Annotated in this window: 45 protein-coding genes and 2 pseudogenes; 27 read left to right on the forward strand and 20 right to left on the reverse strand. The window is 71.8% G+C overall.

The features are described 5' to 3' along the window. From ABT137_RS41890 to ABT137_RS41910, 5 genes and pseudogenes are all read right to left on the reverse strand, one after another. Window positions 1-95: pseudogene (locus ABT137_RS41890) on the reverse strand (DUF5304 family protein); the annotation flags it as partial. 138 nt (window positions 96-233) lie between these two features. Then, entirely contained in the window at window positions 234-1034 is an 801-nt protein-coding gene (locus ABT137_RS41895) for a maleylpyruvate isomerase N-terminal domain-containing protein (protein WP_351717332.1), read from the reverse strand. Between the two features lie 402 nt (window positions 1035-1436). Beyond that, window positions 1437-3533 (reverse strand): NAD-dependent DNA ligase LigA, encoded by a 2097-nt coding sequence (gene ligA / locus ABT137_RS41900; protein WP_351717333.1) that lies wholly within the window; start codon window positions 3531-3533, stop codon window positions 1437-1439. Window positions 3534-3668: 135 nt separating this feature from the next. Further along, window positions 3669-5381, reverse strand: coding sequence for a carbohydrate binding domain-containing protein (locus ABT137_RS41905; protein ID WP_351717335.1), 1713 nt, complete (start codon window positions 5379-5381; stop codon window positions 3669-3671). 228 nt (window positions 5382-5609) lie between these two features. Next, window positions 5610-7565 carry a LamG-like jellyroll fold domain-containing protein gene (locus ABT137_RS41910; protein WP_351717337.1) on the reverse strand — a complete coding sequence of 652 codons (1956 nt, stop codon included), beginning with the start codon at window positions 7563-7565 and terminating at the stop codon, window positions 5610-5612. A 158-nt stretch (window positions 7566-7723) separates the two neighbouring features. On the opposite strand from ABT137_RS41910, the gene ABT137_RS41915 reads away from it, so the two are divergent. From ABT137_RS41915 to ABT137_RS41955, 9 genes are all read left to right on the forward strand, one after another. Next, the gene (locus tag ABT137_RS41915; RefSeq protein ID WP_351717339.1) at window positions 7724-7939 is read left to right on the forward strand and encodes a Rossmann-fold NAD(P)-binding domain-containing protein; all 216 of its coding nucleotides are present in this window, start codon (window positions 7724-7726) and stop codon (window positions 7937-7939) included. Between the two features lie 431 nt (window positions 7940-8370). After that, on the forward strand, window positions 8371-10485 hold the full coding sequence (fusA, locus tag ABT137_RS41920) for an elongation factor G (RefSeq protein ID WP_351717340.1): 2115 nt from the start codon (window positions 8371-8373) through the stop codon (window positions 10483-10485). Between the two features lie 415 nt (window positions 10486-10900). Continuing rightward, a complete protein-coding gene (locus tag ABT137_RS41925; protein ID WP_351717342.1) occupies window positions 10901-12217 on the forward strand; it encodes an ABC transporter substrate-binding protein in 1317 nt (438 codons plus the stop codon). A gap of 5 nt (window positions 12218-12222) precedes the next feature. Beyond that, a complete protein-coding gene (locus ABT137_RS41930; protein WP_351717344.1) occupies window positions 12223-13215 on the forward strand; it encodes a carbohydrate ABC transporter permease in 993 nt (330 codons plus the stop codon). A 7-nt stretch (window positions 13216-13222) separates the two neighbouring features. Next, window positions 13223-14062, forward strand: coding sequence for a carbohydrate ABC transporter permease (locus tag ABT137_RS41935; RefSeq protein WP_351717438.1), 840 nt, complete (start codon window positions 13223-13225; stop codon window positions 14060-14062). A gap of 26 nt (window positions 14063-14088) precedes the next feature. Continuing rightward, window positions 14089-15447 carry a GH1 family beta-glucosidase gene (locus ABT137_RS41940; RefSeq protein ID WP_351717345.1) on the forward strand — a complete coding sequence of 453 codons (1359 nt, stop codon included), beginning with the start codon at window positions 14089-14091 and terminating at the stop codon, window positions 15445-15447. 174 nt (window positions 15448-15621) lie between these two features. After that, the gene (locus ABT137_RS41945) at window positions 15622-17502 is read left to right on the forward strand and encodes a discoidin domain-containing protein (protein WP_351717347.1); all 1881 of its coding nucleotides are present in this window, start codon (window positions 15622-15624) and stop codon (window positions 17500-17502) included. Between the two features lie 137 nt (window positions 17503-17639). Then, window positions 17640-18302 carry a hypothetical protein gene (locus ABT137_RS41950; RefSeq protein ID WP_351717349.1) on the forward strand — a complete coding sequence of 221 codons (663 nt, stop codon included), beginning with the start codon at window positions 17640-17642 and terminating at the stop codon, window positions 18300-18302. A gap of 51 nt (window positions 18303-18353) precedes the next feature. Next, complete coding sequence (locus ABT137_RS41955) at window positions 18354-19079, forward strand: YcnI family protein (protein WP_351717351.1); 726 nt, start codon at window positions 18354-18356, stop codon at window positions 19077-19079. A 72-nt stretch (window positions 19080-19151) separates the two neighbouring features. Here ABT137_RS41955 and ABT137_RS41960 read toward each other — a convergent pair whose 3' ends face one another. Continuing rightward, the gene (locus tag ABT137_RS41960) at window positions 19152-19955 is read right to left on the reverse strand and encodes a CDP-alcohol phosphatidyltransferase family protein (RefSeq protein ID WP_351717353.1); all 804 of its coding nucleotides are present in this window, start codon (window positions 19953-19955) and stop codon (window positions 19152-19154) included. Window positions 19956-20076: 121 nt separating this feature from the next. On the opposite strand from ABT137_RS41960, the gene ABT137_RS41965 reads away from it, so the two are divergent. The 5 genes and pseudogenes from ABT137_RS41965 to ABT137_RS41985 all read left to right on the forward strand — a co-directional run. Beyond that, window positions 20077-21060, forward strand: a complete 984-nt coding sequence (locus ABT137_RS41965) for a zinc-dependent alcohol dehydrogenase (protein ID WP_351717354.1) — start codon at window positions 20077-20079, stop codon at window positions 21058-21060. A gap of 159 nt (window positions 21061-21219) precedes the next feature. Then, entirely contained in the window at window positions 21220-21618 is a 399-nt protein-coding gene (locus ABT137_RS41970; RefSeq protein ID WP_210575166.1) for a 6-pyruvoyl trahydropterin synthase family protein, read from the forward strand. Window positions 21619-21623: 5 nt separating this feature from the next. Next, window positions 21624-22817 (forward strand): glycosyltransferase family 4 protein, encoded by a 1194-nt coding sequence (locus ABT137_RS41975; RefSeq protein ID WP_502984661.1) that lies wholly within the window; start codon window positions 21624-21626, stop codon window positions 22815-22817. A 77-nt stretch (window positions 22818-22894) separates the two neighbouring features. Beyond that, entirely contained in the window at window positions 22895-23836 is a 942-nt protein-coding gene (locus tag ABT137_RS41980) for an SAM-dependent methyltransferase (RefSeq protein ID WP_351717359.1), read from the forward strand. Continuing rightward, window positions 23833-24711 (forward strand): annotated as a pseudogene (locus tag ABT137_RS41985) (lysylphosphatidylglycerol synthase transmembrane domain-containing protein); the annotation flags it as partial. The gene ABT137_RS41980 and the pseudogene ABT137_RS41985, both read left to right, overlap by 4 nt. A gap of 101 nt (window positions 24712-24812) precedes the next feature. Here ABT137_RS41985 and ABT137_RS41990 read toward each other — a convergent pair. Further along, window positions 24813-25571 (reverse strand): creatininase family protein, encoded by a 759-nt coding sequence (locus ABT137_RS41990; RefSeq protein ID WP_351717440.1) that lies wholly within the window; start codon window positions 25569-25571, stop codon window positions 24813-24815. A 38-nt stretch (window positions 25572-25609) separates the two neighbouring features. Between ABT137_RS41990 and ribA the strand changes: the two genes are divergently transcribed. Both ribA and ABT137_RS42000 read left to right on the forward strand, forming a co-directional pair. Further along, window positions 25610-26269 carry a GTP cyclohydrolase II gene (ribA, locus tag ABT137_RS41995; protein ID WP_351717361.1) on the forward strand — a complete coding sequence of 220 codons (660 nt, stop codon included), beginning with the start codon at window positions 25610-25612 and terminating at the stop codon, window positions 26267-26269. Window positions 26270-26324: 55 nt separating this feature from the next. Next, entirely contained in the window at window positions 26325-27470 is a 1146-nt protein-coding gene (locus ABT137_RS42000) for an NAD(P)/FAD-dependent oxidoreductase (RefSeq protein WP_351717362.1), read from the forward strand. 28 nt (window positions 27471-27498) lie between these two features. Here the strand turns inward: ABT137_RS42000 and ABT137_RS42005 are convergent, their stop codons facing one another. The 3 genes from ABT137_RS42005 to ABT137_RS42015 are packed head-to-tail and all read right to left on the reverse strand — an operon-like array spanning window position 27499 to window position 30694. Next, window positions 27499-28722, reverse strand: a complete 1224-nt coding sequence (locus tag ABT137_RS42005) for a serine hydrolase domain-containing protein (protein WP_351717364.1) — start codon at window positions 28720-28722, stop codon at window positions 27499-27501. A gap of 47 nt (window positions 28723-28769) precedes the next feature. Next, window positions 28770-30122 (reverse strand): MFS transporter, encoded by a 1353-nt coding sequence (locus tag ABT137_RS42010; protein ID WP_351717365.1) that lies wholly within the window; start codon window positions 30120-30122, stop codon window positions 28770-28772. Then, window positions 30119-30694 (reverse strand): TetR/AcrR family transcriptional regulator, encoded by a 576-nt coding sequence (locus ABT137_RS42015; RefSeq protein WP_351717367.1) that lies wholly within the window; start codon window positions 30692-30694, stop codon window positions 30119-30121. The genes ABT137_RS42010 and ABT137_RS42015 overlap by 4 nt, the downstream gene beginning before the upstream one ends. 87 nt (window positions 30695-30781) lie before the next feature. Here ABT137_RS42015 and ABT137_RS42020 point away from each other — a divergent pair, with 87 nt between their 5' ends. The 3 genes from ABT137_RS42020 (at window position 30782) to ABT137_RS42030 (ending at window position 32151) form a co-directional block, all read left to right on the forward strand. Then, window positions 30782-31207, forward strand: coding sequence for a PPOX class F420-dependent oxidoreductase (locus ABT137_RS42020; RefSeq protein WP_351717369.1), 426 nt, complete (start codon window positions 30782-30784; stop codon window positions 31205-31207). A gap of 114 nt (window positions 31208-31321) precedes the next feature. Then, entirely contained in the window at window positions 31322-31732 is a 411-nt protein-coding gene (locus ABT137_RS42025; protein ID WP_351717371.1) for a VOC family protein, read from the forward strand. Window positions 31733-31809: 77 nt separating this feature from the next. Then, the gene (locus ABT137_RS42030; RefSeq protein WP_351717372.1) at window positions 31810-32151 is read left to right on the forward strand and encodes a VOC family protein; all 342 of its coding nucleotides are present in this window, start codon (window positions 31810-31812) and stop codon (window positions 32149-32151) included. On the opposite strand, the gene ABT137_RS42035 is transcribed toward ABT137_RS42030, so the two are convergent. The 3 genes from ABT137_RS42035 to ABT137_RS42045 form a co-directional block, all read right to left on the reverse strand. Continuing rightward, on the reverse strand, window positions 32048-33262 hold the full coding sequence (locus ABT137_RS42035; RefSeq protein WP_351717374.1) for a glycosyltransferase: 1215 nt from the start codon (window positions 33260-33262) through the stop codon (window positions 32048-32050). The genes ABT137_RS42030 and ABT137_RS42035 overlap by 104 nt on opposite strands. Before the next feature lie 75 nt (window positions 33263-33337). Beyond that, on the reverse strand, window positions 33338-34660 hold the full coding sequence (locus ABT137_RS42040) for a nucleotide sugar dehydrogenase (protein WP_351717376.1): 1323 nt from the start codon (window positions 34658-34660) through the stop codon (window positions 33338-33340). Window positions 34661-34749: 89 nt separating this feature from the next. Beyond that, window positions 34750-36171, reverse strand: a complete 1422-nt coding sequence (locus tag ABT137_RS42045; protein WP_351717378.1) for a glycosyltransferase family 4 protein — start codon at window positions 36169-36171, stop codon at window positions 34750-34752. Between the two features lie 101 nt (window positions 36172-36272). Between ABT137_RS42045 and wecB the strand changes: the two genes are divergently transcribed. The 5 genes from wecB (at window position 36273) to ABT137_RS42070 (ending at window position 42959) form a co-directional block, all read left to right on the forward strand. Next, the gene (gene wecB, locus ABT137_RS42050; protein ID WP_351717379.1) at window positions 36273-37361 is read left to right on the forward strand and encodes a non-hydrolyzing UDP-N-acetylglucosamine 2-epimerase; all 1089 of its coding nucleotides are present in this window, start codon (window positions 36273-36275) and stop codon (window positions 37359-37361) included. Beyond that, window positions 37354-38004: a class I SAM-dependent methyltransferase gene (locus ABT137_RS42055; protein WP_351717381.1), complete on the forward strand. Its 651-nt coding sequence runs from the start codon at window positions 37354-37356 to the stop codon at window positions 38002-38004. The genes wecB and ABT137_RS42055 overlap by 8 nt, the downstream gene beginning before the upstream one ends. After that, complete coding sequence (locus ABT137_RS42060) at window positions 38004-39818, forward strand: amino acid adenylation domain-containing protein (RefSeq protein ID WP_351717383.1); 1815 nt, start codon at window positions 38004-38006, stop codon at window positions 39816-39818. Before ABT137_RS42055 ends, ABT137_RS42060 begins: the two co-directional genes overlap by 1 nt. Next, window positions 39815-42001, forward strand: a complete 2187-nt coding sequence (locus ABT137_RS42065; RefSeq protein ID WP_351717385.1) for a glycosyltransferase — start codon at window positions 39815-39817, stop codon at window positions 41999-42001. The genes ABT137_RS42060 and ABT137_RS42065 overlap by 4 nt, the downstream gene beginning before the upstream one ends. Before the next feature lie 232 nt (window positions 42002-42233). Then, window positions 42234-42959: a dienelactone hydrolase family protein gene (locus ABT137_RS42070; protein ID WP_351717387.1), complete on the forward strand. Its 726-nt coding sequence runs from the start codon at window positions 42234-42236 to the stop codon at window positions 42957-42959. A 138-nt stretch (window positions 42960-43097) separates the two neighbouring features. Here the strand turns inward: ABT137_RS42070 and ABT137_RS42075 are convergent, their stop codons facing one another. The 3 genes from ABT137_RS42075 to ABT137_RS42085 form a co-directional block, all read right to left on the reverse strand. Further along, entirely contained in the window at window positions 43098-44099 is a 1002-nt protein-coding gene (locus ABT137_RS42075; protein WP_502984660.1) for an acyl-CoA desaturase, read from the reverse strand. 199 nt (window positions 44100-44298) lie between these two features. Continuing rightward, the gene (locus tag ABT137_RS42080; RefSeq protein WP_351717389.1) at window positions 44299-45660 is read right to left on the reverse strand and encodes an MFS transporter; all 1362 of its coding nucleotides are present in this window, start codon (window positions 45658-45660) and stop codon (window positions 44299-44301) included. Between the two features lie 220 nt (window positions 45661-45880). After that, window positions 45881-46546, reverse strand: coding sequence for a TetR/AcrR family transcriptional regulator (locus tag ABT137_RS42085; RefSeq protein WP_351717391.1), 666 nt, complete (start codon window positions 46544-46546; stop codon window positions 45881-45883). A gap of 163 nt (window positions 46547-46709) precedes the next feature. Here ABT137_RS42085 and ABT137_RS42090 point away from each other — a divergent pair, with 163 nt between their 5' ends. The 3 genes from ABT137_RS42090 (at window position 46710) to ABT137_RS42100 (ending at window position 51581) form a co-directional block, all read left to right on the forward strand. After that, a complete protein-coding gene (locus ABT137_RS42090) occupies window positions 46710-47591 on the forward strand; it encodes a shikimate dehydrogenase (RefSeq protein ID WP_351717392.1) in 882 nt (293 codons plus the stop codon). Between the two features lie 112 nt (window positions 47592-47703). Beyond that, a complete protein-coding gene (locus tag ABT137_RS42095; RefSeq protein WP_351717394.1) occupies window positions 47704-49494 on the forward strand; it encodes a sugar phosphate isomerase/epimerase and 4-hydroxyphenylpyruvate domain-containing protein in 1791 nt (596 codons plus the stop codon). A 212-nt stretch (window positions 49495-49706) separates the two neighbouring features. Beyond that, window positions 49707-51581: an ArnT family glycosyltransferase gene (locus ABT137_RS42100; protein ID WP_351717396.1), complete on the forward strand. Its 1875-nt coding sequence runs from the start codon at window positions 49707-49709 to the stop codon at window positions 51579-51581. 55 nt (window positions 51582-51636) lie between these two features. Here the strand turns inward: ABT137_RS42100 and ABT137_RS42105 are convergent, their stop codons facing one another. From ABT137_RS42105 to ABT137_RS42120, 4 genes are read right to left on the reverse strand one after another with little or no spacing between them, the layout of a single operon-like run. Beyond that, complete coding sequence (locus ABT137_RS42105; RefSeq protein WP_351717398.1) at window positions 51637-54504, reverse strand: glycoside hydrolase family 2 TIM barrel-domain containing protein; 2868 nt, start codon at window positions 54502-54504, stop codon at window positions 51637-51639. A 36-nt stretch (window positions 54505-54540) separates the two neighbouring features. Continuing rightward, the gene (locus ABT137_RS42110) at window positions 54541-55407 is read right to left on the reverse strand and encodes a carbohydrate ABC transporter permease (RefSeq protein ID WP_351717400.1); all 867 of its coding nucleotides are present in this window, start codon (window positions 55405-55407) and stop codon (window positions 54541-54543) included. Continuing rightward, window positions 55404-56372, reverse strand: a complete 969-nt coding sequence (locus ABT137_RS42115) for a carbohydrate ABC transporter permease (RefSeq protein ID WP_351717402.1) — start codon at window positions 56370-56372, stop codon at window positions 55404-55406. Before ABT137_RS42115 ends, ABT137_RS42110 begins: the two co-directional genes overlap by 4 nt. A gap of 19 nt (window positions 56373-56391) precedes the next feature. Next, window positions 56392-57657 carry an ABC transporter substrate-binding protein gene (locus ABT137_RS42120; protein WP_351717404.1) on the reverse strand — a complete coding sequence of 422 codons (1266 nt, stop codon included), beginning with the start codon at window positions 57655-57657 and terminating at the stop codon, window positions 56392-56394. Window positions 57658-57671 lie beyond the last annotated feature (14 nt).

Raw genomic sequence — 57671 nt, forward strand, 5'->3', positions numbered from 1 at the left:
CCCTTGTCGTGGCTGCCGGAGGTCCAGCGGGTCTCCTGGGCCTGGACCGCGGAGCGGTAGGCGGCGAGGAGTTCGCTGCCGGCCGCGGCCAGGTGCCCCGGGCACGCGCCCGGGGAACCGGCCCCCTCGTCGATGTGCCGGCGCCGACCTCCCTCAGGGCCTGCTCGAACTCGCCCGCAGCCGTTGGCCAGAGGCATGTCCCCGGGGCGGAGGAGGTGGCGCGGCGTCAGGTCCTACTCCTCCGGCTCCCACGCGCGAAGCAGATCGAACAGACCTGCGTCTCCGTCGATCTGCAGGGAGTCCGCCGGGATACGGTCGTACACGAAGAGGACCAGCTCACTGGCCGTGCCGCGGACGGAGACGCCGGCCGCGTCCGGGCCCTCGTCGGCAGCGGTGCCGGGCGTCGTGCGGGGCGCGGGGACACGGGTGGCGCGTGCGCCGTCGCCGTCGACCGTGAGGCGCCAGGAGCGGCCCTCGGTGGAGTGGAAGTCGAAGGCAGTGGGCTTGTGCGGCCAGGCACTCGTCGTTGCGACGCAGGTGGACAGGAAGTCCTCCACACCGTCGAGTGCCACATCATCCGGGAGCGGCTGCGGGGCACCCGCAGTGAGCTGGGCGTCGTAGGTGTGCACCGCGATCTCCTGGAGCTGGTGCCGGGCGACGGCACCACAGGTCTGCGGCGATTGCGACGCACCCCACCACGTCCAGCACCCCCGATCCGGGCCGGCCTCCCGCAGTGCGTCCAGCAGCTCCTGCGCCGACGCGGCCAACCAGGCCGACACGGCCTCGCGCTCCCGGGGCGCGGCCGGGGCGCCCTCTGGTACGGACTTGGCCGGAGCGGCGGGCCCTGCGGCGATGGTGGCGGCCCAGGAGCGGCGTCCCTCGCCCAGGTGCCGCACCAGATCGAACAGCGTCCACTCGGGGCAGGTCGGCACCGGCACATCGAGGCTGGGCGCGGAGGCGACCGCGGCGCGGAAGGCGGTCGACCGTTCGTCGATCAGTCGCAGCAGAACGGGGAACTCAAGGGGCGTTGTCACACCGACTCTCTATCACCGCGTTCCGACCATCGGACACCGATTTTCACAGCCGTCGCGGCGAGCGCGAGGCGTGCGCCCAGGCGGAGCGCTCTGTGACCGTTCCGCACCACCACTCTCCGTGCAGAGAGGCCAGGGGCGACGATCGGGATGTGAGTGGGCCCCGGCTGGACGGGGGAGGCCAGCCGGGGCCGCGGGCGGTGACATGCGGAGGGCGGTCGCCTCTCGGCGGCAGGCTCCATGGGGCTTCAGCCGGACGATCGTCCCCATGGGCCATCGGTGAGGCCCGGGGACACTGTCCCCTCCGCGGTCACGTATGGATGAACGGTCAACCGCCGTGCCTTTGTTCCCGTTCACGTCGCGCGGAGCGCTGTGAGGTGCGGAACATGCCGTGCCCGAGACGCATCAGTTGAGGTAGTCGGCAACCAGGGCGGCGAACTCGTCAGGGGTGGCGAGCCTGACGCCGAGTTGTTCGGCCTTGGCGCGCTTGGAGCCCGCGTTCTCCCCGGCGACGACGAGGGTGGTCTTCTTGGAGACGCTGGAGGAGGAGCGGCCGCCGGCGCGTTCGACGAGTTCGTTCGTCTCGTTACGGGAGAGCTTTTCCAGAGCCCCGGTCATCGCGCCGGTGACGACCACGGTCATCCCGGCCAGCGGACCCGCCTCCGGCGCGGCGACGAGCGCCTCGCCGTCGCCGTCGGGGCTCGTCTCGTCGCCGGGGACAGGCGGAGTGGCGCCGGGCTCGGTCATGTTGACGCCCGCGGCGACGAGCTTTCCGATGAGTGGGGCGAGTTCGGCCAGTTCGGCGACGATCGAGGGGGCCTTCTCGGAACCGATGCCGTCGACCTGCTGCATCGTCTCGGCGTCGGCGGCACGGATGTTGTCCATGGTGGCGAAGTGGCGTGCGATACGGCGGGACATGGATCGGCCGGTGCCCCGCACCCCGAGTGCGCACAGCACCCGCGACAGCGGCTGCTGTCTGGCCGCCGCGATCGCCGCAAGGAGGTTGTCGGTGCTGGTGTCGCCCATCCGATCCAGGCCGAGGAGCTGCTCGCGGGTGAGGGTGAACAGGTCGGCGAGGTCGGTGACGAGGCCGGTTTCGACGAGTTGGACGACGCGGGTGGCGCCGAGGCCTTCGATGTCGAGCTGGTCGCGGCCGGCGGCGTAGGAGAGGGAGGCGACCAGGTGGCAGTTGCGGCCCTGCGTGCACCGCCAGCGTTCCTCGCTCTTGTCGATGTCCGATCCGCAGCGCGGGCAGGCCTCGGGGAAGGCGATGGGCTGTTCGTCGCCGGTGCGCAGGTGGGCGGCGGGGGCCTGGATGCGGGGGATGACGTCGCCGGCGCGGTAGACCATGACCTGGTCGCCCAGGCGCAGGTCGCGGCGGGTGATGTCGGCCGGGTTGTGCAGCGTGGCGTAGGTGATGGTGGAGCCGTCGATGACGACCGGTTCGAGGACGCCGCGTGGGGCGATGATCCCGGTGCGGCCGACGTTCCACTCCACCGCCAGCAGCCGGGTGATCTTCTCCACGGCCGGGAGCTTGTAGGCGATCGCCCACCTGGGCGCGCGGGAGCCGGATCCGGCGGCCTGCTGGTCGGCGGCGAGGTCGGCCTTGATGACGATGCCGTCGATCCCGAACGGCAGCCCGGCGCGGGCCGCGGCGATCTCCTGCACCCGGGCGAGGACCTGCTCCACGGATTCGGCGACGGTGTCCGGGACCGGGGTGGCGGTGCTGGTGTGCACGCCGAGCTCGGCGGCCAGGTGCATCAGGTCGCTGTGCGCGGACGCGGTCAGCCGTTCGGCCAGTACCGGGTCGGTGCCGGGCACGGGGAGGAGTCCGTAGCCGAAGAACGTCATCGGCACCGTGTAGAGGCGCTCCCGGGCCCGCAGCGTGCCTGCCGCGGCGTTGCGCGGGTTGGCGAACGGCAGCCCGCCGTGCTCGGTGCGCACGGTGTTGGCGTACTCGAACTGGGCGGTCGTCATGAGGACTTCGCCGCGCACTTCCGCGGTGACCGGCTCGGCCAGCTGCCCGGGCAGGCCTTCGATGGTGCCGATCGCGTGCGAAACGTCCTCCCCGGCCGTCCCGTCCCCGCGGGTGATCAGCCGGGTGAGCCGGCCCTCGGTGTAGCGGGCGGCGATGGCGAGCCCGTCCAGCTTCGGCCCCACGTGGAAGCGGGAGACCTCGTGCCCGACACGGCGGGCCAGGGACTCGGTCCAGGCGGTGAACTCCTCCGCGGAGAACACGTTGTCCAGGCTCAGCATCGCCACCGTGTGCGGGACATCGCCCTCCACCGCGCCGCCGGCCACCTTCCCGGTGGGGGAGTCGGGCAGCACCTGCTCGGGATGCTCCGTCTCGTACGCGGCGATCGAGCGAACCAGCCGGTCGTACGCGTCGTCGTCCAGCGGCGACGTGCCGCCCGCGTAGTACGCGGCCGCCGCCCCGACGGCCTCCTCGACCGCCTGCGCGTAGGCGACGGTATCCACGATCTCTGCTGCAGCTGTCGTCATGCCTCGTATCGTGCCTCCCGCCACTGACAACGCGACGCGCGTGGGGATGGTGGGCGCCGGCGGTGACCTTGTTGATCCGTCCAACTCCGGCCCGCCGGGCCCACTCAAGCCGTCCGTGGTACGGGAAACACCCCCTCAGCTCAGGGTGAAGTCGTCGGCGTCGACGTTGGACTGGCCGTACCAGCCGTGCACGTAGACGGTGACCGCCCCGCTGCTGCCGGTGGTGAAGCTGACCGTGAGCTGGTTCCAGCTGCTGCTGTTGGACCAGGTGCTCGCGGTGGCGCCGCCGCTGACCCCGATGTAGGCGTACGGGCCCTGCACCCAGGCGGTCAGGGTGTAGGTGTGGTTGGCGGACAGGGTCACGCTCTGGTCGCACTCGCCGGTGCTGCTGGAGCTCGGCGTGACCTGCAGGCTGTGGCTTCCGCTGTGGACCGGGCCGGCGACCACCGCGCTGCCGCCCGTGCAGGTCCAGGGGCTCAGACTGCCGGTCTCGAAGCCCGCGTTGGTCAGCGAGCCGCCACCGCCGCCCCCGCCGCTGCCGGAGGACGTGACCGTGAGCGAGTAGGTCGCGCTGTGGCTGCCGCTCGCGGCCGTGCCGGTGACGGTGATCGGGTAGGTGCCCGCGGCCACGGACGAGCCGACCGTCGCCGTCAGCGTCGAACTGCCGCCGGATGTCACGGATGTGGGGCTGAAGGAGACGCTGACGCCGGACGGCGCGCCGGAGGCGGAGAGGCTGACGGACTCGGCGCTGCCGGAGGTGACGGCCGTACCGACGGTCGCGGTCGCCGAACCGCCCTGGGCGACCGAGGCGGAACCCGGCGACAGGGACAGCGAGAAGTCGGTGGTGGTGCCTCCGCCGCCACCGCCCGTGCTGCCCTCGTAGGGCACGAACGCGTCGGTGAAGGCGAGCGTGTTCTGGCTGATCTCACTGCAGGTGGACAGCGAGTTGGCGCTGCCGCTGCACGGCTGGTCCCGGTTGGCCGACCAGAACGACAGCCGCCCGACGCCGTTCTGCGCGGCGAAGGACTCCACCGTCTGGGCGTCCGCGAGGGTGAAGGTGGACCCGTCGTCGTTCTTGCCGATCATCGGCGTGATGCCGAGGTTGGCATAGGTGTAACCGGAGTCGACGGACTGCATCTGCGCCAGCGTGGCCTTGGCCGCGGAGACCGCGCCCTGGCCCATCTCGGTGCCGGTGCCCGCGTAGTAGTCCATGGCCATGATGTTGACCACGTCGATCTTGATGCCCGCGGTCTTGGCGGCCTTGAGGATGTTGACGCCGTCGTTGGTCAGCCCGCTCGTCAGCACCGGCAGGGTCATGGAGAACTGCAGGTTCGGGTTGGACGCCTTGAGGTCCTTCATCGCCTGCATCTGACGGGCCGCGGCCGCGGTGTCCGCGATGGCGGCGCCCTCGACGTCGAAGTCGAGCTGCGTGACGCCGTAGTCGTTGATGATGGCCTGGTACCCGGCGTCGATGCTGCTCTGGGTCGAGCACGTCCAGGCGAGCGGCTCACCGCTGGCCCCGCCGGAGGAGATGATGACGGAGGCGCCCTCGGACTTCGCCCTGGCGATCTCGGGGTCGGTGTAGGAGTCGTTGCCTATGGGGAGCGTGTCGCCCCAGATCTGGGTGCAGCCCTCGCCGAGTACGAAGGCCGCCGTGTAGGCCTTGAGCCCGTGGCCCGTGATGGCGGTGTCGAGCAGTCCTTCCTGACCGTTCGACATGTCGACGTAGGGAGCCACGGAGTAGACGCTGCTCCCCGCGGCGCTGCCGGCCGGGGCCAGCGCGACGGTGACGCCGGTGGCCGCGAGTGCGAGCGCACACGCGGAGGCCGCAAATCTTGCCAGGTGCATGACAGTGGCCCTTTCGGGATGCCCATCGAGGGCGGGGTGGTGGGGGGTGGGCCGAGATTTGGTACATACCAAACCGCCGTCGAGGCCCGTCAGTCAAGAGGACTAGACCAACTCCATACCATTCGGGAGCGGTATCGCCGCCCACGCGCCTCCACGGGCCCCCGCGCCGGGCCCCGACGGGGGTGTCTCCCGTCTCCGGCGAACGGGCCGGAGACGGGAGACCCCGGCTCACCGCGCCGTCAGGAACTCGTCCGCGGCCAGCGGGCGGTTCACGATCCGGATGTCGCCGACGCTGCCGTGGAACACCATGTCCACGGCGCCCGCGTACTCGTGGCCGCCCACCAGCCACGGCAGCCCCAGCGAGGTGAGGCCGGCCGACAGGCGGTTCGGGTTGTCGACGACCGGGGCGCCCTCGACGTACAGCCGCGTGCGGCGGCCGTCGTTGACCACCGCGAGGTGCCACCACCTGAGCTCCACCAGGCCGTGCCCCCAGTTGGTGGTCGGGTAGGTGTCGTTCAGCGGGTAGTGGTTGAACTGCGGCTCGCGGCCGTTGTTCGAGATGGAGAGCTGGAGCACCGGCTCGCCCGGGTCGGTGTTCTTGCCGTGCTTGCCGGCGTCCCCGGCCGAGCCGCGGCGGCTGAGTATCGACGCCCAGCCGTTGTTCCCGGCGTCCCAGTCCAGCGGCAGCATCACGAACGTCTCGATGGTGTACCCGGACTCGAACGTCTCGCCGTTCAGCGGGGCCTGCGCCCCGGTGGTCAGGTACGAGCCGTGCAGCGGGTTCCGGCCGCCGCTGAACTTCAGGCCGGCATGCGCGGGCTGGTCGGGGTGGTGGTCGGCGGACCAGGTGAGCGCGTCGGCCGCGGTGCCCGGCAGGGTCACCACCGTCAGGTCGTTGCCCTTGCCGGACAGGTCGCGGACGGTGTCGCCCGCGGTGAGCGCGGTGCCGGGCGCGCCCTGCCCGTCGAAGCGCCAGTACGCCAGCGTGCCCTTCACCAGTTCCCGGGCGGCCGGCCGGGCGGGCCGGGCCGGGACCGGGGCGAAGCCGGAGAAGCGCCGCTCGAAGTCGATCGGCACCGAGAACGAGTCCACCGGACCGGTGATCCGGGCGTGCTCGGCCGCCAGTTCGGAACGGGACTCCGGCTTCTGGGCCAGGATCCAGGGGTTGATCGTCTCCACGTCGATCGTGTTGCGGGCCAGGTCGAAGTGGTACAGCCGGATCATGCCGCCACCGCCGAAGTAGCGGTTCTGGTAGTTGGTGATGTGCAGGTGCACATCGTTGCCGGCGGCGTTCTTCGCGGTCGTCCGCGCGGGCGGCCAGTAGTGGCCGTTGAGGGTGAGGAAGATCTGGTCGTTGCCGTCGATCAGCCGGTCCCAGACCGTCCGGCCGTGGTCGGAGAGCACGGCGTTGTCCTCGGGGTCGCCGGACTCGTACGGGAAAACGTTGTCATCGTAGTCGGAGTAGACGAGGTCGTGCGTCGTGAGGATCACCGGCAGCTTCGGGTGGGCCTTGATGACGCTCTCGGCCCACGCGAAACCCTGCTCGCTGGTCCGCCAGTCCAGGGCGAGCAGCAGCCAGGAGCGGCCGGCGGCCCGGAAGACGTGCGCCGTGTTGTAGCCGGTCGGGTCGGCCCCGGCGAAGGTCTTCGCGTGCGCGAACCGCTGCGGGCCCATGGTCCGCAGGTACGGCGTGTCGCCTCGGCTGTCGTCACCGCTCACGTCGTGGTTGCCGGCCAGCACGCTGTACGCGGCACCGTGCGCGTCCAGCAGGGCGAAGGCCTTGTCGACCTGCTGGAACGAGGACGGGTCCGCGTCCTGGGTCAGGTCGCCGAGGTGCGCCATGAACACGATGTTGTCGCCGTCCGCGTCCCCGCTGTGGTCGATCACGTAGCGGAACGACGCCTCCTGCGGGGTCCGGTTGACGCTGTCCTGGCTGCCCCAGTACAGGAACTGGGTGTCCGGCATGACCGCGAGGGTGAACCGGAGGGAGGCCGTATCCGGTCTCCAGGCGCCGGTCCGGGCGCTGCCGGTGGCCTCCGCGGCCGACGCGGGCGTCGCGCCGAGCACGGCCGCGCCGGTTCCTCCGGCTGCCGCGCCCGCACCGGCCAGCGCCGTGGTGCGGAGAAAACCACGCCGGCTCCGACCGGTGCTCTCCTGTGCCGGGGTGTCGTCTCGATGGGACATGGGGCCGCCTTTCCCGTGCCGATGGCTCAAACGCGACGACGCTACCCAGCGGCGCTCCCGGCGGGGCGGCCAAGAGGTGACAGGCGAAGAGCGGGCTTCTGTCCGGGACTTGAATCGCCGTCGGGGCGGGGCGGGCAACAGCGCGGGCGAGCCCGCCCGTGGTCGTCGGTGTCGTGCCCGGCGTCTTCGACATCCCGTTCATGGACGTCCTCAGCGACGACGCCAAGGCCGCCATCGGCGCCTCGATCCCGCATCCCGCGCGCCTCGGCAGGCCCGCCGAGTACGCCGCCCTGGTGCAGCACATCGCCGAGAACCCCATGATCAACGGCACCAACATCAGGCTGGACGGGGCGCTGCGCCTCGGTATGAAGTAGCCGGGTCGCGGGCCTGAGTTCTTCAGGAGGTGTGGCACTCGCGTCCGGCGGCTCACGGACGAAAACCGGGTGCCCCGCCCCGCACCCCCTGCCTACACTCATCCACTGTCACGCACCGTAGCCGCGTCCCGCGGTCGCGGTGCCGTGCCGTGACGAGTTCGGACGAGCGAGGGGAGAGGGCCATGCGGGATCGCACCGCTGTCGTCTCCTCCCTTTCCCGCTACGACGTGATCCTCGTGTCCCCGTCCCTCCGGTGCCCGCCGCGCGGCCGGCACCGGACTCCGTGACGCGCGACCGGATCAGTCAACCACCGTTACATGTACGCACTTTGACGTGCCCTCAGGCATGACCGGTGGACTTCGCCGCACGGGAAATCGCGCTGCCCCTTCCGGGAGCGATTCCGGGAACCGTCACTCGAAAGGCACCGGGCCATGCGCACCGGACTCCGCACGAACTCCGTCAACCCCCTTGCCGCCGTCCGCAACCTGGGCATCCTCGCCCACGTCGACGCCGGCAAGACCACCGTCACCGAACGCATCCTCTTCGCCACCGGCACCATCCACAGACGCGGCGAGGTCCACGACGGCACCACCGTCACCGATTTCGACCCCCAGGAACGCGACCGCGGCATCACCATCTTCGCCGCGGCCGTCAGCTGCGCCTGGGACGGCCACCGCGTCAACCTCATCGACACCCCCGGCCACGTCGACTTCGCCGACGAGGTCGAACGCTCCCTGCGCGTCCTCGACGGCGCGATCGCCGTGTTCGACGCGGTCGCCGGCGTCGAGCCGCAGAGCGAGTCGGTGTGGCGGCAGGCCGACCGGCACGGCGTCCCCAGGATCGCCTTCGTCAACAAGCTGGACCGCGCGGGCGCCGACCTCGACAGAGCCGTCGAGTCGATCCGCGCCCGGCTGCACCCGGCCCCGCTCGTCGTCCAGCTGCCCATCGGCACGGAGGACGGCTTCACCGGCGTCGTCGACCTCGTGCGCATGCGCGCGCTGGTCTGGGCGGACGACGGCGGTACGGCGACGGAGGGGCCCGTTCCCCAGGAGCTGAGGGAGACGGCGGACCGGCGCCGGCACGCGCTGGAGGAGACGGTGGCCGCGCTGCACCCGGGTGCGCTGGAGGAGTTCTGCGCGCCGCCCGGACGGCTGTCCACCGCCACCCTGGCCGGCGCCCTGCGCGACCTCACCCTGAGCGGCGAGGGCGTCGTCGTCCTGTGCGGCTCCGCCTACCGCAACCGGGGCATCGAACCGCTCCTCGACGCGGCCGTGGCCTACCTGCCCTCGCCGCTCGACGTCCCCGCCGTGCGCGGTACCCATCAGGGCGCCGAGCAGCGGCGGGCCGCCGACCCCGAGGGGCCGTTCGCGGCGCTCGCGTTCAAGGTGACCGCGACCGCCACCGGGCGCCTCACCCACGTCCGGGTCTACTCCGGCACGATCGAGAAGGGAGACACCGTGTGGGACCCGGCGACGCGCCGCACCGAACGCGTGGCGCGCATCCTCCGTGTCATGGCCGACCGGCACCAGCCCCTCGACCGGGCGGCGGCCGGTGACATCGTCGCCGTCGTCGGGCTGAAGTCGGCCCGCCCCGGCGCCACGCTGTGCGCTCCGGACGCCCCGCTGCTCCTGGAACCGCCGGCCGCCGCGGAACCGGTGGTCTCGGTCGCCGTCGAGGCGCGCCGCCGTACCGACACCGACCGGCTGGCGCAGGCGCTGGCCCGGCTGGCCGCGGAGGACCCCTCGCTGGTGGTGCGCACCGACGCCGAGACCGGGCAGACCGTGCTGTCCGGGATGGGCGAACTGCACCTGGAGGTCGCGGTGGAGAAGATCCGCCGGGACGGCGGCCCAGAGGTGACGGTGGGCCGGCCACGGGTCGCCCTCCGGGAGACCGTGACCCGCGGGGTGACCGGCTTCGTCTACCGGCACGTCCACCAGACCGGCGGCGCCGGGCAGTTCGCGCACGTCGTCCTGGACGTCGAACCCCTCGGGCACGAGGGCGGGCACGAGGACGGGCGCGAAGGCGGGCACGAGGGCGGCCACGAGGTCGGCTTCGCGTTCCGGTCGGCGGTCGTCGGCGGCCGGGTGCCGCAGGAGTACGTCCGCGCGGTCGAGGCCGGCTGCCGGGACGCCCTCGCCGAGGGGCCGCTCGGCGGGCATCCGGTCACCGGGCTGCGGGTCACCCTGACCGACGGCTCGACGCATGTGAAGGACTCCTCCGACACGGCGTTCCGTACGGCAGGGCGGCTCGGCCTCCGGGAGGCCCTGCGGGCCTGCGCGATGACGCTCCTGGAGCCGGTCGCCGAGGTCACGGTCACCGTGCCCGAGGACGCGGTGGGCGGCGTGCTCGGCGACCTGGCCGCCCGGCGCGGCCGGGTCACCGGTTCCGCGGCGCGGGGCGGCGCGGTGGTGCTCACCGCCACCGTGCCGCTGGCCGAGCTCTTCGGCTACGCGACGCGGCTGCGCGGCCGCACCCAGGGCCGCGGCACCTTCACCACCCGCCCGTCGGGCCACGCACCGGCGCCGGCCGTGGTCCCCGCCCGGTAACACCGGTGCGGGGGGCGGGGGGCGAGGGGCGAGAGGGCGGGGGACGAGGGGGCCGGGGACGACTTCCCCGGCCCCCGCACCACGCCCCCGCCACCGGCAACCGTCCGTCGAAACACAACCGTTGTGGAACGGCATCCGGCCCCTCGGCGCCCAGGCCACCCGGCTTCGGCCCAGGTCACGCCGCCGCGCGTGGGCGTAGCATCGCTCCGGAACCAGCTGTTCCCCGGCCCGCCTGCACGGATACCCGTGCCGGATCCCTTGACGAGCTCCTCTTCGGGGGATTAACTCACGTCCTAAATTAAGCCATGAGGGGCTTCGGAAGCCGAACGTCGGTCTCGGCGTCCGCACTCGCGGGCGCCGGCCCTCGCGAAGCCCTCTCGGGGTTCTCGACTCCCGGAAAGGCACAGCTGGAGCCATGCGCAGCATCCGAGCCGCGGCCGTAGGCGCCGTCACCATGTCTCTCGCCCTCGCGGCCACGGCCTGCGGTGGCGGTTCGTCCACCGGGGGCGGGTCCAACGACTCCCCGAAGACGCTCACCTACTGGGCCTCCAACCAGGGTGCCAGCATCGAGATCGACAAGAAGGTACTCCAGCCGGAACTCGACAAGTTCCAGAAGCAGACCGGCATCAAGGTCAAGCTGGAGGTCGTGCCCTGGTCGGACCTGCTCAACCGGATCCTGACCGCGACCACCTCCGGCCAGGGCCCCGACGTGCTGAACATCGGCAACACCTGGAGCGCCTCGCTCCAGGCGACCGGCGCGCTGCTGCCCTGGGACGCCAAGAACTTCGACAAGATCGGCGGCAAGGACCGCTTCGTCGACTCCGCGCTCGGCTCCACGGGTGCCGAGGGCAAGGACCCGGCGGCCGTCCCGCTGTACTCGATGGCGTACGCGCTCTACTACAACAAGAAGATCTTCGCCGACGCCGGTATCGCCAAGCCCCCGGTCACCTGGGACGAGCTGATCGCCGACGGCAAGAAGATATCGGCGAAGGGCAAGTCGGTGCTGGGCGCCGAGGGCGGCAACGTCTCGGAGAACATCCACCACACCTTCGTCTTCGCCAAGCAGCACGGCGCCGACTTCTTCACCTCCGACGGCAAGCCGGACTTCACCAACGACAACATCGTCGCCGCGGTCAAGCAGTACGTCGACCTGATGGCCAAGGACAAGGTCATCCCGACCGGTGACGCCGAGTACGCGCAGAACCAGTCGGTCAGCGACTTCGCCAAGGGCAAGCAGGCCATGCTGCTGTGGCAGTCGGCCTCCTCCAACCTCAAGTCGCAGGGCATGAGCGACAGCGACTACGGCATCGCCCCGGTGCCCGTGCAGTCCGGCACCCCCGGCACCGGTGCCCAGGTCAACTCGATGGTCGCCGGCATCAACCTGGCGGTCTTCAAGAACACCAAGAACCTCGACGGCGCCACCAAGTTCGTGAAGTTCATGACCAGCGACGACGAGCAGAAGATCCTCAACACCGCCTACAGCTCCATCCCGCCGGTCAAGACCGCCCAGGAGGACGCGGCCTTCAACACCCCGGCCAACTCCGTCCTGAAGAACACCCTCGCCACCAGTGCCGCGGCCCTGCCCCAGGTGGCCTCGGAGTCGCAGTTCGAGACCACGGTCGGTACGGCGGTGAAGAACCTGTTCGCCGACGCCGCCGCCGGCCGCGCCATCACCACCGACTCCGTCAAGGCCGAGCTGGAGAAGGCCCAGCAGCAGATGCCGGCGGCCTGAACGAGATGACGACCACCACCACCGCTGTGCAAGAACCGGCGCGGGTGAACTCCCCCGGGGCGGCGGGCGGCTCGGGCCGCCGCCCCGGGCGGATCCGCCGGATCGGACTGCCCTACCTGCTCCTCCTGCCCGCCCTGCTGCTCGAACTCCTCGTCCACCTCATCCCGATGGTCATCGGCGTCGTGATGAGCTTCAAGGAGCTCACCCAGTTCTACATCCGCGACTGGACCACCGCCCCCTGGGCCGGGTTCGACAACTACAAGCTGTCGGTCGAGTTCAACGCCCCGATCGGCAAAGCCCTGTTGCACTCGTTCTTCGTCACCGTCGGCTTCACCCTGCTCTCGGTCGGCCTGTGCTGGCTGATCGGCACCGCGGCCGCGGTGTTCATGCAGGACACCTTCCGCGGCCGGGGCCTGCTGCGCGCCCTGTTCCTGGTGCCGTACGCGCTGCCGGTCTACGCGGCCGTCATCACCTGGGTGTTCATGTTCCAGCACGACAACGGCCTGGTGAACCATGTCCTGCACGACCAGCTGCACCTCACCGACAAGCCGTCCTTCTGGCTGATCGGCGACAACAGCTTCTACGCGCTGCTCATCGTGTCGGTGTGGAAGGGCTGGCCGTTCGCCTTCCTGATCGTGATGGCCGGCCTCCAGAACATCCCGCGGGAGCTGTACGAGGCGGCCGCCCTGGACGGCGCCGGCATGTGGCAGCAGATCCGCCGGATCACCCTGCCGTCGCTGCGCCCGGTCAACCAGGTGCTGATCCTGGTCCTGTTCCTCTGGACGTTCAACGACTTCAACACGCCGTTCGTCCTGTTCGGCAGGTCCGCCCCGGAGGCCGCCGACCTCATCTCGGTCCACATCTACCAGGCCTCCTTCGTCACCTGGAACTTCGGCAGCGGCTCGGCCATGTCCGTGCTCCTGCTGCTCTTCCTGCTGGTGGTGACCGGCGTGTACCTGGTGTTCACCTCGCGCGGACGGAGGACCTCGGATGTCTAGCTCGCCCATGGCCCCGCCGCGTTCCTTCCTCTGGTCCCGGCGGATCTTCCTCACGCTGCTCACCGGGTTCGTGCTGATCCCCGTGTACGTGATGATCTCCAGCTCTCTCAAGCCCCTCGCGGACGTCACCGGCAAGTTCCGCTGGCTGCCGAGCGGGCTGACCGTCCGCCCGTACATCGACATCTGGTCGACGATCCCGCTCGCCCGGTACTTCGTGAACTCGCTGATCGTGTCGGTCGCCGCGACCGTCTGCTCGGTCGTCGTCGCGGTGTTCGCCGCCTACGCCGTCAGCCGCTACGAGTTCCGCGGCAAGCGCGTCTTCACGGTCACCGTGCTGTCCACGCAGATGTTCCCGGGCATCCTCTTCCTGCTCCCGCTGTTCCTGCTGTACGTCAACATCGGCAACGCCACCGGCATCGCCCTGTTCGGCTCCCGCGGCGGCCTGATCCTCACCTACCTGACGTTCTCGCTGCCGTTCTCGATCTGGATGCTGATCGGGTACTTCGACTCGGTGCCGCGGGACCTGGACGAGGCGGCGCTGGTGGACGGCTGCGGGCCGCTCGGCGCGCTGCTGCGGATCGTCGTACCCGCCGCGATCCCCGGCATCGTCGCGGTCGCCGTCTACGCGTTCATGACCGCCTGGGGCGAGGTGCTGTTCGCGTCGGTGATGACCAACGACACCACCCGCACCCTGGCCGTCGGCCTCCAGGGCTACTCCACGCTCAACAACGTGTACTGGAACCAGATCATGGCCGCCTCGCTCGTGGTCAGCGTTCCCGTCGTGGCCGGCTTCCTGCTCCTCCAGCGCTACCTCGTCGCCGGGCTGACCGCCGGCGCCGTCAAGTGAACTCACCCAGTTCCGAAGGGAATTTCGTGACCATCGACCTCGCCGCCCTCCCGCACGACTTCCTGTGGGGCACGGCAACAGCGGCGTACCAGATCGAGGGAGCCGTCGCCGAGGACGGCCGTGCACCCTCCATCTGGGACACCTTCTCGCACACCCCGGGGAAGATCGACAACGACGACAACGGCGACGTCGCGTGCGACCACTACCACCGCTGGCGCGAGGACATCGACCTGATGCGGCAACTGGGCGCGAACGCCTACCGGTTGTCGGTCGCCTGGCCGCGCGTGCGGCCCGGCGGGGACGGCCCGGTCAACGCCAAGGGCCTCGACTTCTACGACGAGTTGATCGACGCCCTGCTGGCGGCCGGCATCACCCCGTCGGTCACCCTGTACCACTGGGACCTGCCGCAGGCCCTCCAGGACCGGGGCGGCTGGCCCGAGCGGGCGACCGCCGAGCACTTCGCCGCGTACGCCTCCGTCGTGGCCGAACGGCTCGGCGACCGTGTCCAGCACTGGACCACCCTCAACGAGCCGTCCTGCTCCGCCTGGATCGGCCACCTGGAGGGCAAGATGGCCCCCGGCTGGACCGACCTCACGGCGGCCGTCCGCGCCTCGTACCACCTGCTCCTCGGCCACGGCCTGGCCGCCCAGGCGATCCGCGCGGCGGCGCCCGGCGCCCAGGTCGGCATCGTGAACAACCTGTCCACGGTGTTCGCCGCCTCGGACCGCCCCGAGGACGCGGCCGCCGTCCGCCGCCACGACGGGCACGTCAACCGCTGGTGGCTGGACCCGGTGCACGGCCGCGGCTTCCCGGCCGACATGGTCGAGACCTACGGCGTCGAACTCCCCGAGCGCCCCGGCGACCTGGAGACCATCGCCACGCCGCTCGACTGGCTGGGCCTGAACTACTACTTCCCGGCCTACATCGAGAACGACCCGAACGGCCCCGCCCCCTACGCCCGTTCCGTGCGCCGCCCCGACGTCCCGCGCACCGGCATGGACTGGGAGATCGACGCGAGCGGCATCGAGACGCTGCTGCTGCGCCTCACCGAGGAGTACGGCGCCCGCAAGCTCTACGTCACCGAGAACGGCTCCGCCTACCCGGACGTGGTCCGCCCCGACGGCACGGTCGACGACCCCGAGCGCCAGGAGTACCTGGCCGGTCACCTCGCGGCCTGCGCCTCGGCGGCCCGCAAGGGGGCGCCGCTGGCCGGTTACTTCGCCTGGTCGCTGCTGGACAACTTCGAGTGGGCGTACGGCTACGACAAGCGGTTCGGTCTGGTCCACGTCGACTACCGCACCCAGGTCCGCACGATCAAGGGCAGCGGCCGCCGGTACGCGGACATCATCCGCGACCACCGGGGACAGGCCCGCCGGGCGGCCTGACACACACCGCGGTGGGCGCGGACCAGGGGAGTACCGCGCCCACCGCACAGACGACCGTCACGCGTCATCGCCATACGCACGAGCACCAGGCACGGAGCTTGATCTGTCATGCCCACGACATCAACGAACGGAACGCCAACGCTCAAACGGACCGTCAATGCTCAGGAGACCCGCATGTCATCCCCGTTCCGCATCCCCCGTACCGCCCTGGCCGCCCTCGCGGCGGCCGCCCTGCTGACCTCCGGCACGATCCTGGCCGCCCCGGCATCCTCGGCCGCCACTGCCGTGACCTGGGACACCGACCGCGCCAACACCGCGTACGCGGCCAACCCGAACGCCGTCACCGCCTCCGGCTACGAGAACGGCGGCACCACGCCGGCCATGGCCTTCGACGGCAACGGCGCGACCCGCTGGTCCAGCAACTTCGCCGACAACGCCTGGATCCAGATCGACCTCGGCACCACGATCCGCATCGACAGCGTGGTCCTCGACTGGGAGGCCGCGTACGGCAGGAGATACGTCCTGGAGGCCTCGAAGAACGGCACCGACTGGACGCCCTTCTACACCGAGACCGCGGGCACCGGCGGCTCGGTCACCGCGCACACCTACCCGCAGGAGGTCACCGGCCGCTACGTCCGGATGCGCGGCATCGAACGCGCCACCCCCTACGGCTACTCGCTCTGGAACTTCAAGGTCTACGGCGGCGAACCGGCCCCCGCGTCCTCGACCGTCACCAACCTCGCCCTGAACCACCCGGCGTACTCCAACTACTACCAGCACGCGGGCAATTCACCGGCGTTCGCCACCGACGGCGGCTGGCCGGCGGACCTGAAGGGCGACTACACCCGCTGGTCCAGCGACTGGAACACCGACCGCTGGATCTCGGTCGACCTCGGCGCCACCTCCACGATCTCCTCCGTGGACCTCTACTGGGAGTCGGCGTACGCCGTCGACTACCTGCTCCAGGTCTCCGACGACAACGTCAACTGGCGCACGGTGTACGAGCCGTCGGCCGCCGACATAGCCGCCCGCCGCGCGAACGTCGTGTCCCCCTCCGACGCATCGGGCCTGCACGTCACCGTCACCCTCTCCTCCCCGACGACCGGCCGCTACGTCCGCATGCTCGGCAAGGAGCGCCGCAGTTTCTACAACCCGGCCCCCTACACCGCGCAGTTCGGCTACTCCCTCTACGAGTTCCAGGTCTGGGGCACCGGCGGCAGCGCCTCGGCCGCCTACCCCGCCCTCCCTGGCGACCAGTCGGGCACCTACCAGACCACGTTCTTCGACGACTTCACCGGCTCCTCGCTCGACCGCTCCAAGTGGCGGGTCGTCCGCACCGGCACCGAGATGGGCTCGGTCAACGGCGAGGCCCAGGCGTACGTCGACTCGTCGGACAACATCCAGACCCAGAACGGCGAGCTGCTCCTCAAGGCGAAGTACTGCAAGGGCTGCACCCAGGCGGGCGGCGGCACCTACGACTTCTCCTCGGGCCGCATCGACACCAACACCCACTTCGACTTCACCTACGGCCGCGTGAGCGCGCGCATGAAACTCCCGGTCGGCGACGGCTTCTGGCCCGCCTTCTGGCTGCTCGGCAGCAACGTCGACGACCCGTCCGTCTCCTGGCCCGCCTCCGGCGAGACCGACATCATGGAGAACATCGGCTACCCGACGTGGACCAGTACCTCCCTCCACGGCCCCGGCTACTCCGCCGACGGCAACATCGGCGCCCGCCAGACCTTCCCGAACGGCGGCACCATCGACCAGTGGCACACCTACGCGGTCGAGTGGACACCGACGGCGATGCGCTTCTACGTCGACGACACCCTGGTCCAGGAGACGACCCGCAACGTCCTGGAGTCGACCCGCGGCCAATGGGTCTACAACCACAACCAGTACGTCATCCTCAACCTCGCCCTCGGCGGCGCCTACCCCGCCGGCTGGAACCAGGTCACCACCCCCTACTGGGGCCTCCCGCAGTCCAGCGTGGACAAGATCGCGGCCGGGGGAGTGCAGGCCGAGGTGGACTGGGTGCGGGTGGAGCAGAAGAAGTAACGGTACGCAGGTCCCGGCACGCCCGCCCGCGCACGAACCTGTGAGGTCCGCACCGGACCTCACAGGAAAATCCAGGTCATGAGTGAACGGGGCGTCCCTGCCTCGCGTACCACCCCACCGTGGGAGGATCGCTCACCATGAGTGCGTCACCGGCGGTAAGGAGCCTGCGTGCCGCGGTGTTCGCCGCGGTGTGCGTGCTCCTGGCTGCCGCCGGGCACGGCCTCGCCATGGGCGACATGCCGCCGCTGTGGGCCGACGCGGCCGGGTTCGCGGCCGTGTTCGCCCTCGGGCGGGCCCTCGCGGGGCGTGAGCGTGGGCTGCCGGAGATCGGCGTCGGCATGCTGCTCACCCAGGCCGGTCTGCACTTCGGCTTCGACGCGGCCCGCGCGGTCACTCCGGCTGCTCCCGCGCCCACCATGACCATGGCCCGCATCAACCTGCACGGTCATGCCATGGCTGGAATGTCGAAGATGTCTGGTATGGGCGATGTGGTGCGGCAGCATCCGCACGTCCACGTCCTGACCGCGCACGCCACCCTCGCCCACGTCGTCGCCGCGCTCGTCGCCGCCTGGTGGCTGCGGCGCGGCGAGGCGGCGCTGTGGTCGCTGCTGCGGCGGACCGCCGCGCTCGTCCCCGGTCTGGCCGCCTGGTGGCGCGACGCCCCGCTGCCCGCCCCGGCCGGCGGCCCCCGCCTGGCCCCGGCCGGTCCGATACGGCCTCGCCCGCTGCTCGCGCTGCGGCACGCGGTGAGCCGGCGCGGCCCCCCGAACCCGATCCCGTACACGGTCCAACACTCGTAAGACTCTCTAACAGACTTCACTCGTACGGAGATCGACTCACTCATGCCCGCTATGTCCGCGACCCGACTCACCCTCCGTCGCGCCGCCACCGTCACCGCGCTGACCGCCGCGTCGGTCCTGGCCGCCGCCGGCATCGCCGCCGCGCATGTCACCGTCCACCCCGAGAGCTACGCCAAGGGCGCCACCGACGGCGTGCTGACCTTCCGCGTGCCCAACGAGGAGGACACCGCCACCACCACCAAGGTCCAGGTCTACCTGCCCACCGACCACCCGGTCCTGGGCGTCCTCGTCACCCCGCACGACGGCTGGACCGCCAAGGTGACCACCACCAAGCTCAAGACGCCCGTGAAGACCGACGACGGCACCATCACCGAGGCAGCCTCCGAGATCACCTGGACCGGCGGCAAGATCGGCGCCGGCCAGTTCGAGGACTTCGACGTCGCCTTCGGCCAACTGCCCGAGGACGCCGACCAGCTGGCCTTCAAGACCCTGCAGACCTACTCCGACGGCAAGGTCGTCCGCTGGATCGAGGAGGCGCAGAGCGGCGACGACGAGCCGGAGAACCCGGCGCCGACGCTCAAGCTGACGGCGGCGGGCGACGACTCCGCCGCGGCGGCCGCACCGGCCACGAAGACCAGCGGCAAGGCGACCACCACGGCCGCCGACTCCAGCGACTCCACCGCCCGCGGCCTCGGCATCGCGGGCCTGATCGTCGGCGCCCTGGGCCTGGCGGCGGCCGCGTTCGCCGTGGTGCGGACGCGCGGCGCGAAGTCGTAGGCCGGCACGCGTCGGCAAACGCAGAAGGGGCCCGGACCGGTGAACGGTCCGGGCCCCTTCTCCGCGCTCGGTTCACCGCACCGCCAGCTCCAGCATCTCCAGCTCCTCGGCGGAATCCGGCACCCGCTCCGCCGTAGCCGCGAGCGCCACCTCGCGGGAGGCCGGCCGGGCGTTGCGCCACAGCCACAGCACGTCCCGCCCGAAGGACCACACCAGGGAGCCGAGCGCCAGCAGCACCACGCCCAGGTTGGCCAGGTACGGCAGCAGGTCCGCGCCGGCCAGCAGCAGGCAGATGCCCTGCATCGCGGCGACCGTCTTGCGGGCCATGGAGTGCGGCAGCGGGGCGTTCAGCCAGGGCGCGACCTTCGCGGCCGCGACGAACGCGTAGCGCATTCCGCCGATCAGGAGGACCCAGGGGCCGAGCTGCGTGGAGACGTACACGCTCAGCACCAGGATCAGGAACGCGTCGACCTCCATGTCGAAGCGGGCGCCCAGCGCGGTCGACGTACCCGTCCTGCGGGCCACCTGGCCGTCCACGCCGTCGAGGATCAGGGCCACGGCCGTGAGGCCGACCAGGAGCGTGACCGGCGGGGAGCTCTCGAAGGAGTCGGCGACCAGGGCGGTCACGCCGCCGACCAGGATCGCGCGGCCGAGGGTCACCCGGTTGGCGGGGCCGAAAGAGCGCGGCCGGGTGCGGTGCAGGGCCCGGGAGAGCACCGCCCAGGTGGCTATCGCGAACGCGAGACCCGTCAGCCAGCCGGCCGGCCCCATGCCGATCGCCGTCCCGAGCAGGGCCAGCAACAGGATCTGCACGCCCGCTCCCACAGCGGTCTCCTGCTGGACCAGCCTGGCTTCGTAAGTGTTGTTCAGGGCCACCGCACGTCCTCCGGCCGAATGACAGAGTCGATCAACGCCGCGTACTGTGCGCGGCCTGTGCACTTCTCGCTGTGCACAACTCCGTACGTGAACCACTTCCCGATCGTTCAGGAGGATGCCGATGAACTCTTCGGCCCGCGCGTTCTGGCTCCGCTCCCCGGGCCACGGAGAGCTGCGTGACGTCACTCTCGCCGAGCCCGGCGAGGGCGAGGTGCTGGTGCGCGCGCTGTACTCGGGGGTCAGCCGGGGCACGGAGACACTGGTGTTCCGGGGCGGGGTGCCGGAGAGCCAACACGCCGTGATGCGGGCGCCGTTCCAGGAGGGCGACTTCCCCGGTCCGGTGAAGTACGGCTACCTCAGCGTCGGCGTGGTCGAGCAGGGTCCCGACGGGCTGATCGGCCGTACGGTCTTCTGTCTGTATCCGCATCAGACGCACTACGTCGTTCCGGTGAGCGCGGTGACGGTGGTACCGGAGCGGGTACCCCCGGCGCGTGCGGTACTCGCGGGCACGGTGGAGACCGCCCTGAACGCCCTCTGGGACGCGAGGCCGCTGGTCGGCGACCGGATCGCGGTCATCGGCGGCGGCATGGTCGGCTGCTCGGTCGCCGCCCTGCTCGCCCGCTTCCCCGGCGTACGGCTCCAGCTGGTCGACGCCGACCCGGCCCGGGCCAAGACCGCGGAGGCCCTCGGCGTGGACTTCGCGGCCCCCGAGGACGCCCGCGGCGAGTGCGACCTGGTCGTGCACGCCAGCGCCACCGAACAGGGCCTCGGCCGCGCACTGGAGCTCCTCGCGCCGGAGGGCACGGTCCTCGACCTGAGCTGGTACGGCGACCGGCGGATCGCCCTCCCGCTCGGCGAGGCCTTCCACTCCCGCCGGCTCACCGTGCGCAGCAGCCAGGTCGGCACCGTCTCCCCGGCCGCCCGCGCCGGCCGCACGTACGCCGACCGGCTCGCCCTGGCCCTGGACCTGCTGGCCGACCCGGCACTGGACGCCCTCATCACGGGGGAAAGCGCGTTCGAGGAGCTGCCGGAGGTGCTCCCGAGACTCGCCTCCGGGGAGCTTCCGGCCCTCTGTCACCGGGTCCGCTACGGCGACAACGGCTGACGGAACGTCCAATAACGTGCAGTGCGGGCCGCCAAGAGGTCCTGACCTGAGAAAAGAGTGAGAGTGGACTGAACGCGGGGAAGCCAAGAGCCGTATTAAGGGCATCCCCCGGCAGGGATCAGCCGGGGACCAGACGCGCCGCACCTGGAGGGTCGTCCGTTGTTCAGCATCACCGTCCGCGATCACATCATGATCGCCCACAGCTTCCGCGGCGAGGTGTTCGGGCCCGCGCAGCGACTGCACGGCGCCACGTTCCTCGTGGACGCCACCTTCCGCCGTGAACAGCTGGACGACGACAACATCGTCGTCGACATCGGTCTTGCCACCCAGGAGCTCGGTGCTGTGGTCAGCGAGCTGAACTACAGAAACCTCGACAACGAGCCCGACTTCGCCGGGGTCAACACCTCCACGGAGTTCCTCGCCAAGGTCATCGCCGACCGGCTCGCCGAGCGGATCGAGAAGGGCGCGCTCGGCGAGGGCGCCCGGGGCCTCGCCGGACTGACCGTCACCCTCCACGAGTCGCACGTCGCCTGGGCGAGTTACGAGCGTGCCCTGTGACCGACATGGCCATCGGCCGCCCCTCGGCCCTCACCTACGTGCCCGCGCAGCGCGCGGCCACCACCGACAGCAAGGCTCCGGCGAACATCGGGATCCTCCCCATGTCCCTGCGCACCGTGCACTTCGTCATGCCCGGCGGCGTCGACGACCCGGCCAACCCGAGCGGCGGCAACGCCTACGACCGGCGGGTCTGCCTGGACCTGCCCGGCTTCGGCTGGCAGGTCACCAAACACGCGGTCGACGGCTCCTGGCCGCGCCCCGACACCGCCGCCCGCGACGCCCTCGCCCGCACCCTGCGGGAACTGCCCGACGGCACCGTCGTCCTCCTGGACGGCCTGGTGGCCTGCGGGGTCCCGGAGATCGTCGTACCGGAGACGGAGCGGCTGCGGCTCGCCGTGCTCGTCCACCTCCCGCTCGGCGACGAGACCGGGCTCGACGCGGCCGTGGCCGCCGACCTCGACGCCCGCGAGCGCACGGTGCTGCGCGCCGTACCTGCCGTGATCGCGACCAGCGACTGGGCGGTACGGCGGCTGGTCTCGCACCACGGCCTGGCCCCCGAACGGGTGCATGTCGCCACTCCGGGTGCCGACATCGCCCCGCTGGCCGGCGGCACCGACGGCGTCTCGCACCTGCTGTGCGTCGCCGCCGTCACCCCGCGCAAGGGCCAGCACCGGCTGATCGAGGCGCTCGCCGCGGTCCGGGACCTGCCCTGGACCTGCACCTGCGTCGGCGGTCTCGACGCGGCTCCCGAGTACGTCGCCCATCTGCGGTCGCTGATCGCGGAGCACGGGCTGACGGACCGGCTGCACCTCGCGGGCGCGCGCGCCGGGGCGGACCTCGACGCCAGCTACGCGGCCGCCGACCTGATGGTCCTCACCTCGTACGCCGAGACGTACGGCATGGCGGTCACCGAGGCCCTCGCCCGCGGCATCCCGGTGCTCGCGACCGATGTCGGCGGTCTGCCGGAAGCGGTGGGCCGGGCCCCCGACGGCGGGGTACCCGGCATCCTCGTGCCGCCGGAGGACCCCGCCGCGCTCGCCGTCGAACTGCGCGGCTGGTTCGGCGAGGCGGACGTACGCCGCCGCCTCAAGGCCGCCGCGCGCGGCCGGCGGGCGGCGCTCGACGGCTGGGCGACCACCGCCCGCAGCCTGGCCGGAGTCCTGCTGCGGCTCCCTGACGAACCCCGGAGGGCGGCATGACCAGCGAGACCACGACCACTACTCCGGTCGGCGCGATACCCGCGCAGCCGGGGCCGATGGATGTTACGGATGCGGGAATGGGACGAGAACGCGAACAGGCGCCTTCCGAGGTGATAGCCGGGGCCGGTCCCGTCGTCCGTCCGGGCGAGCGGGCCACCGTGCGGCTGCGGGAGACCGGGCCCGAGGAGCCGCCGCGGTACGCCCCCGAGTGGCTGGAGCTGCGGGAGAGCGCGGACGCGGCCGCCCGGGCGCACGACCTGCTGGACCCGCTGCGGATCCGGCTGGCCAACCTGCCCGGCAAGGCGGGCGGGATCGTCGTGCACGACCTGGGCTGCGGCACCGGCTCGATGGGCCGCTGGCTCGCGCCCCGCCTCGACGGCTCCCAGCACTGGATCCTGCACGACCGCGACCCCTACCTGCTGCACTTCGCCGCCGTCGCCTCGCCCCGCGCGGCCGCCGACGGCAGCCGGGTCACGGTGGAGACCCGGCGCGGCGACGTCGCCCGGCTCACCCCGGACGCGCTGATCGGCGCCTCCCTGGTGACCGCGTCCGCGCTCCTGGACGTCCTCACCCGGGAGGAGGTCGACATACTCGCCGAGGCCTGCACCGGGGCCGGCTGCCCCGCACTGCTCACCCTGTCGGTCGCCGGGCGGGTCGAACTGACCCCCGCCCACCCGCTGGACGCCGAGCTCGCCGACGCCTTCAACGACCACCAGCGGCGCGGCGGCATGCTCGGCCCGGACGCCGTCACCGCCGCCTGTGAGGCGTTCTCCGACCGGGGCGCCACCGTGAAGCTGCACCCCAGCGCGTGGCGGCTCGGCCCCGACGAGAAGGCGCTCACCGAGCAGTGGCTGCGCGGCTGGGTCGGCGCCGCCGTCGAGGAACGCCCCGAACTGGCCGAGCGCGCCGACGCCTACCTGGCCGAGCGGCTCGCCGCCAACACGGACGGCGAACTGCGGGTCGTCGTGCACCACAGTGACCTGCTCGCGCTCGCCCGGCCGACCGGAGGCACCTCATGAGCACCCCCACCCTGGTCCGGCAGCCCGCGCCCGTCGCCCCGCCGGCCGTGCCCCGGCGCCTCAACCTCCGCGCCGTCCGCACCCACCTGGGCACCGTCGCCGGAGCCGCCATCATCGCCGTGCTGCTGTGGCGGCTCGGCACCGGCGTCTTCCTCGACGGACTGCGCCGGATCGACACCCCGACCCTGGTCGCCGGCCTGGTGATCGGCGCGGTCACGACCGTACTGAGCGCCTGGCGCTGGCAGTTGGTGGCCCGCAGCCTCGGCCTCCGGCTGCCGCTCGGGCCCGCCGTCGGCGACTACTACCGGGCGCTGTTCCTGAACGCGGCCCTGCCCGGCGGAGTCCTCGGCGACGTGCACCGGGCCGTCCGGCACGGGCAGAGCGAGGGCGACATCGGGCGCGGGGTCCGCGCCGTCGTCCTCGAACGCACCGCGGGACAGATCGCGTTGACGGTGTTCGGCGCCGGCGCGCTGCTGATCCTGCCCTCGCCGGTCCGCGACGAGGTGCGCAGCTTCGCCCCGCTGGCGGCGGCCGGGCTGGCCGGCGCGTGCGCGATCGTGGTCGCCCTCCGCATGAACAAGGCCCCGGGCAAGCGCGCCGGCGCCCTGCGCGCCACCCTCGGCGAGGCCCGCCGCGCGCTGCTGTCGCGGCGGAACGCGCCGGGCGTCGCCCTGTCCTCGGCGGTCATCCTCGCCGGGCACGTCGGGATGTTCGTGGTGGCCGCGCGGGTCGCCGGTTCGGCCGCGTCCGTGGCGGTCCTCGTCCCGATCGCGGTCCTCGCCCTGGTCGCCATGGGCCTGCCGCTGAACGTCGGCGGCTGGGGCCCCCGGGAGGGCGTCACCGCCTGGGCGTTCGCCGCGGCCGGCCTCGGCGCGGACAGCGGGCTCGCCACGGCCGTGGTCTACGGCGTCCTCAGCTTCGTGGCGGCCCTGCCGGGTCTGGTGGTCCTGGTCGTCCGCTGGTACGCCGGACTGCGCTACTCCCGCCCGGCGGTGAGCAGTTCGAAAATCGCGCCGAAGGAATCCGCGAGGCTCGACAGGAGTTCCTTCCCCTTTTCCGCCGACCCCAGGGAAGGACGGCCGATGACGCCCGACTCGGTATAGGCGGACATTCCCAGGGTGAGGAGATGACGACGGTCGTCAGCGGTGAAATCGGCAGACTCGTAACCAGGGCGGACCAATTCGGGATGAGCGTGCAGCAGAATGGAGGTCTCGATTTCTCCGGCGTGCATGTCGGTGAGCGCCGAGGTCTCCACCCCGGCCCGCGAAAGCGCTGTCTCCCAGTCCTCCGCGGCCGGGTACAGGGCCATCCGCTCGCCCCGCGCGGACGCCTCCTGGACGACGTTGCCCAGTACGTAGTTGCCGCCGTGGCCGTTGACCACGACCAGCGCCTCGACGCCCGAGCGGCGCAGCGAGCCGGCGATGTCGTTCACCACCGCGTGCAGTGTCACCGCGGAGATGCTGACGGTCCCCGGCCAGGCCGCGTGCTCGTGCGAGCAGGAGACCGTCACCGGAGGGAGGAGGTGCACCGGGTACGCGGCGGCGATCTCCCGGGCGACGGCACAGGCGACGTGGGTGTCCGTCGCGAGCGGAAGGTAGGGGCCGTGCTGTTCGAAGCTCCCCACGGGAAGGACGGCGACCTGTGTTGAAACGCCCGCCCCCCTGGTCCGTACCTCTTCCGTAGTGTCCGCCGGCAACAAGTCGTATGCCGCCGTACGCGCGCCCGAACCACTCATCATTTCACGGCCTTTCGTCTCCTCTTAGGAATCAGATCATGACAGAGAACATCGGCGTACTCGGCAAGAAGTCCCCACGGCGTTCGGGCGTGGAACGCGTCGTGAATGCACCGCTGCCCACCGTCTACGGGAAATTCCAGGCGATCGGCTACCTGGACCACGACCGCGGTGACGAGCAAGTCGCCCTGGTCTACGGGGACATCGACAGCGACCGGGTGCTGACCCGGCTGCACTCCGAGTGCCTGACCGGGGACGCGTTCGGCTCCCAGCACTGCGAGTGCGGCGACCAGCTGGCCGCCGCGCTGCGCGCGGTCGTCGCCGAGGGCAGCGGCATCGTCGTCTACCTGCGGGGGCACGAGGGCCGCGGCATCGGCCTGCTCGCCAAGCTGCGCGCGATGGCCCTGCAGGCGGAGGGCCTCGACACCGTCGAGGCGAACCTCGCGCTCGGCCTGCCCGTGGACGCCCGGGACTACGGGGTCGCCGCCGGCATCCTGAGCGACCTCGGGGTGCGTTCGGTACGCCTGATGTCCAACAACCCGCGCAAGCGCGAGTCGTTGGAACGGCACGGCATCGACGTTGCTGAAACGGTCCCGCTGCTGATCGAGCCGTGCGAGAACAACATCACCTACCTGCGGACGAAGCGCGAGCGTCTCGACCACGTGCTGCCCCACCTGGACGCGGTGGCGCACTGGTCCTGAGGTACCGGGCGGCCTCCCGGGGAAGGATCGGGGGAGACCGACAGGAGGTACACGCGTGAATCTTCGGGCCCAGGTCGTGATCATCGGCGGCGGGGTGATGGGTACCAGCATCGCCTGCCATCTCGCGAGGGCGGGCGTCCGCGACGTCGTCCTCGTCGAACGCGACGAACTCGCCGCCGGATCCACCTCGAGGGCCGCGGGCGGAGTGCGCGCCCAGTTCTCCGACGAGCTCAACATCCAGCTGGGCGCGCGCAGCCTGGAGGCCTTCGCCCGCTTCGGCGAGGAGACCGGGTACGACATCGGGCTGCACCGCGTCGGCTACCTCTTCCTCCTCTCCACCCCCGAGGAGGTCGCCTCCTTCGAGGCAGGGGTCCGGCTGCAGAACCACCTCGGCGTGCCCAGCCGGATGCTGACACCGAAGGAGGCGGCCCGGCTCTCCCCGCTGATCGCCACCGACGGACTGCTGGCCGCCGCGTACTCCCCGGACGACGGCCACTGCACGCCCGAGGCCGTCGTGCACGGCTACGCGGCCACCGCCCGCGCCCATGGCGCCCGCGTCCTGCGCCACACCGAGGTCACCGGCATCGAACGGGACGGCGCGTACGTCACCGCCGTGCACACCACCCTCGGCCGGATCGCCACCGAGACGGTGATCTGCGCGGCCGGCGCCTGGTCGCGGGCGGTCGGCGCGATGGCCGGCGTCGACTTACCGGTGCAGCCGCTGCGCCGCCAGATCGCGGTCACCGAGCCGGTCCCGGGGCTGCCGCCGACGCTCCCCATGACGATCGACTTCACCACCAGCCTGTACTTCCACGCCGAGGGCCCGGGCCTGCTGCTCGGCATGTCGGACCCCGACGAACGGCCGGGCTTCGCCACCGACACCCACGACCGCTGGATCCCGCGCCTGTACGCGGCGATGGAACGCCGCGCCCCGGCCCTGCTGGACCTGCGCCGTACCGGCGGCTGGGCGGGCCTGTACGAGAACACCCCGGACCACAACGCCCTGATCGGTGAGGCGGCCTCGGTCTCCCGGTTCCTGTACGCCACCGGGTTCTCCGGCCACGGCTTCCTTCAGGCACCGGCGGTTGGCGAGGTGGTCCGCGACCTGTATCTGGGCCGCGCGCCCTTCCTGGACGTCCGCCCGCTCGGCGCCGGCCGGTTCGCGGCCGACGCCCCACGCCCGGAGGCCAATCTGGTCTGACCCCTGGCCCCGCCCGGCGGGACGGCGCTCAGTCCTGGATCGCCTCGTGGACCAGCCGGCGCAGGTCCGGGAAGATCTTCAGGGTCTTCGGCCGGACCTGCGTGTGGAACTGCACGGTCAGGTCGTGGGTGGGGTCGACCCAGAACGCGGTGGTCGCCGCGCCGGTCCAGCCGTAGGCGCCGGGGCTGCTCGGGGAGAGGGTGCGGTCCGGGTCGATCACCACGGAGACGCCGAGGCCGAAGCCGAGCCCGTCGTTGCCGGGTTCCTGGTGGACGGGGGCGCCGTAGGTCCGCAGGTCGGCCCCGCCGGGCAGGTGGTTGCTGGAGAGCAGCCCGACCGAGGCGGGGGACAGCAGCCGGACGCCGTCCAGTTCGCCGCCCCGGCGCAGCATCTCCATGAAACGGTGGTAGTCGTACGCCGTCGCGGCGAGGCCGCCGCTGCCGGACAGGAAACGGGGACGGCCGCGCAACGGCAGCCCGGGGATCGCGTCGATGCCGCCGCCCTCCGACTCGCCGTACAACTCGGAGAGACGGTCCGCCTGTTCGGGCACGATGTGCAGGCCTGCGTCCGGCATGCCGAGCGGACGGAAGATCCGGTCGGCGAAGAACTCGTCGAGCCGCTGCCCGGAGACCACCTCGACGACCCGGCTGAGCACGTTGAAGCCGACGGAGTAGTTCCACTGGGTGCCCGGCTCGAACTGGAGCGGCATGCGGGCGTACACCGCCATCGCCTCGGCGAGGTCCGCGCCCGACGGCACCGAGAACTCAAGGCCCGCCTCGCGGTACCGGGCGTCCACGGGGTGCGTGTGGTAGAAGGCGAAGGTCAACCCGGCGGTGTGGGTGAGCAGATGGCGGATCCGGATCGGCCCGTCGGCCGGCCGGGTCACCATGTCGTCGCCCGAACCGGAGACGTGGACCCGCGGGGCGGCGAACTCGGGCAGGAAACGGTCCACCGGGTCGTCCAGCGACAGCAGTCCGTCCTCCACGAGCAGCAGCACGGCGACCGCGGTGACCGGCTTGGTCATGGAGTAGATCCGCCAGATGGTGTCCGCCTCGACCGGCAGCCCGGCCGCGCGGTCGCGGTGGCCCTGGGTGGTGAGGTGGGCGACCCGGCCGCCGCGTGCCACGGCCACCAGGTAACCGGGCAGGCGCCCTTCGTCGACGTAGTGGGCGAAGTGCTGGTCGAGGCGATCGAGCGCCTTCACGTCCAGCCCCACCTCACCGGGGTCGACTTCCTGTCGCAGCTGTGCCATCGCTCTCCTTGGGTCGTGTCGTCCGCGGTGCGGTCCGACCTCGGACCTCATCGTCGCGCAGGAAGAGGGGAACGGTCCCGCTCATCCACGTGTGGTGTGACGGACGCTATAGGAGCGGCACCGGGAAGCGGACGTGCCGCCGCCACGCCGAGCACCGCCACAAACGCCATCACGAGCAGCGGTTTCACGGTCCCGGAGCCCAGCAGCGCCCCTGCCACGGCCACCCCGAGCGCCGGGCCGACGTTGAGCGCGGTCTGCTGCAGTCCGCCCGCCACCCCGGCCGCCCCGACGTCCGACCGGTGTACGACGACGTGTGTCGCGGCCACCATCACCGTGCCGAACCCGGCGCCCAGCAGCCCGAACCCGCCGTAGAGCGCGGGCGCCGCCGAGGGCCGGGTCAGCAGCAGGACGCCGAGCGCGAGGAGCGCCGTCGCGGTAGCGGTGGTGCGGCGCGGGCCGAGACGGCGCAGGAGTGCGGGGCACCCGGCGGCGGACGCCACCATCAGCACCGCGAGCGGCAGGCTGCGCAGGGCGCTCGCGAACGGGTCGAGGCCCAGAGTGCGCTGGAGGACGTACACGGCGACGAACAGCGTCCCGAACAGGGCCGCCGACGCGGCGACCAGGACGCCGAGGGCCGCACCCACCGCAGGGGCGCCGATCACCCCGGGCGGCAACAGCGGACGCGCCGTGCGCCGCTCGTGCCGGACGAACACCGCCCCGGCGACCACGGCCGCCCCGAGGCTCACCGGCGTACCGGTGACCAGTCCGTGCACCAGACCGGCCAGCGCCACCGCGAGCAGCACCGCACCCGGCAGGTCGAGCGGGACCCGGACCGCCCGTTCCCGCCCACGCTCCCGCTCCCGCCCGGCCAGGGCGAACACCCCGAAGGCCGTGGTCGGCAGTACGTGCAGGAAGAACACCGCCCGCCAGCCGAGCCCGGTCACCAGCGCCCCGCCGAGCAACGGCCCCGCCGCGGCCGCCAGTCCGACGGCGGCGGTCCGTACCGCGAGGGGCCTCGCGAGCCGGTCCGCCGGGTACGCGGCCCGCAGCATGCCGAGGGTGGCCGGTTGCAGGAGCGCCCCGAACACCCCCTGTGCCACCCGCAGTCCGATCACCCAGCCGATCCCGGGCGCGAGCCCGATGCCGGCCGAGGCGGCGCCGAAGCCCAGCATGCCGAGCCCGAACACGCGCCGCTGCCCGTAGCGGTCACCGAGCCGTCCGGCGAACACCAGCAGGCTCGCCACCGCGATCAGGTAGGCGGTACTGGTCCACTGCACCTGCGCGAAGGAGGCGTGCAACTCCCGTTGCAGGGTGGGCTGCGCGACCGTGAGGACGGTGCCGTCCAGTGCGACGACCACGGCGCCCACGACACTGCTCGCCAGCGCCGGTCGCCGGTTCACTTCCCGGCTCCCAGATGGGCGTCCAGCGCCGCATCCAGCAGAGGCCCGAAGTCATCGACGCCGGTGGCGAGTCGAAGGCTGCCCCAGGCCCACAGCTGGGCGATGCCGTGCAGGTTCGCCCACAGGGCGCCCGCCACGAGCCGCGCGTCCGCACCGGGCCGAGCCCGGCCGACCAGGTCGGCGAGCAGCCCGAACAACGGAAGGCTGGTCTCCCGCAGCCGCAGATGGCCGCTCTCCAGCAGGTCATGACGGAACATCAGCTCGTACATGCCCGCGTTGTCCCGCGCGAACTCCAGGTACACCCGGGCCAGCGCGGCGACTTGCGCGCCCGGCGCGGCCGTACCGTCCCCCAGCGCCTCCTCTCCGCGCACGGCCAGCTCGGTGAAGCCCCGGCGTGCGATGGCCGAGAGCAGTTCGAGATGGGTGGGGAACCAGCGGCGCGGCGCCCCGTGCGAGACCCCCGCGCGACGGGCGATCTCCCGCAGCGTCAGCGCCTGGGCGCCCTCGGCGGCCACCAGCGCCACGCCGACGTCGACCAGCCGGTCCCGCAGATTCGTGTCGGACTCAGTCATGGACACTGTCTACCAGCGGCTTGTAGACAGTGTCTACGGAGCGGGGAGGCGGGAATGCCCGAGGGATGGGGCGGGGTTGCACGGGACATGACCCAGGACGCTCTTCTCAAGCTGCTCGCCGAAGGACACGACGGGGTGCTGGTCACCCTCAAGAGCGACGGCCGTCCCCAGCTGTCCAATGTCAACCACGCCTACTACCCCGACGAGCGGACCGTGCGCGTGTCGATCACCGACGGCCGCGCCAAGACCCGCAACCTGCGCCGCGACCCCCGCGCCTCGTACCACGTCACCAGCCCCGACCGCTGGGCCTACACGGTCGCCGAGGGCACCGCCGAGCTGTCGCCGGTCGCCGAGGACCCGTACGACGCGACCGTCGAGGAGCTCATCCGCCTCTACCGCGACGTCCGCGGCGAGCACCCCGACTGGGACGACTACCGCGCCGCGATGGTCCGCGACCGCCGGCTGGTGCTGCGGCTGCGGGTGGAGCGGGCGTACGGCATTCCGCGCCCCTGACAGCGCGGGCGGCGGGGCCTAGGGCCTGCGGTCCAGGGCGATCGGCCGATGGTCGCGCGAGCGGCGGACACCTAGGCTGCCGAGGAGGGAACGGCAGCTCAGGAAGAGGTCACGATGTCCGTCAACGGCCGTAGTCACATCCGGATCGCCCGGCCCTCCCGGGACCTGGCGGCGGCCGAGCGGTTCTGGGTGCGGGGGCTGGGGCTCGGTGTGGTGTGGCGGGCCGAGGGCGGTCCTGAACCCGGCGAGCACGACCTGCTGATGGTGGGCTGGCCGGACGCCGACTGGCATCTGGAGCTGGTGCACGAACCCGCCCGGCCCGTGGAGCCCCGGCCCACCGAGGAGGACCTGCTGGTCGTCTACGTCGACGGGCCGGTGCCGGAGGACCTGGTGGCCCGGCTGGAGGAGCACGGCGGCAAGCGGGTGCCCTCGCCGAACCCGTACTGGAACCAGTGGGGGATCACCGTCGAGGACCCGGACGGATACCGGCTGGTGCTCTGCGAGCGGGGCTGGTCCAACGCGTAGCGCGTGGCGGGGGCGGCTGGTCCGACGCGTGGCGGCGGGTGCTTGCCGCCCGGGCTTCCCGGGACTAGCCTCCGCGCGTGATCAATGGGGCACATGTGGTGATCTACACCAGCGACGCCGAGGCGGACCGGGCCTTCCTCCGGGACGTGCTGGGCTGGCCGCACGTCGACGTCGGACACGGCTGGCTGATCTTCCGGCTGCCGCCGGCCGAGGTGGCGTGCCATCCGGCCGACGGCGAGCCGTCGCACGAACTGATGCTGATGTGCGACGACCTGGATGAGACGGTCGCCGAACTCACCACCAAGGGCGTGGAGTTCAGCCGACCCGTCCAGGTCGCGGCCTGGGGCCGGGTGACGGGCTTCCGGTTGCCGGGCGGAGGCGAGGTCGCCTTGTACGAGCCGCGTCACCCGCGCGCCTAGTACCGGCCTCCTCCCGCACCCAGGTCTCCAGCCACTGTGCGAACTCGGCCGCCTTGTCGGGCCAGTTGAAGTGGGTGAGGGCCGCCTCGCGACCGCGCTGGGCCGCGGTGTGACGCAGGATCGCGTCGGTGCTCAGCCTGCGTATCGCCTCCGCCGCCGCGCGCGGATCCTCGTACGGGACGACGATTCCGCAGCCGTGCCGCTCCACCATGTCCGCGGCCAGCGGGGTGGGCGTGGTGATGACGGGTACGCCGTGGGCCATGTACTCGACGACCTTGGTGGGCCGGGAGTGGCGGTAGTTGGGCTGGTCGTGGAGGAGGGAGAGGCCGGCCAGGGCGCCCGGGAACAGGGCGAGGGCACGGTCGTTGGGCAGGAAGCCGTGCCAGCGCAGGACGCCGTCCCGGTCGGCGGCCGTGAGCGCGTCCCGGACGTCGGGGTCGGCCGCGCCGGCCACCTCGATGCGCGGGCCGGGGCCCAGGTGCCGGGCCGTCTCTATCAGGTCCAGCGCGCCACGCGCCCGTGACAGGTGGCCGACGTAGACGACCCGTTCGGTGCCCGGCGGTTCGGGTGCCTCGGTCGGGGCGGTGGTGAAGTTCGGCACCACGGGGTGGGTGTGGCGGAACCGCTCCTGGTAGGCGTCCTCGGCGAGCAGCAGCCGCAGATGGCGCTCCGCCAGCCGTTCGGCCGCGCGGACGCCGAGCCGCAGCGGTGGCCGCAGCGCTCGCGGCACCCAGCGTTTCATGGCGAGCGCGGCCGCGGTGTCCTCGTGGACGTCCCAGACGACCACCGGACCGGTTCCGGACCGCCGCCAGCGGCGCAGGGTGCCGGGCAGGGCCAGCAGCAGTTCCGGGTCGTGCAGCAGGATCACGTCCGCCTCCTGCCCGCGCCGGGCCAGCAGGGTCCGGGCCGCGCCCACGGCCGCGCGGCGGCTGCGGCCCGCGGCCCGCGGCAGGTCGATGCCTTCGAGGTCCGGGCGCGGCCGTACCTCGCGGGCCGAGAACGGCGCCGCGTAGACGACATGGTGACCGCGGTCCCGCAGCGCGGTGATCTGCCGGTGCAGGATGCGCGCGTCCTCGGGGTGGTGGACGACGGTGACGACGAGTATCCGCATCTGAGCGCCTTTCGACTCCGTGGCCCGGAGCCCTTCGACTCCGAGCCACGGAAGGGGAGTTGCTCCACAGGTCGGCTACAGCACCTCGACGCCGGGCCGGAAGATCCGCCCCCGGGTGTCGAAGAGCAGGCGGGCCTCGTCGCCGAGGGCCGGGAGGTCGTACGCGGAGTGGTCCTGGAGCAGGATCGTCAGGTCGTGCGAGCGCACGGCGGCCATGACGTCGGTGACCCGCGGCACGGCCTCCCCGTCCACGAACCAGGCCGGTACGAACGGGTCGTGGAAGGCGATCTGGGCCTCCCGCTCCCGCAGCAGTCGGGCCACCGGCACCGCCGGCGCCTCGCGCTGGTCGGCGACGTCCGGCTTGTAGGTGACGCCGAGGAGCAGCACCCGGGAGCCGTGCAGTGCCCGGCCCTCGTGGTTGAGCAGGTCCTGGGCGCGCCGGACGACGTACTCCGGCATGTGCGCGTTGATCTCCCGGGCGAGTTCCACGAACCGGAACTCGTAGCCGATCGAACGCACTTTGTAGGAGAGGTAGTTGGGGTCGATCGGGATGCAGTGGCCGCCCACCCCGGCGCTCGGCCGAAAGGGCTGGAAACCGAACGGCTTCGTGCCCGCGCAGCGGATCGCGTCCCACACGTCGACGTGCAACTCGCGGCAGAGAATGGCCAGTTCGTTGACCAGTGCGATGTTGACGTGCCGGTAGGTGTTCTCCAGGAGCTTGGCCATCTCGGCCTCGCGGGTGCCCTTCGCCTGCACCACCGTGTCGACGAGCTTGCCGTAGAAGGCGGCGGCCTTCGCCGCGCACGCCGGGGTGCAGCCGCCGACCACCTTGGGTGTCTGGCGCAGCCCGTGGGTGGAGTTGCCGGGGTCGATGCGCTCCGGGGAGAAGGCCAGCGCGAAGTCGTCGCCGGCCCGCAGTCCGGACTCCTCCAGGAGCGGTTTGACGATCTCCTCGGTGGTGCCAGGATAGGTGGTCGACTCCAGGACGACGAGCCGTCCGCGGCGCAGCCGGCCCGCCACCGCCCGCGCGGCGGAGGTCACCGCGCTCAGATCGGGGCCGCCGTCCTCGCTGAGCGGGGTCGGCACGCAGATCACCACGGTCTGCGCCCGGGCCAGGCACTTGTCGTCGGTGTACGCGGTGAACCCGGCCGCCCGCATCCGGGCGACGTCCTCGTCGGAGACGTCGTCCACGTGGGAGTGCCCGGCGTTGAGGCCCTCCACGACCCGTGGGTCGAGGTCGAGCCCGGCCACTCTCAGGCCGACCAGCGACGCCTCCCGCGCGAGCGGGAGTCCGACGTAGCCGAGCCCGATGACGGCCAGTTCGAAACTGTCGGTCTGTTCCTCATCCCCGAGCGATGCGCTCGATTCCCCGAGCGGTACGGCCTTTTCGACCTGCATAGGGATTCACTCCGCCCTCGACGGCAGCAACGGCAGACGCCGTATGGATCCGAAGGGCCCGGACGGTGAGTGGTGCCGGGCGCGGGGTCTCAGACACATCCAAGAGCGCGATACGCCTCTCGGGTCGTGGCAGCGACCCTTTTCCAGGTGCGTTCACGCGCCACCAGCGCGTGGGCGGATGCTCCCCATTCATGCCGCCGTTTTCGACTGTAGAGCAATACTTCGAGAGCTTCTGCCCAAGCCTGCGGAGATTCCGGCTGGATCAGCCGCCCGTTCACTTCGTCTTGCACCAGTTCTCGCAGGGCTGTGACATCACTGGCCACCACGGGAAGACCGCTCGCCATCGCTTCGACCGGCTTGAGCGGGGTGACCAGATGGCAGACCCGTTCGTCGGTGCGCGGCACCGCGAAGACATCCAGAACCGCGTGGTAGGCGCGCACTTGGCGGTGCGGCACGCGGCCGGTGAACAGGGCGGCGCCGGCGCCAAGACCGAGCCGTTCGGCCAGCGCCTGGAGCCTGCCGCGCTCGGGCCCGTCGCCGACGATCAGCAGCCGCAGCGGGACACCCCGACGGCGCAGTTCGGCACCCGCATGGAGCAATGTGGAGATTCCCTCGTGTGGAGTAAGGCTGCTCACGGTGCCCACCACGAAGTCGTCCGCCGCGATGCCGAGCCGGGCGCGCACTTCCGCCCCGTCCGGCGGCGGGGCGAGGAAGGCGTCGTCCACCGCGTTGGGCACGATCAGGACCCGCTCCTCGGGCACCCCGCGGCCCACGATCTCGGCCTTCATCGCCGCGCCCAGCGTCAGCACCAGATCGGCCCCGCGCATGCAGTACGTCTCCAGAGCGCGCCGGGAGCGGTACGACGGGTCGTCCGCACTGCGGCCGGGCGCCTGGGTCAGCCAGGTCTCCTCCAGGAAGCCCCGCACCTCGTACACCACCGGCAGCCCGTAGGTCTCCCGCAGGGCCAGCGCCACCCGCCCGTTGCCGTGGTCGGTGGCCGCGTGCAGCACCGCCGGCCGCAGCCGCTCCACCAGCCGTCCGGCCAGCTCGGCGTTGCGGGCGAGGACCGCCCCCTGGCCGTAGGGCAGCCCGTACGGCAGCAGCCGGTGCTGCGGCACCCCGTTCACGATCTGCAACGGGCGGGCGTCCAGGACGCCCTGCGCCACCGGGAACCCGATGCGGGTCACCACGTGCGGATCGAGCCCGGCGGCCCGCTGGGCCTCGGCGAGGGCCTGGGTGCGCACGGTGTAGCCGGCGTGTTTGAACGGCAGCCCGTTGGTGACCAGATGGAGCACCCGGCCCGGCTCGGGCCGCACCGCCCGCCCGGCGGGCGCCGCGACCCGGGCGGCGGACGGGACGGCGGTGGGCCCGGCCGTACGGGCCCGGGCGGCGAGCCGTCTCTCGACGGGTTTCAGCCCGCGCCGCACCCGCTCCGGCAGCAGCCGTACACCGAGCAGCGCGGCCCGGGCCGGGTCGTGCCGCAACTCGCCCCAGGCGACGGATGCGGCCAAGCTGAGTGCACGGGGAATCCGAAGAACACGGCGCGGCAGGCGAAGAGACAGACGTCGGGCCATGTCGCCACGGTAGGCCGACAGAGCGGAGAACGTACGACATGAACGGCCGCGTACTCCATGTCGTAGGGACCAGGCCGAACTTCGTGAAGGCCGCGCCCGTCGTCGCCGCCCTGCGCGCGACCGGGCACGACCAGGTCCTGGTGCACACCGGTCAGCACTACGACGAACGGATGTCGCACATCTTCTTCCGGGAGCTGGGCCTGCCCGCCCCGGACACCGACCTCGGCGTCGGCTCCGGCAGTCACGCCCGCCAGACCGCCGACCTGCTGGTGGCCCTGGAGGGCGAGCTGCTCGCCCGCGCCCCGGCCCTGGTCGTCGTCTACGGCGACGTGAACTCCACCCTGGCCGCGGCCCTGGTCGCCGCCAAGCTGGGCATCCCGGTGGCCCATGTCGAGGCGGGGCTGCGCAGCTTCGACATGGCGATGCCGGAGGAGGTCAACCGGCGCCTGGTCGACCAGCTCGCCGAGCTGCTCTTCGTGACCAGCCCGGAAGCCGTCGGACACCTCGCCCGCGAGGGCGTCGACCCGGGCCGGGTGCACTTCGTCGGCAACCCCATGATCGACACCCTGCTCACCCATCTGGAGCATTTCGACCCGGCCGCCGCCCGCGCCGCCCACGCGCTGCCCGAGCGGTACGGCGTGGTCACCCTGCACCGCCCGGCCAACGTCGACGACCCCGAGGCCGCCGCGGCCGCCGCCCGCGCCCTCACCGAGGCCGCCGGCCACCTCGACCTCGCCGTCCCCCTGCACCCGCGCGGCCGGGAGGCGCTGCGCAAGGCGGGCCTCGCCGACGCGCCCGGCATCCATCTCCTCGAACCGCTCGGCTACGTCGAGTTCATGGGCCTGGTCCGCGGGGCCGCCGCCGTGATCACCGACTCGGGCGGCGTCCAGGAGGAGACCACCGTGCTCGGCGTGCCCTGCCTGACGCTGCGCACCACGACCGAACGCCCGGTCACCGTCACCCACGGCACCAACCGCCTGGTCCGGCACAGTGAACTGGTGCCCGCCCTGCGCAAGGTCCTCGACGGGCAGACGGCGGCCGACCCCGAGGGACCACCGCTGTGGGACGGCAAGGCCGGCCCCCGGATCGCCCGCGTGCTCACCGAGTGGCTGGAGCGCCATGACTGACGCCACCCGTACCTACCCCGAAGCCCCCCTCACCTACTGGGACACCCGGCACCGTGAACGCGACGACCTCGCCTCCGGCGGCCACATCGGCCTGGACCGGCCCGGCAACGAGATCTTCTACGCGATCCGGCTCGGCCAGCTCCTCACCCTGATCGGCGACCTGTCCAGCCCCGCCTCCCCGCTGTTCGTCCTCGACGCGGGCTGCGGCAAGGGGCACTTCGCCCGTTCCCTCGCCCGCTGCGGCCACCACGTCGACGCCTTCGACGCCAGCGAGGCGGCCGTCACCCACGCCCGGACCGAGGGCGGCGGCCCCCGTTACGCCGTCGCCGGCCTCGACGAGTGGCGCAGTCCCTGGCTCTACGACGTGGTGCTCTGCGTGGACGTCCTCTTCCACCTCCTGGACGACGCACAGTGGGCGGCGAGCCTGCGCAACCTCGCCTCACTCGTCCGGATCACCGGCCGGCTGATCGTCACCGACGAGAACACCCACGAACCCGTCCCGCGCGGCGACTACATCGTGCACCGGCCGCTCACCGCCTACCGCAAGGAGCTCGATCCCCTGGGCCTGAGCCACACCCTCTTCCGGCCCTACGGCTTCCGCGAGAACCGGGTCGGCTTCCATGTCTTCACGAGGACCCGCTGATGCGCCTGACCGATCTGCTCCACCCGCACCTGGACGACGTGACCTCGGTCGTGGACGCGACGAGCGGCGGCCTGCGTCTGGACCCCTATCTGCACCTGCCGCCCGGCGTCGAGCTACGGCGGCACGAGGAACCCGTCGGCGCGGGGGAGCTGCTGCTCCTCTGCTACGGCCCCGACCTCGCCGTGCACGGCGGCGAGGCGGACTGCCTCGCCGCACTGGAACGGATGCGGCCCGGCGGCCGCGGTCTGATCGTCTTCGGCCACCCCGGCACCGACCTGCCCTACCACCGGCTCCTCGACGCCCTGGTGGCACACCGCTGCCAGGTGCTGCACGCGGCCTCGCTCGGCTACACCCACCTGCACTCCGGTGCGGTGTTCGCGTGCACCGAGGAACTCCTGCCGCCGCACGACTGGTTCGGCCACCCGCTGCCCGCCGACGGCTTCGCCACCGCCCTCAGGATCGCCGACGAGTACGTCCTCGCCGACTTCGTCTCCCGCTCCCAGCGGGCCCGCCTGATCGACCTGGAGCGGGCCGCCGAGGAGACCGCCCGCGCCCTGGAGACCGCCCGCGAGGACGGCCTCGCCGAACGGCTCGCCGCCGCCGTGCGGGACAAGGACCAGCTCTCCTCCGCGCTGCGCCGGGCCCGCGAGCGGACCGGCGTGCTGGAGGCGCGGGTGTCCATGCTGGAGGGCTCCACCTCGCTGCGGGTCGGCAAGGCACTGGTGTCGGCGGCCCGGTCGCCGAAGCGCCGCGCGGCCCGGCTGCCGGGCGAGCTGTACGGGCTGTGGCGGCAGCGGAAGGTCAAGGGCCGTCCCGCCGGCTCCCGGACCCCGGCCGCCGTCCCCGCGCCGGAGCCGCAGGCCGACGACCGCTTCCACCTCTCCCACCGCGCCCTGTCCGTGGCGCCCCGCGACCGGCTGGTGATCACCGGCGTGCTCACCGACCGCACCGCCCAGGACTTCGCGGCGGACGCGGTGGTCAGCCGGGTGCTGCCGCACGACGGACGGCTGCTGGTCGAGCGCACCGACCCGGACGTCTTCCTCGTCCAGCTGAGCGCGTGCGCGGCCCAGGAAGGTCCCTGGTCGCTCACCGGCACCGGACTCGCCCCCGACCTGGACCGGCGCCTCGCCGAACTGGTCTCCCGGGCCAGGGGGCTGGGCCGTACCGCCGTGCTGTGGCGGGACGGCCCGGCGTCGTCCGCCCCGGGCCTGTCCCTGCTGCCCTGGGACACCGTCCTCGACGGCGACACCGGGACGGCGCTCTTCCGCCTCGACCCGGTCACCGACGGCCGGGACCGGCTCCGGGACGTCTTCGTGCAGGACAGCACCCGCATCCGGCTGGCCCGGCTCGCCGCCCTCACCGGCGGCCCCGACCCGCTCGCCGAACGCCGGATCGCCGTCCTCGCCGCGCCCCGGGACGCCACCGACGTGGCCCGGCTCGTCGCCCAGGCGCTCGGCCAGCTGCATCGGCCGGCCGAGGTGATCGTCGCCGACCCGGCGGGCCTCGCCCTCGACGAACTCACCGCCGCCTCGGTCGCCGTGCACGCCGGACCGCCCACCGCACCCTGGGTCGCCGACTGGCGGGACCTGACCGAGGACCGCCCGGACACCCTCCTCCTCGACCTGCTCTGCGCCCAGGAGTTCTCGGGCGCCGACGCGGTCGGCCACACCCCCGCCGCCGACGACTACGCCTTCGTACCGGCCCTGAAGCCGCTGCTCGTGCGCCGGTCCCTCCTCGACACCGGTACCCCGCCGGACAGTTGGTCGCGCGCCGGGCACCGCCTGTTCGCCGTGCGTGGAAAGGAACCGTCATGACCCGCACCCTCCGGGCGCTCGTCTACGGCGACGTGGACCTCAACCTCATCGACGGCTCCGCCGTCTGGGCCCAGTCGACGGTCCAGGCACTGTCCCGCGCGGGCTGCCGGACCCGCCTCGTCCTCAAAGCCCCGGTCGAGACGGGCCGGTTGACCGACCCCCTCGCAGGGCTGCCCGGGGTCACCGTGGTCCGCCCGTACGAGGAACACCTCGTCCCCGGCCAGGGCGCGCACCCCCTCTCGCCGTTCCAGGCCTCGCAGCTGCTCGCCCGGCTGGACGCGGAGGAGCCCTGCGACCTGCTGGTGCTGCGCGGCCGCAGGCTGGTCAAGCAGATCGTCGGCGACGGCGCCTTCGACGGCCGGATCTGGGCCTACCTCACCGACATCCCGCAGTCCCCGGCCGACATGACCGAGGAGGCCCGCGCCGACCTCGCCCGCATCGCCACCGCCTCCCGGCAACTCCTCTGCCAGACCGAGGAGTTGCGCTGCTTCCTGGAGGCCTGGGTGCCGGAGGCCTGCGGCCGGTCCGTGCTCTGCCCGCCCGCGGTGCCCGAGCCCGGCTTCCCGGTCCCGGCCCGGAACGGCCTGCACGATCCGGTACGCCTCGTCTACACCGGCAAGTTCGCGCCCCGCTGGAACACCCTGCCCATGACCCGGCTGCCCGCGATGCTCGCCGAGCGCGGCATCAAGACCGAACTGCACGCCGTCGGCGACAAGATCCACAAGGATCCGGGCCACCCCGGCTTCGACACCGCCATGGCCGAGGCGCTGCGCACCACCCCCGAGGTCGTCCACCACGGCGGCGTGCCGCGCGAGGAGGCCATGCGCCTCGCCGCCGACTGCGACCTCGGCCTCGGCTGGCGCGACGCCTCCCTCGACGCCAGCCTCGAACTCTCCACCAAGGTCCTGGAGTTCGGCTCCCTCGGCCTGCCCGTCGTACTCAACCGCACCCCCGCCCACGAGGCCCTGCTCGGCGCCGACTACCCCCTGTTCGTACCGGGCACCGCCACCCTCGCGGACGCGGCGGACGCCGTCTCCCTCGCCGTACGCGACACGGCCGCCCGGCATCTCGCCGCCGACCGGTGTGCGGCGGCCGCCCGGGAGTACACCATGGAGGCCGCGGCGGCCCGCTGGCGCGGCCACCTCGACCGCGCCTTCCCCGCGGCACCCGCTGCCGTCGCCACCCGGGCCCGCCCACTGCGGGTCGGCGTCGCCGGCCACGACCTGAAGTTCCTCACCCGCCTCCTCGACCACCTGCGCGCGCTGCCCGGCCTCGACGTCCGGATCGACGCCTGGCCCGCGCTCGCCCGGCACGACGCGGCCGCCGGCCGCGAACTCGCCGCCTGGGCCGACGTGGTGGTCGTCGAGTGGTGCGGTCCGGCGGCCATCTGGTACAGCCGCCACAAGCGGCGCGGCAGCCGGCTGATCGTGCGCCTGCACCGCTTCGAACTCGACGCCGGATACCCGCGCCAGGTCGACATCGACGCCGTCGACCGGGTGGTGTGCGTCAGCCCGCACTACGCCCGCGCCACTCGGGACCGCACCGGCTGGCCCGCCGCGAAGATCACCACGATCGGCAACTGGGTCGACGTCGACCAGCTCGACCGGCCCAAGGCGCCCGGCGCCCGCCACCGCCTCGGCATGATCGGCATCGCGCCCAGCCGCAAACGCCTCGACCTCGGCCTCGACGTCCTCGAAGCACTGCGCGCCCGCGACCGGCGCTGGCACCTCTCGGTCAAGTCCAAGCCGCCGTGGGAGTACTGGTGGATCTGGAACAAGCCCGAGGAACGCGAGCACTACGACGCGATCCTGCGCCGCATGCAGACCTCACCGCTCCTCGAAGGGGCGGTCGTCTTCGACCAGTTCGGCCCCGACGTCCCCAACTGGCTGCGCCGCATCGGCCATGTGCTCTCCACCAGCGACGACGAGAGCTTCCACCTCTCCCCGGCCGAGGGCATGGCCTCCGGCGCCGTACCCGCGCTGCTGCCGTGGCCGGGCGCGGACGAGATCTACGACCGGCGCTGGATCCACGACACCCCGCAGGCGATGGCCGACGCGATCGCCGGCCTCGCCGAGCAGGAGGACTGGCAGTCCGCCGGGGCCGCGGCCCGCGAACAGGTGCGGGAGGGGTTCTCCCTGGAGCGGGTGGCGAAGGACTGGACGGAGCTGCTGGTGTCCGGCTGAGGAGCCCCGCGCCGTGGAAGGCCTCGGCGGGAAGAGGCCCGCTGCCCGTCCTGGTCGTAAAAACCCGTTGGCGGACCACGGCGACCGCTGCTACTTTTCCGGAGGCCGTGCGAGAGAACGAGGAGGTGGTACCCGTGAACGCAGTATCGACATGGGTGCTCCCCTCCGGGGTCACGGTCGGACGCTAGGTCGTCCGGGAGCGCCGCTCTGAGCACTCCCGAAAGGCACGACCATGCAGTTCACTTCCGAGCAGCGCCTCGACGACGGCGTCCTCGAACGCGAATTCATCCTCGGCGAGATCCCCGGCACCCTGTGGACGCCTGGATCCGCCGCCGCACCGGCCCCGCTGATCCTGATGGCCCACAACAACGGCCTGCCCAAGAGCCAGGCCCGGCTGGTGGCCCGGGGCCGGCACACCGCGGCGTACGGCTACGCGGTGGCCACCATCGACGCCGCCGAGTGCGGTGACCGGCCCCGTTCCGCCGCCGCCGAGCAGGCCCGCGCCGACCTCCGCCGGGCGATGCAGGCCGGCGAGCCGGTCGCCGAGATCTTCGAGTCCCTCGTCGGCCCGCTGGTCGAAAAGGCCGTTCCGGAATGGCGCACCACCCTGGACGCACTCCTCGCGCTGCCCGGGATCGGCGGCCCGGTCGGGTACTCGGGGTGGATGGCCCTCGGCATCCGGCTCGCGGCGGTCGAGCCGCGCATCGCCGCCGCCGGCTTCTTCGCCGGGGGTTACGTGCCCCGCGCTCAGCGCGAGGAGGCCCGGCAGGTCACCGTGCCGCTGCTGATGCTGCTGCAGTGGGACGACGAAGGGAACCCCCGGCAGCGGGCCCTGGACCTGTTCGACGCCTTCGGCACCAAGGAGAAGACCCTGCACGCCAATCTGGGCGGGCACACCGGCACCCCGTGGTTCGAGGGGGAGGACGCGAGCCGGTTCTTCGGCCGGCACCTGAAGTGAGACCGGGCCGTCAGGCCGGCATCGGACGGTAGGCGGCGTCGGCCGGGTTGCCGCTCATCGAGGACAGGATCCGTCCCTCCTCGATGAGCGGTGGCCGGCAGCCGCACGACCGCCCCGATCGCGGCGGTCCGCGTGGCGTCAGGCCGCCGACTCCTGCCGGCCGGCCGGCTCGGGCAGCAGGCGGGCGCTGAGGCGGTCGGGGCTCGGCCAGCGGACGTCGTAGGCCCAGCCGAGCTTCTCGAAGATCCGGATCAGACGTGCCGACGGGTCGATCTGGCCCGGCAGCACACCGTGGCGCGCGCCGGTGGGGTCGGCGTGATGCGAGTTGTGCCAGCTCTCGCCGAAGGACAGCACAGCGAGCGGCCAGAAGTTGGTGGCCTTGTCCCGGCTGGCGAACGGGCGCCTGCCCGCGACGTGGCAGACCGAGTTCACCGACCAGGTGACGTGGTGCAGCAGCGCCATCCGCATCACGCCGGCCCAGAAGAACCCGGTCAGCGCGCCGGCCCAGGTGCCGGTGACGAGCCCGCCGACCAGGGCGGGGGCCAGGAGCGAGACGACGGTCAGCGGCCCGAAGAGCCGGCCGATGAGCCGCAGGTCGCGGTCGGCGTCGATGTCGGGCGCGAACCTGGCCCGGTTGCTCAGCTCGCGCTTGAGCATCCAGCCGATGTGCGCGTGGAGCAGCCCCTTGAGCAGCGCGCGCGTGTCGGTCCCGAAGCGCCACGGCGAGTGCGGGTCGCCCTCGCGGTCGGCGAAGGCGTGGTGGCGGCGGTGGTTCGCCACCCACTGCACCGGTGAGCCCTCGACCCCCAGCGAACCCGCGACCGCCAGCGCGATGCGCAGACCCCGCTTCGCCTTGAACGAGCGGTGCGTGAAGAGGCGGTGATAGCCGACCGTGAGGCCGAAGCCGGACACGAGGTAGGCGACCACGGCCATGGTGACGTCCAGCGCCGACAGGCCCCGTCCCCACAGCAGTGGCACCGCGACGACCAGGCAGATCAGCGGGCCGACCACGAAGATCCACATCGCGACGCCCGCCGCGGCGTTCTGTGGGGCGTCCAGGAGCGGCTTGACTCCGGACGCCGTGTCGGCGTCGCCTTCGGTGACGGTCTGTTCAGAACGGTCAGCAGTGCTCGGGCTCATCGGTTCCCCGCCGTTGCTCAAGGATGTCGGACACGGTGCCGCCTACGGCACACGTTCCCACCCAACGGCATCCCCGCAGGTCATCGCTCATGTCCAGGGTGTGAACGGCGTGGGACCAAATCTCCTTCAGGGATGACGGCGACGGTCCGCCCGGGCGCCGGCCCGGGCGGACGTGTGCTCTGGCTTCCCGGCCGCGGGCTCAGGCCGTCACGGTCTCCGGCCGGGACGCCTCGCGGGGGGTGCGGGACCCGAGGTCCTCCGTGGCCACCGTGTGGGTCTCGCGGGCGGACAGCGCGGCGATCACCGGCGGCACGCACAGCGCGGCCGTGAACAGCGCCACCCCCGACCAGTCGTCGCCGCCCGGACCCGCGATCTGCGCCGCGAAGGTCACCGCGAACCCGGCGACGGCGAACCCGATCTGGGTTCCGATGGCCATGCCCGACAGCCGTACCCGGGTCGAGAACATCTCGCCGTAGAAGGACGGCCAGACGCCGTTCGCCGCGCTGTAGACGACGCCGAAGGCGACGATCCCGAGGAGCATGACCAGCGGGTACGAGCCGGTGGAGATCGCCCACAGGTAGCCGAACATCGCCACCGCGCTGCCCACCGCGCCGATCAGGTACACCGGCCGCCGGCCGATCCGGTCCGACAGCGTCGCCCATGCCGGGATCGCGCCCAGCGCCACCAGGTTCGCCAGCGCACCCACCCACAGCATCGACGTCTTCGACATCCCGACCGAGTCGCTCGTCGCGTACGCCAGCGCCCACACCGTGAAGATCGTGCTCACCGAGGCGATCAGCGCGCCCCCGATCACCCGCAGCACGTCCGCCCAGTGGTACCGCAACAGCGTCACCAGCGGCAGCCGGACGACACCCTCGGTCGCCGCCTGCGCGGCGAAGGCCGGGGTCTCCTGGAGTTTGCGCCGGATGAACCAGCCGACCACGGCCACCAGGACACTCAGCCAGAACGGCACCCGCCAGCCCCAGGACATCAGCTGGTCCTCGGGCAGTTGGGAGACCGCGATGAAGACCAGGGTGGCGATCAGCTGACCGCCCTGGGTGCCGCCGAGCGTGAAGCTGGTGAAGAAGCCGCGCCGGTTCGGCGGCGCGTGTTCGAGGCTCATGGAACTCGCGCTGGCCTGCTCGCCCGCCGCCGAGATGCCCTGCAGCACCCGGCACAGCACCAGCAGCACCGGCGCCAGGCCGCCCACCTGGGCGCGGGTCGGCAGACAGCCGATCAGGAAGGTCGACAGACCCATCAGCAGCAGCGTGAAGACCATGATCTTCTTGCGGCCGATCCGGTCCCCGAAGTGCCCGAGGAACAGCGCGCCGACCGGGCGGGCCGCGTACGCCACCCCGAACGTGGCCAGCGAGAGCAGGGTCGCGTTGGCCGGGTCCGACTGGTCGAAGAAGACCTTCGGGAAGATCAGCGCGGCCGCGCTGCCGTAGATGAAGAAGTCGTAGTACTCCAGGGCGCTGCCGATCCAGGCGGCCAGGGCGGCCTTCTTCGGCTGGCCACCGGGTGGTACGGCGGTGGCGGCGGACTGGGCGGGGACGGACACGGCGGTGCTCCTTCGGGAAACTCCGACGTAAGCGGAGTGAGCGGCGGGGGAGGAGGCCGGTTCCCAGGGATGACGGGGTCGGCGGACCAGGGGCCGAGTGCTAATTAACCCACTGGATAGTTAGTTGCGATGGGTACGGATGTTGCGCTCGCGTTTCCCCGGTGTCAAGAGGTCGTGCCGGTCCCGTTCGGTCCCGTCGGGTGTTCGCCGCCCGGCGCGGTCAGTCCGCCGCGCGCTCCGCGGTGAGGTAGGCGATCACCATGTCGCCGAGCATGGCCCGGTAGTGCGCGCGCTGCGCCGGGTCCACCAGGTCGCGGCCGAAGAGGGCGCCGAAGGTGGCCCGGTTCGCCACCCGGAAGAAGCAGAAGGAGCTGATCAACGCGTGCAGGTCGACGGCGTCGACGTCGGCCGTGAACAGGCCGGACTCCTGCCCGGCGGCCAGGATCCGGCGGATCACCTCAAGTGCCGGCGAGCCGATCCTGCCCAGCTTCTCGGAGGCCGCGATGTGCTCGGCGCCGTGGATGTTCTCGATGCTGACCAGACGGATGAAGTCCGGGTGCTGCTCGTGGTGGTCGAAGGTCAGCTCGGCGAGCCGGCGGATCGCCGCGACCGGGTCCAGGTGCTCGACGTCCAGCTGCTGCTCGGCCTCGCGGATCACGCCGTACGCGCGCTCCAGGACCGCCGTGAACAGCTGCTCCTTGCCGCCGAAGTAGTAGTAGATCATCCGCTTCGTGGTGCGGGTGCGGGCCGCGATCTCGTCGACGCGGGCCCCGTCGTAGCCGGCCCGGGCGAACTCCTGGGTGGCCACGTCGAGGATCTCGGCCTGGGTGCGGGCGGCGTCACGGAGCCGCCCGTTGGTCTGTGCCGGTTCGTCGACGCTGGTCATCGGGTTCCTATCGGGTTCCTTCGCGGGGGAGGCCGGTGCGGAGATTCTAGAAGCCCGGACCGGAGGTGTTGCCGGCGAGGTCTTCCCCTGCGGTCGCCTTCGGTGTTATAGGTAACGTACTAGTTCGTACATTAGCGTTTGCGATGCCGCTCTGGAGGGCCACGTGGCCAAGGACTCGTATCTCGTCGGACTGATCGGTGCCGGCATCGGCCCGTCGCTCAGCCCCGCCCTGCACGAGCGCGAGGCCGACCGGCAGGGGCTGCGGTACCTGTACCGGCTGATCGACATCGACGTGGTCGGCGTTCCGCCGGAGGCCGTGGGGGAGCTGGTGCGGGCGGCACGTGATCTCGGCTTCGACGGGCTGAACATCACGCACCCCTGCAAGCAACTGGTCATCGAGCACCTCGACGCCCTCTCCCCGCAGGCCGAGGCGCTCGGCGCGGTCAACACGGTGGTCTTCGAGGCCGACGGGAGGGCCGTCGGCCACAACACGGACGTGACCGGGTTCGCGGCGTCGTTCGCACGCGGGCTGCGGGACGCTCCGCTGGAGAGCGTCGTACAGCTCGGTGCCGGGGGCGCCGGGGCCGCCGTCGCGCATGCGACGCTCACGTTGGGGGCCGAGCGGGTCACGCTCGTGGACGCGCTCGCCGACCGGGCCGTCGATCTTGCGGGTTCCCTGAACCGGTACTTCGGCGCGGGGCGCGCAGTGGCAGGAACGCCGGACCAGTTGGCGGAACTGCTGGCGGACGCCGACGGGTTGGTGCATGCCACGCCGACGGGGATGGCCGCGCATCCGGGGCTGCCGTTGCCCGCGGAGTTGCTGCGGCCCGAGTTGTGGGTGGCCGAGGTGGTGTATCGGCCGTTGGAGACGGAACTGGTGCGGACCGCACGGGCGTTGGGGTGTGCGGTGCTCGACGGGGGTGGGATGGCGGTGTTTCAGGCCGTGGATGCGTTTCGGTTGTTCACGGGGAGGGAGGCCGACAGCGTCCGGATGCTTGCGGACATCGGGGAGTTGGCCGGGTTCGTGGAGCGGAATGTTGTGTGACCTGTGCGGGGCCGTTGTGGCTGGTCGCGCAGTTCCTCCCCCAGCCTTCGGCCGGGGGTACCCCCAGCGCCCCTGAAAACAGGGACGCTGCACATCCCCAAGGAAGAAGGCAATGCGTACTTCCATCGCGACTGTCTCGCTCAGCGGGTCTCTCACCGAGAAGCTCACCGCCGCCTCCCGCGCCGGGTTCGACGGGGTGGAGATTTTTGAGAACGACCTGCTCGCCAGCCCGCTCCCGCCCCGCGAGATACGGGCTCGGTGCGCCGATCTCGGGCTGACCATCGATCTCTATCAGCCCCTGCGGGACATCGAAGCCGTCCCCGCCGACGAGTTCGCGCGCAACCTCCGCCGCGCCCGGCACAAGTTCGAGCTGATGCGCGAGCTGGGCGCCGGCACCGTCCTCGTCTGTTCCTCCGTCTCCCCGCTCGGGATCGACGACGACGATCTCGCAGCGGAGCAGCTCTCCCGACTGGCAGCGCTCGCGCAGGACTTCGGCATCCGTGTCGCCTACGAGGCGCTCGCCTGGGGGCGGCATGTGAGTACGTACGACCACGCGTGGCGGATCGTAGAGGCGGCCGGGCATCCGGCGCTGGGGACCTGCCTCGACAGCTTCCACATCCTCTCCCGCGGATCCGATCCCAAGGGTATCGAGGACATCCCCGGTGAGAAGATCTTCTTCCTCCAGCTTGCCGATGCCCCGCTGCTCGCGATGGACGTGCTCCAGTGGAGCCGGCACTACCGGTGCTTCCCGGGGCAGGGCGGGTTCGACGTCGCCGGGCTCGTGCGGCACGTGCTGCGCGCGGGGTACGACGGGCCGCTCTCCCTGGAGGTCTTCAACGACGTCTTCCGGCAGGCGGAGGCCGGGCCGACCGCCGTCGACGCGCGCCGTTCGCTGCTGGTGCTCCAGGAGGCCGTCGGGGTGGGGGAGTTGCCCGCGCCGGTCGTGCCGACGGGGGTCGCGTTCGCCGAACTCGTCACGCCGGACGCCGAACCGGTCTCGGCGCTGCTCGGTGCCCTGGGCTTCGCCCGGACCGCGCGTCATCGGAGCAAGCCGGTCGATCTGTGGGAGCAGGGCGAGGCCCGGATCCTGGTCAACACCGGTCCCGCCGCCCGCCGCGACGGCACCGGGCTCGCCGCGATCGGCCTGGAGTCACCGGACCCGCGGGCCGCCGCCCGCCGCGCCGAGGCCCTGCTCGCCCCCGTGCTGCCCCGCCGCCGCGCCCCCGAGGACGCCCCACTCGACGCGGTCGCCGCCCCGGACGGCACCGAACTGTTCTTCTGCGCCACCGGTCGCGATCCCGAACTCCCATGGTGGCGGGCCGACTTCGCCGAGGTGCCGCACGAGCCGGTGCCGGGCCCGGCGCACCTCGACCACCTCGCGCTCACCCAGCCCTGGCACCAGTTCGACGAGGCGACCCTCTTCCACCGCAGCGTCCTCGGCCTGCACGCCCAGGAGAGCGTCGACGTCGCCGACCCCTACGGGCTGCTGCGCTCCCGCGCCGTCACCAACGCCGACGGAAGCGTCCGGATCGCCCTCGGGGTCGGCGCCGCCCCGGCCGACGACACCCTGCACGCCCAGCACATCGCCCTGGCCGTCGCGGACGTGGTCGCCGCCGCCCGTGCCTTCCGGGCGGCCGGTGGCGCTCTGCTGCCCATCCCCGCCAACTACCACGACGACCTCGCCGCCCGGTACGCGTTCGCCGACGGCGAGCTGGAGACGTACCGCGACCTCGGCATCCTCTACGACCGGGACGCGGGCGGTGGCTTCCGGCACTGCTACACACGGACGGTCGGACGGGTGTTCTTCGAACTCGTCGACCGGGATCCCGGGTATCGCGGTTACGGCGCCCAGAACGCGCCGGTGCGGCTCGCGGCCCAGCACGCCGGGCGGCCGGCCCGCTGAGCCGGTGCCGGGTGAGCGTGCAGTGAGAGGCCGGTGAGACACCGGCAGGGTTCAGGATTCTTACGGCTTCCACGTCCGATACTCACGAACATCCTGAATGTTCCTTGACATTCCGGATGTGACGTTCGTCGAGATCCAGTCGTCCTAGAGGCCGGAGAAGTCCAGGGCGTTCTGGAAGTCCTGGACACCGGGAGTCCTGGAGGCCGTCCGCGATGCCGAGCCCTGTCAGCGCCGAGCCGCTCGTCCGTGTCGGGGGGCCGCCGCCCTCGCCGGACCGGGCGCGCACCCGTACCCAGCGCTACGAGCGCCCGATCCTCGCCGGCATCGCCGCCGTCGCCGCGCTGCTCTTCTTCTGGGGCATCTGGCACAGCGCGTACCACACCTTCTACGCGAGCGCGGTCCGCAGCATGACCGACAACCCGGTCGCCTTCCTCTACGGCTCCTTCGACCCGGGCAACTCCATCACCCTGGACAAGCTGCCCGGCTTCCTGTGGCCGCAGGCCCTGTCGGCGCTGGTCCTCGGCTTCCACCCCTGGTCCCTGGTGGTCCCGCAGGCCCTGGAGGGCGTGGCGTCGGTGGTCCTGCTCCACGTGGTCGTGAGGCGCTGGGCCGGCGTACCGGCCGGGCTGCTGGCCGCCGCCTTCCTCACGCTCACCCCGGTGACCGTGGGCCTCGGCCGTTCCGTGACCGAGGACGCGCCGTTCGTCCTGCTGTTGCTGCTGGCCGCCGAGGCCACCCAGCGGGCCACCGCCCGCGCCCGGCTGCGCACCCTCGTCCTGGCGGGCGTCTGGGTCGGGGCGGCCTTCCAGTGCAAGATGCTGGAGGCCTGGGCGGTGCTGCCCGCGCTGGCCGTGACCTATCTGGTGGCCGCGCCGGTCACGTTGCGTCGCCGGATCCGGGACCTCGCCGTGTCCGGGGCGGTCATGCTGGCGGTCTCCCTGTCCTGGATGCTGGCCGCCGGCCTCACCCCGGCCGCCGCCCGCCCCTACCTCGACGGCACGACCGACAACTCGCCGATCGCCCTGGTCGTCGGCTACAACTTCCTGACCCGCTTCCAGGCGCTGGGCGTCGACGCGGCCGGCACCGGGAGCATCGTCGCCGACCGGGCACACGGCAGGGCTTCGGTGGGGATGGGGGACAGCGTCTGGAAGATGTTCAGCCCCGGGCTGGCCAGCCAGACGGGCTGGCTGTACCCGCTGGCGGCGCTGGGCCTGGCCGCCGGGCTGGTCACGCTGTGGCGCCGCCGCCCGCGGCGCACCGATCCCTTCGTGGCCGGGTACCTGCTGTGGAGCGTCTGGCTGGTGACGTTCTTCCTGGTCTTCAGCTTCGGCAGCGTGACCGGCCACACCTACTACATGGGCGTGGTGGCGGTCGGCCTGTCGGCCCTGGCCGCCACGGCCGTGACCCGGGTGCGTCGCCGGACCGTCCTGTGCGCGGTCCTCACCGTCAACGTCGGCTGGTGCGCGGCCCTCACCCTGCACTACCCGCGCTTCTTCACCTGGTCGGTCGGTGTCGCCGCGGTCCTGGCCCTGCCCGCGCTGGTCCTCTTCGCCGTCGGTGGGTCACGGCCGCGCAGGACCGCCCTGGCCGTCGCCCTCGCCGCGGTCCTGGTCGTCCCCACGGTCTGGTCCGCGTCCGCGACCTCCCTGCGCTACAACCAGCCCGGCGGGTTCGGCCGGATCGGCCCGGGCAGCATCGCCACCCACAACGGCGCCTCCGCCCTGAACCCGGCCCAACAGCGCGTCCTCGCCTACCTCACCGCCCACCGCGACGGCGCCCGCTACCTGGCCGCCGTGCCCCGCTGGCAGATGGCGGCGCCCTACATCCTCTCGGACAACGCCTCCGTCCTCCCGCTCGGCGGCTTCACCGCCCATGTGCCGTACCCCGCGCCCGGCACCTTCCACCACCTGATCGACACCGGCCGGCTCCACTACGTCCTGCTCTCCGCGGCCGACCTCACCCACCGCGCCCGGGGCGCGAAGACCCCGGGCCGGGCCCTGGTCCGCTGGGCCATCGGCCACTGCTCACCGGTCCATGTCGCGCGCTACACCCTGTACCGCTGCGGGGCCGCCGGGCACGGCCGCTGAGCAGCCCGAAGGCCCCGGACCACGCACGGTCCGGGGCCTTCCAGGGCTGTGCGGATCAGCCGATGTCCGAGAACACGAAGGAGAACTCGGCCGGTCCGGCGTGGAGTTGGTACGGCGGCAGGACGCCCGGGCCGCAGGACTGCGAGCCGATGCCGTGCTGGCCGTGGTCCAGGTTCACCCACACGGTGTCACCCGGGACGAGGTCACTGCGGTGAGTGGCTGCGTCCAGCTGTTCGGTGGTCCAGCGGCGGGCCGTGAACCAGAACTCCGGGTCGCCCTCGATCCGCAGCCCGCCGAGCTCCGCCCAACGGACGTCCGCGCGGGCGCCGTTCTCCTGCGGACGGAGGTACGGCGTCTGCAGCTCGTCCACCGTCGACTGCCAACGGCCCACCACCGAGGCCGTCTTGGTGTCCGGGTACGCCTCGCCCGGCCCGCCGCCGAACCACCGCACCCGGTCGGCTGCCGACAGCCCGAAGCGGACGCCGAGCCGGGGCAGCGGCACCGTCCAGTCGCCGTCGGGGGTCACGGAGACGGCTAGCCGGAGACGGCTGCCGTCGGTGGTCCAGCGGTAGACCGTCACCAGCCCGAACTCCCAGGCCGCGGGCGCCACCCGGGTGCGCACGGTCAGGGCGTCGGCGGCCTGCTCCACCGCGTCCAGCCGGTGCCGCATCCGGTGCAGACCGAACTTCCGCCACAGGGCGCCGTAACGGACGTCGCTCTGCCAGGCGGCACCGTCGTCGTTGTCGGTCGTCGCCCGCCACACGTCCAGCCGGAGTCCGGTCACCGCCACCGAGCCGATGCTCCGCAGCGCCCCGCTGCGCGCGTCGAAGGCGGCCGGGCCGAGGGTGATCGACCCGTCGCCGGACACCGCCGGTCCGGCGGAGGCGGCGAAGGACGGCAACTGCCGCCCCGAGACGGGGAACTGACCCCAGGCGACCACATGCCCCCGCAGTCCCCAGCCGGCGTCGGCCGCCAGCACCGCCCGTACCGTCCACTGCGTCTCGCCGCTGCCGGTGGCGACCGGCGGCTCCGGCAGCTTCACCTCGGCCGACTCACCGGCCGCCAGAGCGGGTACGGCCAACGGGCCCGACTCGACGGTCTCGCCGCCGACCTGGTACGACCACTCGAAGTCCAGCGCGGACAGATCGGCGAAGTCGTACGTGTTGGTGACGCGTACGGTCCCGTCCGTGCCGTCGCCCTCGATCCGGACGGGCTCGATCACCTTCTTGTACTCCACCAGCCCGGGGGAGGGCTCCCGGTCGGGGAAGACCAGCCCGTCGCAGACGAAGTTCCCGTCGTGCAGCTCCTCGCCGAAGTCGCCGCCGTACGCGTAGCCGTAGCGCTCGTCCTCGATGCCGTGGTCGATCCACTCCCAGATGAAGCCGCCCTGGAGCCGGTCGTACGACTCGAAGATCCGCTGGTAGTCGGCGAGGCCACCGGGACCGTTCCCCATCGCGTGCCCGTACTCGCATAGGATGAAGGGGAGTTGACGACGCCGATGGGTACCGCCGTCCAGTTTCCGGCCGATCCGCTCGACCTCGGCGTGGTCGGCGTACATCCGTGAGTAGACGTCCGTGTCCCGGCAGTCGATGTCACCCTCGTAGTGCACGAGCCGCGACGCGTCCCGGCCGTGGATCCACTCGGCCATCGCGGTCAGGCCCCGGCCGGTACCGGCCTCGTTGCCCAGGGACCAGATCACCACCGACGGGTGGTTCTTGTCGCGCTCGACCATCCGGGCGGCCCGGTCGAGCAGCGCCGGGGTCCAGCGGTCGTCGTCGACCGGGTTGTCCCGCCAGGCCTGCTCGGTGAAGCCGTGGGTCTCCAGGTCGCACTCGTCGATCACCCACAGGCCGTACTCGTCGCACAGGTCGAGGAAGGCCGGGTGCGGCGGGTAGTGGGAGGTGCGGACCGCGTTGATGTTGTGCCGCTTCATCAGCAGCACGTCCGCGCGCATGGTCTCCAGGTCGAGCGCCCGGCCCTGCTCGGGGTGCCACTCGTGCCGGTTGACGCCCTTGAAGAGGAGAGGCCGCCCATTGACCTTGATCAGCCCGTCTTCGAGGACGACGGTCCGGAAGCCGATCCGCAACGGCACCCGCTCGCCCTCGGTGGCCAGCACCCCGTCGTACAGCCTCGGGGTCTCGGCCGTCCACGCCTCGACCGGGACGGTGACCGGCTCGCCGGTGGCGACGTCGACGCCCAGCTCCGGCACGGTGACCCTGCCGTCCACGTCGGAGTCGACGCGCAGCGTGCCCGTGCCGCCGACGTGGTCGTAGGAGGCGTGCACGAAGAAGTCGAGGGCGCTCCCGGCCGGGCGGTGCAGCAGGGTCACGTCCCGGAAGATGCCGGGCAGCCACCACTGGTCCTGGTCCTCCAGATACGAGCCCGCCGACCACTGGTGCACGCGAACGGCCAGCACGTTGCCGGCCGGCTTCAGCAGATGTCCGACGGCGAACTCGTGCGGCAGCCGGGAGCCCTTGAACTCGCCGATGTCCGTGCCGTTCAGCCACACCCGGGCGCAGGACTCGACGCCGTCGAAGCGCAGGAGCGTCCCGCCGTCCGCCGGGTCCCAGCCCTCGGGCAGGTCGAAGAACCGCAGGTGGTCACCGGTGGGGTTCTCGGTCGGGACCCTGGGCGGGTCGACCGGGAACGGGTAGAGGTGGTTCGTGTAGATCGGCGCGCCGTGCCCCTGGAGCACCCAGTGCCCCGGGACCGAGACCTCCGCCCAGCCGTCGGCGTCGTGTCCCGGCTCGGCGAACGAGTCGTCCTCGGCGTCGGCCGTGGACGACAGCCGGAAGCGCCACCTGCCGTTCAGGGAGAGGGACCTGGCGTCCGAGGCGGGATACCAGGCGCGGGGTGGCAGGGCCCCGGAGCCCGGTGAGACGTCCTCGACGTAGTCGACAGCCGTGGCAGAGCGGAAAGACATCGGTCTCCAGGTCTTTCGAGGTGTGTGCGAGGTGGGTCAGCCCTTGATGCCGGTCTGCGCGATCCCCTGGACCAGCCAGCGCTGGAGGAAGAGGAAGACGAACACCAGGGGCAGGATGGAGATGGCGGTGGCCATGAAGATCAGGTGGAAGTTGACGGTCTGGTTGGTCATGAAGGAGGAGAGCGCGATCTGAACGGTCCAGGAGCTCGGGTCCTGGCCGATGACCAGCGGCCACAGGAAGGAGTTCCAGGCGCTGATGAAGGTGATCGTGGCGATCGCCGCGAAGAAGTTCAGCGAGTTGGGTACGACGATCCGCCAGTACGCGCCCCAGTAGCCGAGCCCGTCCACGCGTGCCGCCTCCTCCAGCTCCTTCGGGAATCCGAGGAAGTACTGCCGGAAAAGGAAGCAGGTGAAACCACTGAACAGGCCCGGGATGATGAGACCGCGGTAGGTGTCCACCCAGCCGAGTGACGAGACCAGCACGAAGCTGGGCACGAAGGTGACGGCCGTGGGGACCATCAGGGTCGCCAGGACCGCGTAGAAGACCTTGTTGGCGTGCTTGTACGGGATGCGTGCCAGGCCGTAGCCGGCCAGGGAGCACACCAGGAGCGTGCCGCCCGTGGTCAGGACGGCGACGACCAGCGAGTTCACCATGGAGCGGCCGAACTCGACCGTGGGGTCGTCGAACAGCTCGGAGATGTTGCCCCACTGGAAGGAGGGCAGCAGCTTCCAGTTCTCGCCCGTGATCTCCAGGTCAGTGGAGAGGGCGTTGCGGACGATCAGGTAGAAGGGGATCAGGAAGAGCAGGGCGGCGATGCCGACGGCGACGTACAGCCCGGTGTTTCCGAGGACGCCTTCGCCCTTCCTGCGCCGCTTGCCGGCCTGCGGTGCGGTGGTGGTCACTTGGACTCGTCCCCCCTTCCGAATCCCATGAACTTGCCCTGGACCAGGGTGACGAGGCAGATGAGCAGCGACAGGATGACGGCGCCGGCGCTGCCCGCGCCGTAGTCCTGGCTGGTGCCGAGGGCGGTCTTGTAGAGCTCCATCAGCGGTGTCTGCGCCCAGGTCGCCTTCTGTCCGACGATGTTGAAGAACTCGTCGAACGCCTGGTAGGCGGCGATGAGCAGCAGCAGGATCACCGCGGTCGAGGTGGCGCGCAGCTGGGGCAGCGTGATGTACCGGAAGGTCTGCCAGCCTCGCTTGGCGCCGTCGATGGCGGCGGCCTCGTACAGCTCGGCCGGGATGTTCTGGAGCGCCGCCAGGAACAGGATCATGTAGAAGCCCGACTGGATCCACAGCCGCAGGGTCACGATGACCAGCCAGTACCAGGGCGGAGTGGGGTTGGACATCCATGCGACGGTGTCGGCGCCGAACCAGCCGATGACCGTGTTCGCGAGTCCGAAGCGGACACCGCTGAAGATGGACATCTTCCAGATCAGGGCGGCGGCCACGTACGAGACGGCGGTCGGCAGGAAGAACACCGACCGGAAGAACGCCCGCATGAACCGCAGCTGGTTCACGAGCAGCGCCAGTCCGAGCGACAGCGCCCAGGTGGTCGGCACGATGAACGCGGCGAACACGGTGAACGTCAGCAGCGAGTCGGGGAAGCCGCTGTTGGTGAGGATCTGCTTGTAGTTGTCGAAGCCGATGAAATGGCTCGGCGTGACGGTGTAGCGGGCGTCGAAGAAGCTGAGCCAGACGCTCCAGCCGATCGGCACGATGACGAAGATCGCCAGGCCGATGAGGAAGGGCCCGGTGAAGAGCCAGAAGTTCACGGTCGGGTTGCCCCGCAGGCCCCGCCGCGGCCGGGCCGGGGAGGCCTTGGCCGGGGCGGGCTGGGCGACCCCGCGTGTGGTGGTGGTCGACATGTCGTGGTCTTCCCGTGGCCTATCCGAACAGCTTCTTGAGCTCGACGTTGACCTTCTTGTCGCAGGTGTCGAGCGCCGCCTCGGGGTTGCCGTTCTTGCGGACGGAGGAGGCGATCACGTCGGCGAACGCGGTCTGCATGGTCTGGTCGTAGGCGATGTTGTCGAAGTGCCCGTAGTCGGTGAAGAGCTTCACGCCCTCGGCGGCCAGGCCGGACTTGAGCTTGGTGGCCCCGCCGGCGATCGAGGTGCGCGGCGGGATGTGGAAGCCGTACGAGGTGGCCCAGTCCTCCTGGTACTGCTTCTGGTCGATCCACAGCCACTTGACGTACTCCTTGGCCGCGTCGACGTTCTTGCCCTTGGCGTTGACGAAGATCGACCAGCCGCCGTTGTAGACGGAGAGCTTGCCGGCGCTGCCGATCTTCGGGAACGGGAAGATGCCGAGGTCGTCGCCGAGGGCCGTCTGCATGGCCGGCATGGACCACATGCCGCCCCACTGGATGGCGCACAGGCCCTGGTTGAGCGAGGACGGGTCCCAGAAGTCGGTCGGGGCGTCGAGGAGCACGTTGCCGCTGGTGAACAGGGTCCGGAGCTGCTTCAGTCCCTGGACGACGCCGTCCGTGTGATAGGCGATCTCGTTCTTGTCGCTGATGGTGTCGGCGCCGGCGGACCAGATGATGGGGTTCTGGATCGCGCTGAAGTCATTGCCGAGGAAGACACCCTTGACCTTGCTGGTGGTGAGCTTGGCGGCGGCCTCTATCAGCTCGTCGAGAGTGGTCGGGACGTCGACCTTCGCCTTCTCCAGCATCGACTTGCGGTAGTAGAAGAACTGCGGGTCGTCGATCATCCGGATCCCGTAGATCTTCCCGTCGACCGTGTGGGAGTTGATGTCGTTCGGGTTGAAGTCGTCCTTGACCGGGTCGATGATGTCGCTCAGGTCCGCCACCTGGCCGCTCTTGACGAGCTGGAGCTGCGGGTGGAACTCGAAGACGTCGGGGGCCTTCTTGGTGAGCAGGGCCGCGAAGAGCGCGGACTCGAAGTTGTTGCCCGTGATCCAGTTGGTGCTCACGTCGGCCTTCTTGTACGCCGCCGCGTAACGCTTGAGAGCCTGCTCGGTCCCCGCCTCACCGTAGGCGTGGAAGTACTGGGTGAGCTGCGTGCCCGACCCGCTCCCCCCGCCTCTGCCGTTGTTGCTGCCGCACGCGGCCAGCGTGCCGGCGGCGGCCATGCCCGCTGCCGCGCGGAAGAGAGACCGGCGGGACCAGTTGTTGTTGCTGAGTGCCGACATGCTGACGTCCTTGT

Origin of the sequence: Streptomyces sp. NPDC001980, from assembly GCF_040296885.1 — a bacterium.
Lineage (GTDB): Bacteria > Actinomycetota > Actinomycetes > Streptomycetales > Streptomycetaceae > Streptomyces.

Bases quoted from the DNA above. Each gene is read 5' to 3' on its own strand.
- ligA (WP_351717333.1), bottom strand. From the start codon at position 3,533: ATGACGACAGCTGCAGCAGAGATCGTGGATACCGTCGCCTACGCGCAG.
- fusA (WP_351717340.1), top strand. From the start codon at position 8,371: ATGCGCACCGGACTCCGCACGAACTCCGTCAACCCCCTTGCCGCCGTC.
- ABT137_RS41980 (WP_351717359.1), top strand. From the start codon at position 22,895: ATGGGACGAGAACGCGAACAGGCGCCTTCCGAGGTGATAGCCGGGGCC.
- ABT137_RS41905 (WP_351717335.1), bottom strand. From the start codon at position 5,381: ATGCACCTGGCAAGATTTGCGGCCTCCGCGTGTGCGCTCGCACTCGCG.
- ABT137_RS42005 (WP_351717364.1), bottom strand. From the start codon at position 28,722: ATGGCACAGCTGCGACAGGAAGTCGACCCCGGTGAGGTGGGGCTGGAC.
- ABT137_RS41965 (WP_351717354.1), top strand. From the start codon at position 20,077: ATGAACTCTTCGGCCCGCGCGTTCTGGCTCCGCTCCCCGGGCCACGGA.
- ABT137_RS41955 (WP_351717351.1), top strand. From the start codon at position 18,354: ATGTCCGCGACCCGACTCACCCTCCGTCGCGCCGCCACCGTCACCGCG.
- ABT137_RS42100 (WP_351717396.1), top strand. From the start codon at position 49,707: ATGCCGAGCCCTGTCAGCGCCGAGCCGCTCGTCCGTGTCGGGGGGCCG.
- ABT137_RS41945 (WP_351717347.1), top strand. From the start codon at position 15,622: ATGTCATCCCCGTTCCGCATCCCCCGTACCGCCCTGGCCGCCCTCGCG.
- ABT137_RS41990 (WP_351717440.1), bottom strand. From the start codon at position 25,571: ATGAGTGGTTCGGGCGCGCGTACGGCGGCATACGACTTGTTGCCGGCG.
- ABT137_RS42035 (WP_351717374.1), bottom strand. From the start codon at position 33,262: ATGCGGATACTCGTCGTCACCGTCGTCCACCACCCCGAGGACGCGCGC.
- ABT137_RS42075 (WP_502984660.1), bottom strand. From the start codon at position 44,099: ATGAGCCCGAGCACTGCTGACCGTTCTGAACAGACCGTCACCGAAGGC.
- ribA (WP_351717361.1), top strand. From the start codon at position 25,610: ATGACAGAGAACATCGGCGTACTCGGCAAGAAGTCCCCACGGCGTTCG.
- ABT137_RS42025 (WP_351717371.1), top strand. From the start codon at position 31,322: ATGTCCGTCAACGGCCGTAGTCACATCCGGATCGCCCGGCCCTCCCGG.
- ABT137_RS41935 (WP_351717438.1), top strand. From the start codon at position 13,223: ATGGCCCCGCCGCGTTCCTTCCTCTGGTCCCGGCGGATCTTCCTCACG.
- ABT137_RS42020 (WP_351717369.1), top strand. From the start codon at position 30,782: ATGACCCAGGACGCTCTTCTCAAGCTGCTCGCCGAAGGACACGACGGG.
- ABT137_RS42105 (WP_351717398.1), bottom strand. From the start codon at position 54,504: ATGTCTTTCCGCTCTGCCACGGCTGTCGACTACGTCGAGGACGTCTCA.
- ABT137_RS42095 (WP_351717394.1), top strand. From the start codon at position 47,704: ATGCGTACTTCCATCGCGACTGTCTCGCTCAGCGGGTCTCTCACCGAG.
- ABT137_RS42070 (WP_351717387.1), top strand. From the start codon at position 42,234: ATGCAGTTCACTTCCGAGCAGCGCCTCGACGACGGCGTCCTCGAACGC.
- ABT137_RS42065 (WP_351717385.1), top strand. From the start codon at position 39,815: ATGACCCGCACCCTCCGGGCGCTCGTCTACGGCGACGTGGACCTCAAC.
- ABT137_RS42120 (WP_351717404.1), bottom strand. From the start codon at position 57,657: ATGTCGGCACTCAGCAACAACAACTGGTCCCGCCGGTCTCTCTTCCGC.
- wecB (WP_351717379.1), top strand. From the start codon at position 36,273: ATGAACGGCCGCGTACTCCATGTCGTAGGGACCAGGCCGAACTTCGTG.
- ABT137_RS42060 (WP_351717383.1), top strand. From the start codon at position 38,004: ATGCGCCTGACCGATCTGCTCCACCCGCACCTGGACGACGTGACCTCG.
- ABT137_RS41910 (WP_351717337.1), bottom strand. From the start codon at position 7,565: ATGTCCCATCGAGACGACACCCCGGCACAGGAGAGCACCGGTCGGAGC.
- ABT137_RS42040 (WP_351717376.1), bottom strand. From the start codon at position 34,660: ATGCAGGTCGAAAAGGCCGTACCGCTCGGGGAATCGAGCGCATCGCTC.
- ABT137_RS41975 (WP_502984661.1), top strand. From the start codon at position 21,624: ATGGCCATCGGCCGCCCCTCGGCCCTCACCTACGTGCCCGCGCAGCGC.
- ABT137_RS42085 (WP_351717391.1), bottom strand. From the start codon at position 46,546: ATGACCAGCGTCGACGAACCGGCACAGACCAACGGGCGGCTCCGTGAC.
- ABT137_RS42015 (WP_351717367.1), bottom strand. From the start codon at position 30,694: ATGACTGAGTCCGACACGAATCTGCGGGACCGGCTGGTCGACGTCGGC.
- ABT137_RS41950 (WP_351717349.1), top strand. From the start codon at position 17,640: ATGAGTGCGTCACCGGCGGTAAGGAGCCTGCGTGCCGCGGTGTTCGCC.
- ABT137_RS41930 (WP_351717344.1), top strand. From the start codon at position 12,223: ATGACGACCACCACCACCGCTGTGCAAGAACCGGCGCGGGTGAACTCC.
- ABT137_RS41925 (WP_351717342.1), top strand. From the start codon at position 10,901: ATGCGCAGCATCCGAGCCGCGGCCGTAGGCGCCGTCACCATGTCTCTC.
- ABT137_RS42055 (WP_351717381.1), top strand. From the start codon at position 37,354: ATGACTGACGCCACCCGTACCTACCCCGAAGCCCCCCTCACCTACTGG.
- ABT137_RS42115 (WP_351717402.1), bottom strand. From the start codon at position 56,372: ATGTCGACCACCACCACACGCGGGGTCGCCCAGCCCGCCCCGGCCAAG.